Consider the following 54,653-nt stretch of genomic DNA (forward strand, 5'->3'; position numbering starts at 1 on the left):
TCGTACTTGGCGTCGGAGTCGAACAGCGCAGTTGCGCAGCACACGCAGTGGTAGATGCCGGGCGTCTTGGTGTCGTGGTATTCGCCGGTGAAGGCACGCTCGGTGCCGCCCAGACGGCAGACATGGAACTGCTCGTCGGTGAGTTCGTCACGCCAGGATTCCAGGGGCTTTTCCAGCTTTTCCATTGATCTGCCTCCATTAATGGAAAAAATGCCCGATGCCTCCTTTTCCGGGAATCGGGCCGCACGTATGATGCGCGTGGTTAACGTCAGGTTCAGAATCTGCCGCACAGAGACATTCTCGCGATAGAAAAGCCTTAAAAGCTCTATTTTTTCGAGAATTCCACTGTTTTCCTGTCGATTTTCAGGGTCGATGCCAGGGAAAAGCACTTCCGAACCGCTCATTTGACGCCAGTCTGTCACCCGCGTTACAGCCTGCCAAGTCGCCGGCCGCGGACTATTTCGGAATCCCAGATCATGCAGGTCACCAAATCGAACAAGCTCGCCAACGTCTGCTACGACATTCGCGGGCCCGTGCTCAAGCACGCCAAACGCCTGGAAGAGGAAGGCCATCGCATCCTCAAGCTGAACATCGGCAACCCGGCGCCGTTCGGTTTCGAGGCACCGGACGAAATCCTCCAGGACGTCATCCGCAACCTGCCGACCGCCCAGGGCTACAGCGACTCCAAGGGCCTGTTCAGCGCGCGCAAGGCAGTGATGCAGTACTACCAGCAGAAGCAGGTGGAAGGCGTCGGCATCGAGGACATCTACCTGGGCAATGGTGTGTCCGAGCTGATCGTCATGGCCCTGCAAGCGCTGCTCAACAACGGTGACGAAGTGCTGATCCCGGCGCCCGACTACCCACTGTGGACCGCCTCGGTCGCCCTCTCCGGCGGCAAGCCGGTGCACTACCTGTGCGACGAGCAGGCCGGCTGGTTCCCCGACGTCGCCGACATGAAGGCGAAGATCACCAGCAACACCAAGGCCCTAGTGCTGATCAACCCGAACAACCCCACCGGCGCGGTTTACTCGAAGGAAGTCCTGCTGGACATCGTCGAACTGGCGCGCCAGCACAACCTGGTGATCTTCTCCGACGAGATCTACGACAAGATCCTCTACGACGAAGCCCAGCACATCTCCACCGCGTCACTGGCGCCGGACGTGCTCTGCCTGACTTTCAACGGCCTGTCCAAGTCCTACCGCGTAGCTGGTTTCCGCTCCGGCTGGATCGCCATTTCCGGCCCCAAGCACAAGGCACAGAGCTACATCGAAGGCCTGGATATCCTGGCGAACATGCGCCTGTGCGCCAACGTACCGAGCCAGCACGCAATCCAGACCGCGCTGGGCGGCTACCAGAGCATCAACGACCTGGTACTGCCGGGCGGGCGCCTGCTGGAACAGCGCAACCGGGCGTGGGAACTGCTCAACGATATTCCCGGCGTCAGCTGCGTCAAACCCATGGGTGCGCTTTACGCGTTCCCGCGCATCGATCCGAAGGTCTGCCCGATCCACAACGACGAGAAATTCGTCCTTGATCTGCTGCTTTCCGAGAAGTTGCTCATTGTTCAGGGCACCGCCTTCAACTGGCCCTGGCCGGATCACTTCAGGGTGGTTACCCTGCCCCGTGTCGATGACCTGGAACAGGCCATCGGACGCATCGGTAACTTCCTGAAAACCTATCGCCAATAAATCATCGCCAGTGAACCCCAGCGCATAAATGGACCTGCAGATCGACGACTTCTACAAGGATGCCGCTTCCGGCCTGCTGACGCTCTACCAGGCCTTCCCGCGCAAGATCGCCCTCTATATCGAGGATCTGATCGGCCGGGAAGAGCCCGACGAATTCGGCCTGCCCAGCACCCGCCACCAGAGTTGCCTGGGTGCATTGCTGTGGCTAGCCGATGAAGGTTATCTGCGCTTTGACGCAACCATTCGTTACGAAGCGCTTGACCAGGCGGTGCTCAGCGAAAAGGCCTTCATGCGCCTGACCCGAGTCATCCCCCACGCCGTGCGCGACAGCGATGAATTGCCGCCCAGCGTGCGCCGCGACCAGGCCACGCTGGCCAACCAGCTGCGCGAAGCACTGGCGAGCCAGCACGGGGAACGCATCGCGCGGCTGACCCGTCTACTCTTCGAGAGCGACCTGGGGCGCCCGTAATTCCGGCAGGCGACACAAGTTGAAATAGTCCCCGAGTTGAATCGCCTGGGGCCCAACCGTATATACCCCGCATACTATTCAGCGATCCCGTGCGCTACTGTGCCCGGCGATCCGGAAAGCCGCGTTCCAAGGCGGTTTTCCCCAATGTCACCGTGAGGAGAAGCTTTACGCCATGATGCGCATCCTGTTGTTCCTGGCCACCAACCTGGCAGTTCTGGTGATCGCCAGCATCACCCTGAAACTGCTCGGCGTGGACCGTTTCACCGGCCAGAATTACGGTAGCCTTCTGATTTTCTGTGCCGTCTTCGGCTTTGCCGGGTCCCTCGTTTCGCTGTTCATCTCCAAGTGGATGGCGAAGATGAGCACCGGCACCGAGATCATCAGCCAGCCGCGCACCCGCCACGAACAGTGGCTGCTGCAGACCGTGGAGGAGCTGTCCCGCGAGGCCGGCATCAAGATGCCGGAAGTGGGTATCTTCCCCGCCTACGAGGCCAACGCCTTCGCCACCGGCTGGAACAAGAACGACGCATTGGTTGCGGTCAGCCAGGGCCTGCTGGAGCGCTTCTCGCCTGAAGAAGTCAAAGCCGTGCTGGCCCACGAGATCGGTCACGTGGCCAATGGCGACATGGTCACCCTGGCATTGATCCAGGGCGTGGTGAACACCTTCGTGATGTTCTTCGCACGCATCTTCGGCAACTTCGTCGACAAGGCGATCCTGAAGAACGAAGACGGTCCTGGCATCGGCTACTTCGTCGCGACCATCTTCGCCGAACTGGTCCTGGGCATCCTCGCCAGCATCATCGTCATGTGGTTCTCGCGCAAACGCGAATACCGTGCGGACGAAGCCGGTGCCCGCCTGGCCAGCACCGGCGCGATGATCGCCGCTCTGCAACGCCTGCGCGCCGAACAGGGCGTGCCGGTGCAGATGCCCGACTCGCTGCAGGCCTTCGGCATCAACGGCAACCTCAAGCATGGCCTCGCCGGCCTGTTCATGAGCCACCCGCCGCTGGAAGACCGCATCGAAGCCCTGCGCGCTGCCGGCCGCTAAGCTTCAAGCGATAAAAAAGGGCGACCCTCGGGTCGCCCTTTTTCATGCCTGCGATTCAGTCACGGCGCAGCGCGAACACCACTTCGTCCAGATGGCTGACGCCACGCTTGAGGAACTTCGGATTGTCCGCCAGCACATCGAGGCGCTCTACCTCCTTCACGTCCCAGTGGCCGGCAAACAACTCGTGCACTTCATCCGCGAGCACGGCGAAGGGTGGACCATCCATCTCGACCTGCGGGTACTCCAGGGTCACAAGCAGCCCGCGTACCTGATCTGGCAGGATGCCTTGCAGGTGCACGGCGTAGTCGGCGCGCAAGTCTGACGGTAGCGCGATCAGCGCTGCACGGTCGTACAGTGCGCTGCACCCGGCCACCTGTTCGGCCGTAACATCGAAGAAATCGCCCTGAAGAATCTCCAGGCGCTCATAGCTGTAGCGGCGCAGTGCGCCCTCTTCGGTGATCCGTGGCGCAACGCCAAGCTCGGCGAAGAAATCGACGGCGGCACGCTCGGCCAGCTCGATACCCAGCACGCGATATCCCCACTGCGCCAGCCAGAGCATGTCCAGGCTCTTGCCACACAACGGCACCAGCACCTGCGACTCCTCGGGCAAGCCCAGGGTCGGCCAGTGCCGCTGCAAGCCGGGGTTCACCGATTGCTGATGGAAGCCTATTTCATTGCGCGCCCAGCGCGACTGCCAGAATTCATGCTGCATACATCACCTGCTCATACACTGCGCAATGCGCGGGGCAACAGCCAGCGCCACCAGGCGCCACGTCGCTCGCGCTCACTATCCCCGGCTTCGAGAATCTTCAGCCGCACCTGGTCGCCGCGAACCCGCTGCACGCAGATTTCGGTGCCGTCCTCGAGGCGGAGACACTCCCCTGGCTCAAGCACAAGAACCTGTTGGTTTTGCTGCATGACTGAATCCGATGTTCGAATAGGAAATTTCCGCAAACTCTACCGTATCGAGCGAATGACATCCCGCGAAACGGCTGCCGACAGGCTGCATGAATCAGTCTGCAATCCAGTTGGCAATTCCATACAATCTCGAACAGCCAGGGAATTGCCTCACAACAAATCGACAAACAAGATCATTAACTTCAAAAACCTATACTGGATTTCGATATTTATGCGGGTGAACATAAGGGCATTCAAGTAGCGAGGTTCGCCATGCTCCCTGCCCTGTTCATCTCCCACGGCTCGCCCATGTTGGCCCTGGACCCCGGCGCCAGTGACGCCCCCCTGAAGCGCCTGGCCCGCGAGCTGCCACGCCCGAAAGCCATCCTGGTGGTCTCCGCCCACTGGGAAACCCCGGACCTGCGCGTCACCGCATCGCCCAAGCCGGACACCTGGCATGATTTCTACGGCTTCCCGCCCGAGCTCTATGCCGTGCAGTACCCCGCCGCCGGATCGCCGGAACTGGCCCAGCGGGTCGTCCAGCTGCTGGCCGCGGACGGCCTGCCTGCCACCCTCGATGCGGAGCGTCCGCTGGACCATGGCGCCTGGGTGCCGCTGAGCCTGATGTACCCGGAGGCCGGTATTCCCGTCGTGCAACTGTCGCTGCCCAGCCGACTTGGCGCACCCATGCAGCAACGCATCGGTCACGCCCTGCGCACATTGCGCAAGGAAGGCATCCTGCTGATCGGCTCGGGCAGCATCACCCACAACCTGGGCGAGCTGGACTGGCACGCCGGCCCTGACGTGATCACCCCCTGGGCCAAGGCCTTCCGCGACTGGATGGTGGAGCGCCTGGAAGCCAATGACGAAGCCGCCCTGCTCGACTACCGTCGGCAGGCACCCCATGCGGTGCGCAACCATCCGCGTGACGAGCACCTGCTGCCGCTGTACTTCGCCCGTGGCGCGGGCGGCTCGGCGATGACGGTGGAGCACGCGGGCTTCACCCTCGGCGCGCTGGGGATGGATATCTATCGCTTCGACTGACAGCCTTCTGCAGGCGCGAGCTGGCTCGCGAATCGCCCGACTTCGACGCTGCCGCGAGAAGTTCGCGAGCGAGCTCGCTCCTACAGGTCAGGCATCGATCGACACCGGAAACGAAAAAGCCCCGCCAATGGCGGGGCTTTTTCATACGCGCAGGACTGACGGATCAGTCTTCGCGGTAACGACGCAGACGCAGGGCCTTGCCGGCAACGCGGGTGTCCTTGAGCTTGGTCAGCAGGCGCTCGAGGTTCTCTTCCGGCAGCTCGATCAGGCTGAAGGTCTCGCGGATCTGGATGCGGCCGATGGCCTCGCGGGACAGGCCACCCTCATTGAGGATTGCGCCCAGCAGGTTTTTCGCCTGCACGCCATCACGGGCGCCAAGAGCGGTACGGCAACGAGCCTTGCCTTCCGACGGCGGAGCCATGGTGCGGGGCGCGCCGCTGCGTTCCGGACGGTCGCCACGCTCGGGGCGATCGCCACGTTCGCTGCGCTCGTAACGGTCACCGCTGCGCTCACGCGGGGCGGCCGGGGTCAGCGGCTGTTCGCGACGGACCGATTCCAGGTCCAGCGCCTTGCCTTCGGTCAGCTTGGCCAGCAGGACGGCGGCCAGGGTATCCATATCGGTACCCAGGCGACGGCACAGCTCGTCACGCACGGCGCCACGGCTGGCAACGGCGTTGGCCAGCAGCGGTTGCAGGCCGGTGGCAAGGCGGTTCAGACGCGCTTCGAGGACGGTTTCGGCGTCCGGCAGGCGAACTTCGCCGACCTTCTGACCGGTTACACGCTCGATCACCTGCAGCATGCGGCGCTCACGCGGAGTCACCAGCAGCAGGGCGCGGCCTTCACGACCGGCACGGCCGGTACGGCCGATACGGTGTACGTAGGATTCCGGATCGTAGGGCATGTCCACGTTCAGTACGTGGGTGATGCGCGCCACGTCGAGGCCGCGGGCGGCAACGTCGGTGGCAATGACGATATCCAGCGAGCCGTCTTTCAGCGACTCGATCACGCGCTCACGCTGGGCCTGCGGCATGTCGCCGTTCAGCGCGGCGGCACGGTAGCCCTGGCGCTCGAGCAGCTCGGCGATGTCCAGGGTGGCCTGCTTGGTGCGGACGAAGCCGATCAGCGCGTCGAACTGCTCGACTTCCAGCAGACGCAGGATCGAGGCCGGCTTCTGGTCGGCGTGAACCATCAGGTGCGCCTGCTCGATGCGGGCGACAGTCTGGGTCTTGGCAGCGATGCGGACGTGCTTGGGTTCTTTCAGGTGGCGTTCGGCGATGCTGCGGATCGAGGCCGGCAGGGTCGCGGAGAACAGCACACTCTGGCGGCTGGACGGCATGGCTTCGAAGATCACTTCGAGGTCATCCATGAAGCCGAGTTTGAGCATCTCGTCCGCTTCGTCGAGCACCAGGCTCTTGACGGTGGACAGCAGGTTTTCGTCGCGACGCAGGTGGTCGCACAGGCGGCCCGGCGTGGCGACCACGACCTGAGCGCCCTGGCGCAGAGCCTTCAGCTGCGGGCCCATGGGCGCGCCACCGTAGACAGCAATGACGCCGACGCCCGGCATCTGCTTGGAGTAGGTTTCGAAAGCGGTAGCAACCTGCAGGGCCAGCTCGCGGGTCGGCACCAGCACCAGTACCTGCGGTACACGGCGGCTCGGCTCGATCTGCGACAGCATCGGCAGCGCAAAGGCAGCGGTCTTGCCGGTACCGGTCTGGGCCTGGCCGATCATGTCGTGGCCTTCGAGGATCACCGGGATCGACTGAGCCTGGATCGGCGACGGCTCTTCGTAACCGACAGCGGCAATGGCAGCGAGAACATTGGGGTGAAGACCGAGCGCGGCGAAGCCGGCGGTTTCCTGGGTCATGGGTTTTGCCTCTAAGTACATCCGCAAAGACCCAATAGCCGAGCTGCGCATGCCCTGTACGACAGTGAAGTCACCCAGGCAGCTGGAAGCGGGGATTTGCGAAATGAAGATTGGAAGAATGCGTCAAGGAAGTCCGCACTGCGGACACACAGACCGAGCCTGAAGCTACGGAAAAATGCGGGATCCGAAACGAGGCCAGCGTTTGGCCGGCGCGTATCATACCGGAAATTCCTGACCAATGTGTTTCTTTTCGGAACATGCCCGGCGAACGGTCATTGCGTGGACAACCCCGTTCGTGCCGGCTATACCGTGCAAGCCACCTGATGGGAGCCCGCCGATGACCGCCAGCAGCGAACCGCGCATCACAGTCGAACGCCATGACCATATCCTGCTGCTCGGCCTGAATCGGGTCGACAAGCGTAACGCCTTCGACCTGGAGATGCTCACCCAATTGGTGCTGGCCTTCGGCGAATACGAGCGCGACGATGAACTGCGCTGCGCCCTGGTATTCGCCCACGGCGAACATTTCACCGCCGGCCTGGACCTGGCCAACATCGGCGAGACCTTCCGCACCGGCTGGACGATGCCCGAAGGTTCGGCCGATCCCTGGGGCACCTTCGGCGGCCGCCGTTTGACCAAGCCACTGCTGGTGGCCGTGCAGGGCTACTGCTTCACCCTCGGCATCGAGCTCATGCTAGCGGCGGACATCAACCTGTGCGCCAGCAACGCGCGCTTCGCCCAACTCGAAGTACAGCGCGGTATCTTCCCTTTCGGCGGCGCCACGCTGCGAATGCATCAGGTGGCGGGCTGGGGCAACGCGATGCGCTGGCTACTCACTGGCGATCCCTTCGACGCCCACGAGGCCTACCGCATCGGCCTGGTGCAGGAAGTCACCGCCCCCGAAGAGCTGATGCCCCGCGCCTTGTGGCTGGCCCAGCGGGTCGCCGCCCAGGCGCCGCTGGGCATCCGCGCCACCCTGGCGTCGGCGCGCCGCAGCCTCGATGAGGGTGAGGAAGCCGCGGCGCGACTGCTGCCCGAGATGGCCAGCGAACTGCTGTCCACCGAGGATGCACAGGAGGGTTTGAGCGCCATGCTGGAGCGCCGTGAAGGCCGTTTCCAGGGCAAATGAGCGCAGCGGAAAAATGCAAACCCGAACCATCGTGCGAAAAGCGCTATATCCAAGGTATTAAAAACGCCTGGCAAGTCGCCATAATCCTTTAGTTTTCTCTTAACTATCAGATACTTGCCAGCCACAAAACGACTATATACAAGTTCCAATTTCGCGCCTGAAAACAAACCTCTAGAACTGACTCCAGAGCAGCTCAGCGACTCGCCGGATACCGACCGGACAGCCCGCTGACTGACGTTCTCATGGAGGAACTTCTCATGTCTGGCCCGATCCGCGTTTTCGCACTTTCCCTTCTCGTCGTCGCCCTGTCGCTGCAAGGTTGCAGCAGCCACGGCGGCAGCAGCCACCACCGCGCTTCCGACAGCAGTACCACCGACGACGGTTCCGGCTCCGGTGGTGATGGCAGCGGCGGCAGTGGTGGCACCGGTGGTGACGGCTCCGGTGGTACGGGTGGCACCGATGGCACTGGCGGCACCGGAGGCACTGGCGGAACAGGCGGGACCGGTGGGACTGACGGCACCGGAGGAACTGGCGGGACTGGCGGCACCGGTGGTACAGGCGGTACCGGTGGCGGCGACAACGGCGGTACCGACGGCGGCGGCACCACTCCTCCGCCAGCCAGCACCACTGGCAATATCCTGACCAATACCGGCGAAGCAGTATCCAACGTCGGCGACACGGTAAACACCGTGGGCGCCGTGGTGAAAACCGTCGACCTGCCGGTGCTGGGCAATGGCGTCACGCAGAATGCCGGCACCCTGATCCAGGAAGTCGGTGCCGGTGTGGATAGCGTCGGCAGCGGCGTCACCAATGGCCTCGGCCAGCTCGGCAACAACCCCAACGCTCTCGGCACCACAGTGGCCGGCGCTACCGGTCTGGTCAGCCATACCGGCGGCGCAGTCAGCAGCCTGGGCGACACCGTGGCCGCCATCGGCGATGCCCCGGTCCTGGCCAACACTCCGCTCAACGGCCTGACCGGGCAGGTCGGCGGGCTGGTGGACGGCGTCGGCGGCAAGATCACCATGCTCGGCGACTCTCTCAGCGGCGCGGTTACCACTGGCCCGCTGAGCCAGCTGACCACCCAGCTCAGCGGCACCACCGCGGGCCTGGTCGGCAAGGTCGAAGGAACCACTCGCGGCCTTGGCGCCGCCACCGGACTGGGAACGCCGGTGAACAACCTGTTGACCACCGTCGGCGGCGTTGTGACCCAGACAGGCAACCAGGTAGCCAGTGCGAATCCGGCGCTGGCGCCGGTCGGCGGAATCGTCAGCAATGCGGGTCAGGCAGTCAGCGCCACCGGCGGCTTGGTCAATGGCAGCAACCCGGGCGGCGGTCTGCTCGGCAGTGTCAGCGGCGCGCTGGGTGGCGCTGCTGGCGGCAGCAACCCGGTGGGCGGCGTGGTCAGCGGCGTGACCGGCGCGGTTGGCGGCATCACCGGTTCCCTGGGCGGCGCAACCGGCGGCAGCAATCCGGTGGGCGGCTTGGTCAACGGTGTGACCGGCGCAGTGGGCGGTATCACCGGATCGCTTGGCGGCGCAACCGGCGGCAGCAATCCGGTGGGCGGCCTGGTCAACGGTGTGACCGGCGCAGTGGGCGGTATCACCGGTTCGCTTGGCGGCGCCACTGGCGGCAGCAATCCGGTGGGCGGCCTGGTCAACGGCGTGGCAGGCACCCTCGGTGGCGTGACCAGCAGCCTCACCGGTGGCGGTGGCCTGGTCGCCGGGGCGGGCGTGGGTATCGGCAGCAATACCCAGGGCTCGGGTGTGGCAGTCGGCGCCGGTGCCGGTACGACTGGCGGTACCAGCGGTCAGGGAGGCCTGCTGGGCAATACGCTGGGCGCCGTGGGTGGCGCGCTGGGTGGTGTAACCGGCGGACTGGGCGGTGGATTGGCGATCGGTACGCCCAAGCAATAATCCGAATTACGCCCATACTGTAGTAGCCAGGAGCCGCCCACGGCTCCTGGTCTTTTAATAAGAAGATCGGTCTCATGGAGGAGCCAGATGCGCAGACTCGCTGTCCTTCCCCTGTTGTTGGCTGCACCCTTCGCCTGGGCCGAGCGCCCGATCCAGCTTCCCGGCTCCGATATCGAACAGACTCTCCCCCGCCCCAACCTTCCTGGCGGCGACATCCGCCCCAAGGCCCCCAAGGTCACCGCGCCAGAACCCTCCGCCACCCAACCCGGACAGATTCTCCAGCAACGCATCCGCATCAAGCGCATCGAGCTGGCCGGCGGCAAGCACTACCCCGTCGAGACCTGGAAACCGCTGCTGGAGCCGCTGACCAAGCGCACCATCCAGGTCAGCGAACTGGTGGCGGCGGCCAAGGCCATCACCCAGCGCTACCAGGACGACGGCTACTTCATCTCCTTTGCCTACGTGCCCAACCAGGACTTCCGCAGCGGCGTCGCGCGGATCGTGCTGGTCGAAGGCCATATCAGCCAGGTCCGCGCCGCGGGCGACCTGGGCGTGCACCAGATGCGCGTGGACCGCTGGATCGAGAAGCTGAAGGCGGAAAAGCCCCTGACCCGCGAGAGCTTCGAACGCTTCAGCGTGCTGATGAGCCGGGTGCCTGGCATGCAGATGGCCATGGCGCTCAACCCGCCAACCACCAGCGACGGCGGCGCCGTGCTGGAGCTGGCCGGCAAGCAGAAGCGCTTCGATACCGGGATGAACCTCGACTCGCGCCGCGGCGAGCAGCGCGGGCTGTTCAATGCCGAGGTGATGTCGATGCTCGGCTGGGGCGAGCAACTGCAGTTCAGTTACCTCTACCCGCCGGGCGACGACCACGAGTACTACCGCGCCTGGAACTACAGCCAGCTGCTGGGCGACAACGGCCTGCAACTGCTGGCCGGCTACAGCAAGTACAACTCGCGCCCCGGCGAGAACCTGCGCCTGGCCAGCGGCCTGGAATTCGAGCGCAAGCGGCAGAACGAGCGGGTCAGCGCCGGCCTGGGCATTCCGCTGGTGCTGCGCCGCGACCTGACCTGGGACCTCAACCTGCGCGGCTACACGGTCAACGACACCAGCACCTACGACCTGGTCTACCCGGCCATCCCCTTCCGCATCGAACAGAAGAGCAAGCTGCGCGTAGTGGGCATTGAAACCGTCGTCCAGCAATTCGCCGAGAAGCGCGTGCGCGCCGGCAGCATGGCGGTTTATCAGGGGCTCAATGGCATGGGCGCGGAAGCGCCGGAGCCGATCAAGAAGAACTTCACCCGCCTGCTCGGCTACGGCGCACAGCAGGACCAGTTCGGCTCCAACTGGCAGGGCGTGGTGACCGCCGCCTTCCAGTGGAGCGACGACGTGCTGCCCGATTCCGAGCAGGTCACCTACGGCGGCGGCAACTTCGGCCGCGGCTACCCGGACGACCAGGCCAGCGGCGACAAGGGCTGGGGCGCTTCGTACGAGGTGAACTATTCCTTCCTGCGGCAGGGCATGGTGCTCAACCAGATCCAGCCCTACTTCGTCGTCGACACCGCGCGCACCCGCTACAACCAGGACGGTCTGAGCGAAGGCAAGCTCGGCTCGGCAGCGCTCGGCGTACGCTTCTCCAACCGCAAGCACTACCTGGTGTCGATGGAGGTGGCCAAGCCATTCGGCGACCGCGCGCTGGACAACAACGAGCGCAGCCCGCGGCTGAATTTCGCCTTCAGCTACCAGATTCCCTGAGAACCTTGCAGAGAGTCACTGCGCCGGGCGCAGTGACTCGACGTAGGTGCGCAACGAGTAACCCAGCTTCGGCTCGAGCTGGCCGACGCGCTTCTTCAGACCGCGCAGGTTCAGCTCCTGATCCAGCTCGGCAGGGACGAAGACGATCACGTTGCCTTCGGGCACCGGGCACTCCCAGTAATGCCGGTTGAAGCGCCCGCGCAGCAGCGCGGCGCCCAGCGGCCGGCCATCATCGGTGCTCCACTGGTTGATCACCAGCCAACCACCTGGCCGCAGCCGCTCGCGGCAGGCACCGAGGAAATCCCAGCCAATATGAGCCGGCGCCGGCCCGGTATCGGTGTAGAGGTCGAGGAAGATCAGGTCCGCCGGCTCGCACTCGGCCAGCTCCTGTACTGCATCGCCAATGCGCAGGTTCAGGCGTTCATCCTCCACCAGGCCGAGATGCTCGCGAGCCAGGCGCGGAATGGATGGGCGCAGTTCGATGGCCTCCACGTCTTCCAGCGGCAGGTACTTCAGGCAGGCCTGGGTCAGGCTGCCAGCGCCGAAGCCGAGGAACAACGCACGGCGCGGACGCGAATGACACAGCGCACCGACCAGCATGGCGCGCGAGTAGTCGTACTCCAGCCAGCTCGGATCGCCCATCAGCACGCAGCTCTGCTCGACCTCGTCGCCGAACTCCAGATAGCGGAAGGCACCACTCTCCACGACGCGAATCACGCCGAAGTCATCGCGCTCCTCGACGATCAAAAGCTCTTCGCTCAGCAGCTCCTCGGTCATGTCCGGCTCCGGGCAGGAACAGCCATGACAATGCGGTCCGCCAGCTGTGGCGAACGGCACGGATTGCCATTGAAATACAGGGGCTCGCGCACGCAATAATCCTTCGCATCAAGACGGCCAACCACCACCACCCGGTCGGCAAAGCCGCAAGAATAACAGCCCAAGAGGCACAACCGAGCATGCGCCAGCGCAACGCCCTTCGCGATTCCGCCCAACGTCCCCCTCTCCCGCCGAATCCCCAGCTTCAGTGCGCGCCCGCGTGCTGCGCGGACGGCTGATCGCGCCAGAGCGCCAAGCAAAGAGTTCCCCTGGACAAGGATGTCCCCCCCTGATTGCACCCCAGCCACCACGCGCGGGGTAAAAGCCGAGCTGATACCATGGGCGGATACCGTCCACAGCCGCGAAGACCCCGCCGATGAGCCTGCCCTGGAGCCCCGATAGCTGGAGAAGCAAGCCGATCCAGCAACAGCCCGCCTACCCTGACGCCAACCGCGTGAGCGAAGTCGAGCGCACCCTCGCCAGCTTCCCGCCGCTGGTGTTCGCCGGCGAGGCACGCGAGCTGCGCCGGCAGTTCGCCGAGGTCACCGCCGGCCGCGCCTTCCTGCTGCAGGGCGGCGACTGCGCCGAGAGCTTCGCCGAGTTCTCCGCAGCGAAGATCCGCGACACCTTCAAGGTACTGCTGCAAATGGCCGTGGTGATGACGTTCGCTGCCGGCTGCCCGGTGGTGAAGGTCGGGCGCATGGCCGGGCAGTTCGCCAAGCCGCGCTCCTCCGGCGACGAAACCATCGGCGGCGTGACCCTGCCCGCCTACCGCGGCGATATCGTCAACGGCATCGGCTTTGACGAGAAGAGCCGCGTGCCGGACCCGGAGCGCCTGCTGCAGGCCTACCACCAGTCCACCGCCTCGCTGAACCTGTTGCGCGCTTTCGCCAATGGCGGCTTCGCCGACCTGCACCAGGTGCACCAGTGGAACCTCGACTTCATCGCCAACTCGGCGCTGTCCGAGCGCTACCAGCAGTTGGCCGACCGCATCGACGAAACCCTCGCCTTCATGCGTGCCTGCGGCCTGGATACCGCGCCGCAGTTGCGCGAGACCAGCTTCTTCACCGCCCACGAAGCGCTGCTGCTCAACTACGAGGAAGCCTTCATCCGTCGCGACAGCCTCACCGGCGGCTGGTACGACTGCTCGGCGCACATGCTGTGGATCGGCGACCGCACCCGCCAGCTCGATGGCGCCCACGTGGAAATGCTCCGCGGCGTCGGCAACCCCATCGGCGTAAAGGTCGGCCCAAGCATGGACAGCGAAGAGCTGATCCGCTTGATCGATATCCTCAATCCGGACAACGAGCCCGGCCGCCTCAACCTTATCGTGCGCATGGGCGCGGACAAGGTCGGCGACGGCCTGCCGCGGCTGATCCAGACGGTGCAGCGCGAGGGCAAGCAGGTGCTATGGAGCTCCGACCCCATGCACGGCAACACCATCAAGGCCTCCAGCGGCTACAAGACCCGTGACTTCGCGCGCATCCTCGCCGAGGTCCGGCAATTCTTCGAGGTGCACCAGGCCGAGGGCAGCTACGCAGGCGGCATCCACATCGAGATGACCGGGCAGAACGTCACCGAGTGCATCGGCGGAGCACGGCCGATTACCGAGGACGGCCTGAGCGACCGTTACCACACCCACTGCGACCCGCGCCTGAACGCGGACCAATCGCTGGAGCTGGCCTTCCTGATCGCCGAAACCCTGAAACAGGTTCGTCGCTGAATCCGACACGGGTCTCAGAGCAGTCCTAAAACCACTTCCCGCAATTGACGGTATCGGGGCGCCTACCTAGAGTGGCGCCCCGCGCGGCAGCCGCCGCACCATGGAAACCGTCAACCAAGGAAGATTCCGATGCAACTGCACCGCTCCCTGCTCGCCCTGCTGATCGGCGCCAGCGCCGCCCTCTCCGGCTGCCAGAACATGAACACCGACAGCCTCGTGCAGTCGGGCATGATGGCGATGAAGGCCGCCACCCTGAGCGACGCCGAGATCAAGCAGGTCGCCGACGAAGCCTGCGCCAAGCAGGACGCCGAAGCACAGATCGCGCCCGCCTCCAGCCCCTACACGCAGCGCCTGGACAAGATCGCCGCCGCCCTGGGCAATCCGCTTACCGGTACCGCAGTCAACTACAAGGTCTACCTCACCGACGACGTCAACGCCTTCGCCATGGCCAACGGCTGCGTGCGCGTTTACTCCGGCCTGATGGACCTGATGAACGACAACGAAGTGGAAGGCGTGCTCGGCCACGAGATCGGCCACGTCGCCCTGGGCCATATCAAGAAAGCCACCCAGACCGCCTACGCAGCCGCTGCCGCGCGCAACGCCGCTGCTGCCTCGGGCAATGCCACCGTGGCCGCGCTGTCACAGTCGCAGTTGGGCGAGATCGGCGAAGCGCTGGTCAATGCGCAGTTCTCCCAGTCCCAGGAGTCGGCGGCCGACGACTACTCCTTCGATCTGCTGAAGAAGCGCGGCATCGACCTCAACGGTCTGGCCAGCGCCTTCGACAAGCTGGCCAAGCTGAGTGGCGGCGAAGAGAGCAGCATGTTCGATTCGCACCCCGGCTCGCAGCAACGCGCGGACCACATCCGCAAGCGCATCGCGGCCGGCAAGTGAGCCCAGGCGGGCCTCTTCGGAGGCCCGTTCCTTTTCAAGCCTGCGCCAGCAGCCCTTGCAGCCGCTCGCCGGACGGCCGCCGGCAGTTCACTGCCACCCGCTCCAGCCCGAGCCAGTTCGCCATCTCGCCCAGTTGCTGCGCCAGCGCGGCATGCCCTTCATCGCCCAGCCCCTGTTCCTCTTCATGAACAGCATGCACGACCAGCTTTCCGGAGGCGCGATCGGAGCGCAGATCGACCCGCGCGGCCAGGCGCTCGTCGAACAGGAAGGGCAGCACGTAGTAGCCATAAACGCGCTTGTGCTGCGGCGTGTAGATCTCCAGGCGGTAGCGGAAGTCGAACAGGCGCTCGGTGCGGGCGCGCTCCCAGACCAGCGAATCGAATGGCGAGAGCAAGGCACTGGCGCGCACCCGGCGAGGAATAACGGAATCCGCCAGGCAGTACGCCGGCGCCTGCCAGCCCTGGACCTGCACCGGCAATAGCTCGCCTGCCTCCACCAATTCGGCCAGGCGCGCCTTGCTGTCAGCCGGGTCCAGGCGGAAGTAATCGCGCAGGTCCTTCTCGGTAGACACACCCAGCGCCTGTGCCGAATGCAGTAGCAATTGGCGCTGCGCCTCGGCTTCGTCCAGTTCGGGCTGCTGCAGCAGATCGGCAGGCAGGACGCGCTCCGGCAAATCGTACAGACGCTCGAACCCGCGCCGCCCGGCAACCGTCACCTCGCCAGCGGCGAACAGCCACTCCAGCGCGTGCTTCTCGTCGCTCCAGTCCCACCAGGGGCCGGCACGCTCTTCGCGAGTGGTCAGGCTGCCGGCCCCCAACGCACCTTGCTCGCGCACAGCGCCGAGTACCCGCTGGATCACCGGTTGCTGTTCGCGCCCGAAGCGCGCCAGCTGCTGGTAGATGCCACGCCCCTCGGCCGCGCGGCGCATGCGCCAGCGCATCAGTGGGTAGAGTGCCAGCGGCAGCAACGAAGCTTCATGCCCCCAGTATTCGAACAGCCGGCGATGCCGCCCGCCGCTCCAGGCTGCCTCCTCCAGCAAGCTCGGCGAATAGTTGCCCAGGCGCGAGAACAGCGGCAGGTAATGCGAGCGCACCAGCGCGTTCACCGAGTCGATCTGCAGCACGCCCAGGCGCTCCAGCAGGCTGCGCACGTGGCGGCGCTGCACCTCTGCGCCGGGCTTGCGCAGGGTGAAGCCCTGGGCGGCCAGGGCCAGTCGGCGGGCCTGCTTGAGGGACAAGGATTCGACGGTCGGCATCGTGAACTCCAAGGCTGGACAAGCCCTAGAGCCTAACTCCAATCGCAATGCCTGGCTGCATCAGGCGGGTTCGCCGAGCCGCTCGGGTACGAGAAACGGACGGGCGAAGGTGAAGACATCCGCTGAGGGGCCTTCTGTTCGCAGACGCTCCAGGCGGTCGCGAGCCATCTGCACATCGGGCAGTTCGCCTTCGGGCAGCCACCAGAGCGCCAGACTGGGGGCGGACAGGCGTTCCATCCAGTCGCGCTTGTTGCGCAACACCTGCAGGTGCTCGCCACCATAGACGTAGTCCTTGAGCGTCTCGACCGACTCCCAGACGGAAAGGTTGACGATGATCAGCGGATCGTCGAAGACGCGGATGGAGGTGGCATCGCCCTCCTCCGTCTGCAGGCGCCAGATGAAACCGGGGCTGCGCTCGGCAAGGGCATTGATGTGGTCAAGCTGGTCGACGAAACCCTTCATCAGGGGGTGATCCAGCGGGGCGCGAGCCTTGGCAATGTTGACCTGGGCGAGATGGTAGGACGTGGACATGGGCTTCCTTGTCATGCTTCTTCAATCATGAGCACGGGCGACACGGCGAGGGTCCGTGCCGCCCGGCCTGTTCAATGTGGAAGAACTCAGCGGCGGACATAATCCATCCAGAACGGGCGCTCGACTTCCTGCTGGATATCGGCGCGGGTCAAGCCGATGTCCTTGAGCGCCTCATCACTCATGGTCGCCAGTTCACGGCGCTGGCGGGCCAGTTCATGCCAGTGCAGGACACGCTGCAAGGCGCGCTTCCACAGCGGCGCGGCTGCGGTTTTGCGAACAGAAGTTCTTTGGACATGGTAGGACGCTGCTACGAAACCAAGTTGACCTTTCATCATGCTTCCCTCCCAGTGGGGTTGGATGCAGTTTCACGCTCGCGCTAAGATCAATCCAACGAATCATTCTTATGCGACCCATCTCGGAGATTGATGAATGAGCAGCTTCCCCAGCATCGACAGCGAACTGCTGCGCACCTTCGTCGCCATCGCCGACCACGGCGGCTTCACCCGCGCGGCCGAGATGGTCAACCGCACCCAGTCCGCGGTGAGCATGCAGATGAAACGCCTGGAAGAAGACGTGCTGGAGCGCAGCCTGTTCGAGCGCGACGGCCGCCAGGTGCGGCTGACACCTGAGGGGCAGATCCTGCTGGGCTACGCGCGGCGCATCCTGCGATTGCAGGGCGAGGTGTTCAACACCTTCCGCCAGCCGCACATGGTCGGCTCGGTGAAGATCGGCACGCCGGATGACTACGTCATGCGATTCCTGCCGACCATACTTTCGCGCTTCGCCGAGGCCTACCCGCTGGTGCAAGTGGAAGTGCACTGCGATTCCTCCGCACAATTGCTGATGCGTAACGACCTGGACCTGTCGATCGTCACCCGCGAGCCGGGCACCGAGATCGGCCAGTTGCTGCGCCAGGAAGACTTCGTCTGGATGGCCGCCGAGAGCTTCTGCCCGCAGGACCAGCGCCCGCTGCCGCTGGCGATGTTCAACACCGCCTGCTTCTGCCGCGCCTGGGCCTGCAATGCGCTGGAGGCGATGGAGGTGGACTACCGCATTGCCTACAGCAGCCCGAGTCTGTCCGCCCTCTTCGCCGTGGCCAACGCCGGCCTGGCAGTGACCGCGCAATTGCGCAGCCTGCTCACCGGCAACCTGCGCATCATCGGCGAGGACGAAGGCCTGCCAGTGCTGCCCAACGCCAGCATCGTGCTGCTGCGCGGGCAGAAGATGACCCCGGTGACCGACAAGCTGGCCGAGTACATTGTCGAGGGCTTCCGCTCATAAGGCGGTTCAACGCACTGCCAGCAGCACCGCACAGACGATCAGGAACGCACTGAAGGCCATGCGCAACTGACGCTCGGGCAGCGCATGGGCCAGGCGCACGCCCCAGGAAATGCTCACCAGCCCGCCCAGCGCCAACGCGGTGCCCATGCGCCAGTCCACATGGCCGTGCACCGCATAGGTTGCCAGCGCCACGCCCGTGCTGGGCGCCGCCAGAGCCAGTGCCAGCCCTTGTGCGATCACCTGGGTCAGGCCGAATACCGAGGTCAGCACCGGCGTCGCCAGCACTCCGCCCCCCACACCGAATAGCCCGCCTAGCGAACCCGCGCCCAGCCCCAGCACGCCCATCCACGGCAGGCCGTAGCGCGGCGTGCTGCCGCCCTGGGGCACATGCTGGAACAGGCGCACCAGCAGATAGAGCGCCAGCAGCACGAGGAAGACCACAAAGGCAGTGCGCATGCTGCGGGCGTCCAGGTTCACCGCAATGCTCGAAGCAAAGAATGCGCAGACCAGGCCGGTCAGCGCCAATACGCCGGCCTGGGCGAAATCGATGCGATTGCGCTGGTGGTATCGCCAGATCGCCAGCAGCACGTTTGGCACCACCATCACCAGCGCAGTGCCCTGTGCCAGTTGCTGGTCCAGCCCGAACAGCACCCCCAGCGCAGGAATCGCCAGCAGCCCGCCGCCGATGCCGAACAGCCCACCCAGGCTGCCCAGGACGACGCCTAGCAGAAAGTCCAGAACCAGGTCCCACATCACGCACCTCCACAACAGTGCGACCATCCTAGAAAACCCCGGCTGGATGGGAAACGCAAAGCGCAGCACAATGGCTTTGCGTTATTTGCAAAGAGAAAGCGCCCGCGCAGCGCAAGGAACAACCGCCATGAACCCTTCCAGCCTCGAAGACCAACTCGACCTTTACCTGGATGTGCTCGACAACGGCAGCTTCTCCGCTGCCGCCCGCCTGCGCCAGCTCACCCCGTCGGCCGTGGCGCGACGCATGGATGCCCTGGAGCACGGCTTGGGCTCGACCCTGCTGGTCCGCAGCACCCACAACGTACGTGCCACGCCGGCAGGCCTGGCGTTCGCAGAACGGGCACGGCGGATCGTCAGCGAGCTGCGCCAGGCGCGAGCGGAAGCGGTATCGCTGAGCACCGCCCCGGAAGGCCTGATCCGCATCGACGCCCCGGTGCCCTTCGGCCGCCGCCACCTGGCGCCGGCACTGGCGGACTTTCTCACCGCCAATCCCGGCCTGGACGTGCAACTGCGGCTGATCGACAGCTTCACCGATACCCGCGGGGAGAACCTCGGCCAGGTCGATCTGGTCCTGCGTATCGGCACCCTGCCCGACAGCCGCCTGGTCGCCACGCGACTGGCGCCCATGCGCCGGATCGTCTGCGCCAGCCCCGCCTACCTGCGGCAACACGGCAGGCCGGCTTCACCCCTGGAGCTGCCTGAACACATCGGCCTCGACTGGGAAGGCCTGGCGCCGCCGCTGGCCTGGCGCTTCCTTCTCGACGGCAAGCTGCAACATCTGCGGCCGCGCCGATTGCGGATGACCGCCAACAATGCCGAAACCCTGGTGGAGGGCGCACTGCAGGGGATCGGACTGGCTCACCTGCCCACCTGGCTGTGCAGTGAATACCTGATCAGCGGCCAGCTGCGGCCATTGTTCTGCGAGAACGGCCTTCCTGAACCGGAGCCCGGCGTCATCCATGCATTGCGCCTGGAGCGCGGCACCCACCCGCGTAGCGAACGCTTGCTGGCCTTCCTGTTGAAGCGCTTCGGCTTTCCGCCGCCCTGGGATGCCGCCCTGGAAGAAGCGCTGTTCAAGAATTAACCGCCGCGCTAAATTAATGCGCAATCACCTCTTAGCTTCGAGTGCCCAGCCAGGAGCACGCCATGACCAAGCCAGACCCGACCTGCGAAGCCCTCAAGCTGGATAACCAGCTGTGCTTTGCCCTCTACTCCACCTCCCTGCAAATGACCAAGGTCTACAAGCCGCTGTTGCAGGAGCTGGGACTTACCTACCCGCAGTACATCGCCATGCTGGTGCTGTGGGAAGAAGACGGCATCACCGTGGGCGAGATCAGCTCACGCATGCTCACCGACCCTGGCTCTCTTACGCCCCTGCTCAAGCGCCTGGAGGCCGAGGGCCTGATCACCCGCACCCGCAGCCAGGCGGACGAACGCGTGGTGCAACTGCGCCTGACCGACAAGGGGCGAGAGCTGCGCCGACAGGCGGAGAGCATTCCGGCCTGCATCCTGGCCAGCAGCGGTCTAACGTTGGACAGTCTGAAGCGTCTCCAGGAGGAGCTCGTGGACCTGCGCGGGCACCTGCAAGCCCCGTAATCCGGCGCTTATGCCAAAGCTGCAGGTTCCTTAGTCAGAAATCTTCCAATAATTATCTTGCGCACCAAATTAAATAGAACTAACTTTTATCTCACGAACTGCTTAGCGCACAAAACATTAAGCAGCAAGGCATTCTCAACCAGACCTACCTGACAGCGAATCGGAGACCACCATGCAAACCATCAAAGCCCTCTACACCGCCACCGCTACCGCCACCGGAGGCCGTGACGGCCGTGCCGTTTCCTCGGACGGCATCCTCGACGTGAAACTGTCCACCCCGCGCGAACTGGGCGGTGCGGGCGGCGAAGCGACCAACCCGGAACAACTGTTCGCCGCCGGCTACTCGGCCTGCTTCATCGGCGCCATCAAGTTCGTCGCCAGCCAGAGCAAGAAGCAGATCCCCGCGGACGCCTCGATCACCGGCAAGGTCGGCATCGGCCAGATCCCCGGCGGTTTCGGCCTGGAAGTGGAACTGAACATCAACCTGCCGGGCCTGGACCAGGCCGAGGCCGAAGAGCTGGTCGCCAAGGCCCACCAGGTCTGCCCCTACTCCAACGCCACCCGCGGCAACATCGACGTGCGCCTGAACGTCAGCGTCTGATTCAGCTCGCACCCCTAGCCGCAGAAACGAAAAAGCCCGGCATCAGCCGGGCTTTTTTGTGTCTCGGATCAGGCTCAGGCCTTGACGCGGGACTTGTACTCGCCAGTGCGGGTATCGATTTCGATCGAGTCGCCGATTTCGCAGAAGGCGGAAACCTGGACTTCAGCACCGTTCTTCAGGCGAGCGGTCTTCATCACTTTACCGGAGGTGTCGCCACGGACAGCCGGCTCGGTGTAGACGATTTCGCGAACGATGGTGGTCGGCAGTTCAACGGAGATGACTTTCTCGTTGTAGAAGACGGCTTCGCAGACGTCGGTCATGCCGTCTTCGATGAAGGTCAGCACGCCTTCCAGATCGTCTTTCTCGATCTCGTACTGGTTGAACTCGGTGTCCATGAAGACATACAGCGGGTCCGCGAAGTAGGAGTAGGTTACTTCCTTGCGATCGAGGATGATCGGCTCCAGCTTGTCGTCGGCCTTGAACACGGTCTCGGTGCCGGCACCGGTCAGCAGGTTCTTCAGCTTCATCTTGACGACCGCGGAGTTACGGCCGGACTTGTTGAACTCGGCCTTCTGGATGACCCAGGGGGCGCCATTGATGTTGGCAACCTGGCCAGCGCGGAACTCTTGTGCGGTTTTCATACGATTATCCGATTGGATTGGAGACAAAAATCAGGGGCCATATCATAGCCAATTTGTATAAAAACGCACCAGCCCCGCGGCAAGATCGGTTTGTTCGCTCAGCCGCCGCTGCCAATTGCCAATCCACGCAGCCCACTCCGGCAGCCGGCTTTCCAGCTTTTGCCAGGCATCGCCGATATCACCCTGACCATTCCAGGCCATCCAGAAGGACTGCAACTCCACCCGCAGCGCCTCATCCATCCCCTCGCCGAACAGGGCCAGGAAGGCCTCCAGCTTCTCCAGGTGGATATCCTCATCCTGTTGATAGATGTGCCAGACGAATGGCCGCCCCGCCCATTGCGCCCGCACGAACGAATCCTCGCCACGCACCGCGTTGAAATCGCAACTCCACAGCAGCGGGTCGTAGTCTTCCTGGCGCACGAAGGGCAGCACCTGCAGGCGCAGGGCATTCTTCTGGTACTGCTGCCCCACTCCCAGCGTCTGCCCCGCCCAGCGCTCGACATCGGCGACCACCCTACCCTCCGGCACCAGCAACAAGGTGGCGACAGTGCCCACGGCCAATGCATCCAGCCAGTCGCCCAATGCAGCATTCTCATAGGCGAACAGGGAAATGCACCGCTCCTGCGCACGCGGGTGTACACCGAGCCCCCCAAGGAAACGAAGGCTCGCAGAAGGATCGGCCTGGAAGGCATCGCGCCGGGCGATCAGGTCGCCCTCGCGCAGCAGCCCACCCGTGGCCGGAGTGAATCCGGGAAAATAGAAGTACTTCTGCAAGCCGCTGGGCTGCAAGGACGGCAAGCCGTGGCAGGACTCCACCCAGGACTCGGCGCTGAGGTATTCCAGGTTCAGCCACAGAGGCGGCGTCTGGCGCCGACTCATCGCCTCTATATAGGCAGCCGGCATCTCACAGGCGAAGGCCTCGATCACCACGTCCGCCGCCGCAGCACTCTGCCAGGGCTTCGGCCACAGGCGAACTTCCACGCCCGCCTGCCACTGCGATGCGGCCCCACTATCAGCCGCTGGACAGATGCGAGCGAAGGCCGAGACGTCGTCGACCCACAGCCGCACCTGCTGCCGATGCTCGCCCGCCAGTTGGCGCGCCAGCCGCCAGGTGACGCCGATATCGCCATAGTTGTCGACTACGCTGCAGAAGATATCCCAGCTGGCCATGCGCTTCCCCGCGGATCAGAAGGCGCCAGTGTACCCGAGATCCTGGCCGCGCTCGTTAAGCCGATGAATCCCTTGGAAAAAATTTTCAAAAAAGATTTGCCAAGGAGAAAACCTTTGAGTAAAGTGCGCGCCTCGACAGACACAGCGCTGTCGAGAAATCTGGTGAGGTGTCCGAGCGGTTGAAGGAGCACGCCTGGAAAGTGTGTATACGAGAAATCGTATCGAGGGTTCGAATCCCTCCCTCACCGCCAGATTCATGAAAAAGCCCGGCTAAGCAATTAGCCGGGCTTTTTCGTTTTCCCCTTCACACTTTCTTCACCTGTTGCGGCCTAGTTGCAAGTTGTCAGTTGGACAAATGCACAACGGCGATTAAACAGTTGTTCGATCATTGTCGACAGTCATCTGACAGCTTGGTTCCGCCCACTGGAAACCAGCCTCAACCCCCGCCTGACACCTGTTGGAAACACTCCTTTGCCAGATTGGACAGTTTTTGCCCAAATCGGCCTCGGATAACTGCTAACAGCACCCGTAACATGAAAAAAAAGTGCCGTACTTGCGCTTGGTCAGTTTACTTACTACAAGTAATGGGTACTATGTAGTCCGGCTAATTTCCCAGTCATGGGAGATTGCTTTTAATGGAAATGTCCACCTTAAGGGGAACACGATGAACAACGTTCTGAAATTCTCTGCTCTGGCTCTGGCTGCTGTTCTGGCCACCGGTTGCAGCAGCCACTCGAAAGAAACCGAAGCACGTCTGACCGCTACTGAAGACGCCGCTGCTCGCGCTCAAGCCCGTGCCGATGAAGCCTATCGCAAGGCTGACGAAGCTCTGGCCGCCGCTCAGAAAGCCCAGCAGACCGCTGACGAGGCTAACGAGCGCGCCCTGCGTATGCTGGACAAAGCCAGCCGCAAGTAATAGATCTTCGGATCTGTTAGAAAACCGACCCTCCGGGGTCGGTTTTTTTATGCCCGCAGTTTTGTTACCCGAGCCAAGCAGGCAACAAAAAGCCCGCTCGACCGGTGAGGGTCGGCGGGCTCTTTGATTGCACGCGGCGAGTTACTGCAGCGGCATGGCATCCTGGTCGACAGTTGCGGCAACCGAACCGCCCTGCTGCACTTGCTGCGGCTGGGCAATGGCAACCGGCAGGCCATCTTCGGCAGCCACCACTTCACGCACCACGTTCCAGTCCATCTGCATCTGACTGGCGATGTCTTCGCGCTTGAGCAGGGCGTTGATCACTGCAGTGTGTTTGTCGACCACCGACGGATCACCGTTGTCGTCGATCGGCGCATGGGCCTCGAGGTAGATCTTGCCTTCGCTGCGACCGAACTTGTACGGCTCGTTGATGATGCGCACCTTGGTGCCTACCGGGATCATCGAGAACAACTGGGTCACGTCCCAGTTGTACATACGGAAGCAACCGTGGCTGGTGCGGGTACCGATACCGAACTTCTTGTTCGAACCATGGATGAGATAACCGTGGAAGCCCAGGCTCATCTTGTAAGGACCCAGCGGGTTGTCCGGACCCGGCGGTACCACGGACGGCAGCGGATCGCCATCGGCGGCGTGCTCGGCACGGATCGACGCCGGCGGATACCAGGCCGGGTCCTTGGTCTTGGCGATCACGCTGGTGCTGCCCACCGGCGAACCCCAGCCTTCACGACCGATGCCCAGGGCGTAGGTGTAGACGACGTTCTTGTCCTTGGGGAAGTAGTAGAGGCGGTATTCGGCAAGGTTGATCACCACACCTTCACGCGGACCGGCCGGCAGGACGAAGCGGGTCGGAATGATGACCTCGGTGCCCACGCCCGGCAGCCAGGCATCAACACCCGGGTTGGCGGCGATCATCTCGGAATAGCCGAGGCCGTACTTCTCGCCGAGGTCGGCGAAAGTGTCTTCGTACTTGGCCTTGATCACCTGGACCTGGCCGACGATATCGTCACCCGGCGCCGGCAGCGGCAATTCAATGGCGGAAACGGGGCCGGCCGAGAGCAGCGCGGCGAGGGACAGCGAGCAGGCGGCAATGACGCGCGACAACATCCGAGGATCCTTGACGTGGGCAATGAGCAAAGATGATCAGTTTACCACCGCAAGCCCCGTCAACGGGAGATATCAGACGAGCCAGGAACTGCGCGCGCCGCGCTTTTCCTCTTCCAGTTGTTTCAGGCAGGCCGCGCAGATGCGCCGATCGCGCAGCAATGGCTTCTCCACCCCGCGCCACAAGGGCTGCGCCGGCAACAGGCTGCCGCAAAGCGTACGGTCGGCCGAGGTTCCCAGCTCCAGTTGGCGCGCAACAAGATGCACCCGGATCTCGCGGCAGGCGAACAGATCCAGCTGCTCATCGGGCTCGATCAACTGGTAGGCGAAGAGGGTCCAGGCGGGGCGCGACATAGGGGGTTCCAGAAGGGTGCGCAAACATAGCCGAAAGGCCGGGCGCGGGGAAGCCTCGATTCCGTGGTTTATCCGTGCCGCTAGTCATCAAAGCAGAGGTTTGAGCGTCGGCCACACGTTGTCGAGCAGTTTAGGCTGTGCCGCCACCGCCGGATGAATACCGTCGGCCTGCATCATGTCCTGCACGCCCCCTACCCCTTCGAGGAAGAACGGTACCAGCGGAACCTTCTGCTCGCTCGCCACGCTGTCGAAGACCTTGGCGAACGCATCGGTATAGCGCTGCCCGTAGTTGGGCGGCAGGCGCATGCCGAGGAGCATTACCTTGGCACCCGACTTCTGCGACTGCTGAACCATCGCATTAAGATTCTGTTGCAATTGCGCCGGCGCCATTCCACGCAGGCCGTCATTGCCGCCCAACTCGATCACCACCAGCTTCGGCTTCTGCTCCGAAAGCAGCGCCGGCAGCCGCGCGAGGCCTCCCGCCGTGGTGTCGCCGGAGATCGACGCATTCACCACCTGGTAGTCGAAACCCTGCTCCTTCAGCCGCTTGTCCAGCAGGCTGACCCACCCCAGGCTGGTATCCAGCCCCAAACCGGCGCTGATACTATCGCCGACGACCAACAGCGTCTGCGCCGCGGCCTGCTGCGTGATCAGAAGCAACGCCAGGCAGCCGCCCATTAGCCATGCACGCATCGGATTCTCCATGAGCGAACGCATTCTCACCGCGCGGAACCTTAGCAAGGTTGTTTCCAGCGCGGAAGGCAAGCTGACCATCCTCCACGATCTCTCCCTCGACCTCGCCCGCGGCGACAGCCTCGCCATCGTCGGCAGTTCCGGCTCGGGCAAATCCACCCTCCTCGGCCTGCTCGCCGGGCTCGACCTGCCGAGCGGCGGCGAGATCGTCCTGCTCGGGCACACGCTCGGCAGCCTCGATGAAGACCAACGTGCACGGGTACGCGCGGCGCACGTCGGCTTCGTCTTCCAGTCCTTCCAGTTGCTCGACAGTCTCAATGCGCTGGAGAACGTCATGCTGCCGCTGGAACTGGATGGCCGCAAAGACGCCGAGCAGCGCGCCCGCGAACTGCTCGAACGGGTTGGCCTCGGCCAGCGCCTGAGCCACTACCCGCGCCAGCTCTCCGGTGGCGAACAGCAGCGGGTCGCCATCGCCCGCGCCTTCGCGGCCGAGCCGGACGTCCTGTTCGCCGACGAACCCACCGGCAACCTCGATACCCACACCGGCGAGCGCATCAGCGACCTGCTCTTCGAGCTGAACCGCGAGCGCGGCACCACCCTGGTCCTGGTGACCCACGACGAACGCCTCGCCCACCGCTGCCAGCGCCATATCCGTCTGGAAAGCGGCCACCTGATCGACCACGTCGAACCCTGACGGACGAGAGCCGATGAAGCCACTGTCGCTGCCCAACCTGTTCCGCCTGTCCCTGCGCCAACTGTGGCGCGAGGGCCGCAGCGGCGAGCTGCGCGTGCTGTTCTTCGCCCTGCTGGTAGCGGTGGCAGCCAGCTCCGCGATCGGCTACTTCAGCGCTCGCCTGAACGGCGCCATGCTGGTCCGCGCTGCCGAATTCCTCGGTGCGGACCTGGTACTCACCGGCACCCAGCCGGCCCAACAGCAGCAGATCGACAGCGGCCTCAAGCTCGGCCTGAAGCACGCGCAGAGCGTCGAGTTCTCCAGCGTGGTAGCCACCGACAACGGCATCCAGCTGAGCAGCGTCAAGGCCGTTGGCGACAGCTATCCCTTGCGCGGCGAACTGAAAAGCGCGCCAGCGCCCTTGCAACCGGAAGTCGAGGGCGGCCGTCCGGCGCCGGGCGAAATCTGGATCGAATCGCGCCTGCTGGCCAGCCTCGACCTGAAGATCGGCGACAGCGTCGACATCGGTCGCAAGTCCCTGCGCATCGCCCGCGTACTGACCTATGAACCGGACCGCGCCGGAGACTTCTACAGCCTTACCCCGCGCGTGATGATGAGCCTGCAGGACCTTGCCGCTACCGGCGTGGTGCAGCCCGGCAGCCGGGTGCGCTATCGCGACCTCTGGGGCGGCGCGCACGATGCGCTGCAAACTTACCGGAAAGCTACCCAGGGCAACCTTGCCGCCAACCAGGAACTGCAGGACGCCCACCATGGCAACCGCCAGATCGGCGATGCCCTGGGCCGCGCCGAGCGCTACCTGAACCTCGCCAGCCTTGCTGCCGTGCTGCTCGCCGGCGTGGCGGTGGCGCTCTCGGCGAACCGCTTCGCCACCCGCCGCTTCGACGCCAGCGCGCTGCTGCGCTGCCTCGGCCTGTCGCGTCGCGAAGCCCTGTTGTTGTATGGCAGCCAACTGTTCGTCCTGGGCCTGGTCGCCAGTATGTGTGGCGCCTTCCTCGGTTGGCTCGCGCAGCTCGGCCTGATGCATTTACTGGGCAACTTGCTGCCGCCGGAAATCCCCGACGCTGGCATCGTGCCCGCGCTTGCCGGCATGGCCACCGGACTGGTCGCCCTCGCCGGCTTCGCCCTGCCGCCACTCGCCGCGCTCGGGCGTGTACCGCCTCTGCGGGTGCTGCGCAGCGACCTGCTGCCAGTGCCGATGCGCACCTGGGCCGCCTATGGCTGCGCCCTGCTCGCCCTCGGCCTGATCATGTGGCGGCTGAGCCTGGACCTGAAACTCACCCTCGCCCTGCTAGGCGGCGGCGCTATCGCTGCGGTAATCCTCGGCTTCATCCTGCTGCTCGCCCTGCGCGGCCTGCGCAGGGCGCTGCAAGGCGCCAGCCTACCCTGGCGACTGGGCCTCGGCCAACTACTGCGCTACCCGCTGGCCGCCGCCGGGCAGAGCCTCGCCTTCGGCTTGATCCTGCTGGCCATGGCGCTGATCGCCTTGCTGCGCGGCGAGCTGCTGGACACCTGGCACTCCCAGCTGCCGCCCAACGCACCGAACCACTTCGCGCTGAATATCCTCCCCGCCGAGAAAGATGGCTTCGAGCAGCGGGTAAAGGCGCTGTCGCCCAATGCCGAAGACCTCTACCCGATGGTTCCCGGCCGCCTGGTGGCGGTGAACGGCAAGCCGGTTCATGCCATGAACGAGGACATCCGCAGCGAGCGAGCCCTGCAACGCGACCTGGGCCTGACCTGGTCCGCGCGCCTGCCCGCGGGCAACCAGATAGTCGCGGGCGCCTGGTGGAAGACGGGGGAAAAGAGCGATCTACCGGGCGTGTCGGTGGAAGAAAAGCTCGCTGGCAACCTCGGCCTGAACGTTGGCGACCACCTCAGCTTCACCGTCGCCGGACAGACCCGCGAAGCGCAGATCCGCAGCCTGCGCTCGGTGAAATGGGACAACTTCCAGCCCAACTTCTTCATGGTCTTCGAGCCGGGCACCCTGACCGACCTGCCGGTGACCTACCTGACCAGCTTCTATCTGCCCATCAGCCAGGAGCGCCAACTGATCGAACTGGCACGCGCCTATCCCACCGTCACCCTGCTTCCCGTTGACGCGCTGCTCGCGCAACTGCGCAGCATCCTCGACCAGGTGACCCTGGCCGTGGAGTACGTGCTGGTATTCGTCCTCGCCGCCGGCTTCGTGGTGCTGTTCGCCGGCCTGCAGGCCACCCTCGATGAACGCCTGCGCCAAGGCGCGCTGCTGCGTGCCCTGGGCGCTGAACGCAGCCTGCTGATGCGCACGCGGCGCAGCGAGTTTGCCCTGCTCGGCGCCGTCAGCGGCCTACTCGCGGCGCTGGGCTGCGAGCTGATCAGCTACCTGCTCTACCGGCTGGTGTTCGACCTGCCGTGGAGCCCGCATCCCTGGTTGCTGGTACTACCGGTGCTGGGGGCCCTACTGGTGGGCGGCGCCGGCTTGCTGGGCACCCGCCGTGCGCTCAACGTGAGCCCACTGCGCCTGCTGCGCGAGAGCTGATCGGGTAGACTGGCCCGATCACCCTCGCCGCACTGGAAGCCATGAGCCGTTATCGTCCGCCCCGCCCCGCTGGTACCCCGCTGATCACTCCCGAAGGCGAAGCGCGCCTGCGCGCCGAACTGCATGAACTGTGGAACGTGCGCCGGCCCCAGGTGACCCAGTCGGTCAGCGAGGCTGCCGCGCAAGGTGATCGCTCTGAGAACGCCGAGTACACCTACGGCAAGAAGATGCTGCGGGAGATCGACAGCCGCGTGCGCTTCCTGCGCAAGCGCCTGGAAAACTGCAAGGTGGTCAGCGAGCGCCCGGCCGATCCGAACAAGGTCTACTTCGGCGCCTGGGTCACCCTGGAAGACGAGGACGGCGAACAGGCCCGCTACCGCATCGTCGGCCCGGACGAACTGGACCTGCGCAACAACCACATCAGCATCGACTCGCCACTGGCCCGCGCGCTGGTGGGCAAAGAGCTGGACGCCGAGGTGATGGTGCGCAGCCCGTCAGGCGAGAAGCTCTGGTTCGTGGTGGAAATCGAGTACCCCTGAGCAACGCAGGCACTGCACTTGTAGGAGCGAGCTTGCTCGCGAACCCGCCCAACACTGGAGCTGCCGGGAAATCCGTTCGCGAGCAAGCTCGCTCCTACAGGCTTAACCTGGAGCTCAGAGCGACGGCGGGCGCCGAGTGATCAGGCCTTGCCGAGCAACACGGGTCAGCTCGTGGATGGCCGACTCCAACTGCTCGGCCACTGGCGACTGGACCACGGCAAAATCGAAGCTATCAGAAGGGAAACGCGCGAGATCGGCAAAGGTTTCGGCGAACTGGATCAGGAAGGTACGCGAGCCGTTCCAGCGCTTGGGCCAGCCATCGAGGTAACGGACGAGAGTGGGCTGGTGATTACCGCCCAGGAGAATCTTCGGGTTGCGGCGAACCAGGCCGGTGGTGATCGGGGCCAGGCGCACATGCGGGTTGGGACAGGTCATGGTGTCACGTCTCCGCCTCAGGGGTCCTGCTGGACGCGGCGAGAGGCACACCGAACCAGCGCTTTAGCGGTATTTCGATGTCAGCCATCGCTGCATCCGCGCCCCGCAAGTTGCTACTTAAATCGGCGCTGTGCGGCATCCTAGAGAAGCCCCGGCAAAGCTGTCAAGGAGACTTCAGTCGATGACCACCCCACCCCTGCGCCTGTTCTTCGCCCTGCCCTGCCCGCCGGAACTGGCGGTGCGGATCTGCGCCTGGCGCGACGGCCTGCACCTCGACGGCCAGCCCGTTGCCCAGGCCAACCTGCACCTGACACTCGCCTTCCTCGGCTCAGTGCCCCGCGGCCGCAAGGCGGAACTCCGAGCCATCGGCGAACGCCTGCCGCGCCAGGGTTTCAACCTGGAACTGGACCACATTGCGCGCTGGTCCAACGGCATCCTTCACCTCGCGCCCAGCGAAGTGCCGACCGCGCTGCACGAGCTGGTCCATGCGCTGCGCGAGGAATTGAAGGCAGGAGGATTCGAGGTCGAGCACCGCCCCTTCCACCCTCACATCACCCTCGCACGCCACGCGCACCACACGCCGGCGGCCACGGCGTCATTCCGCTTGCCAGCGCAGGCCGTGACGCTGTTCAGCTCGGAAAACAGCCCCACCGGCGTGCGCTATCGCGCCATCGGCGAGTGGCCGCTAGAGCGCTGCTGAACGCACCGCCCATTCCTCGGCGTAATCGAGGAAACGACGCAGGCCGGCGGTGGGGTACTTGTCGATATGCAGCGCACGGAAGAACGTACGCCGCAACGGCCCTAGCGGGTTGTCCAGGCGCACCAGCTCGCCGCGCACCAGCTCTGCCTGCACTACGCGCTGCGACAGGCAGCCGATGCCGAATCCGCTGCCGACGAGTTGCTTGATCGCTTCGGCGTTGCTCACCTCCAGCGGCGCGTTAACGCTGCCCAGGCGCGGCAACACCTGCTGCTCGAATGTCACTCGGGTGCCCGAACCTGCCTCGCGCAGCACCCAGCGCGCCGCCGCCAGGTCCTGCAGGCTGATGCGCTCAGCCAGCGCCAGGGGATGATCCGGCGCCACTACCAGCAACAGTTCATCGTCCATCCAGGGCGTGAGCTGGATCTGCGGATGCTGGATCGGTGCCTCGATGAAGGCCACATCCAGCCTGAATTCGGCCAATGCCTCGATCACCCCGCCACTGTTGGCGACCTGCAGCTCCAGGCGGCTTTCAGGCAACGCGCGGAGAAAGCCGGACATCACCTGCGGCAGCAGGTAGCCGCCGATGCTGCGGCTGGCACCCAGGCTCAACTGCACCGGCGCCGACTCGAACAGGCTCTCCAGCTCTGCGCTCTGCGCCAGCAATGCGCTGGCCTTGGGGTAGAAGGCACGGCCGTTGTCGTTGAGCGCCAGGCGCTTGCCACTGCGGTCGAACAGGCGCGTGCCGAGCGTACGCTCCAGCTCCTGCAACGCCTGGCTGGCAGCGGACTGCGACAGCGCTATGCGTGATGCGGCCTGGGTCACGTTGCCCAGTTCGGCGATGGCGGTGAAGGTCGCCAATTGGCGAAGGGTGATGCGCGGCCCCATATCGATAAAACCGGTCAACCTAATAAGAACAATCCGTTTTTACACTAAGTGGAGTGGCGGCACCATGGCTTTACCTTACAAAAGGAGCCCGTAATGAACGCCCTTCGCCGTCTGCCCTACTACGTCCCCGGCGCCCTGCTCTGCCTGGGCATCGCCTTCGGCTCCCGCCAGCTCATGGAAATCCCTGCGCTGCAGCACCTGGGGCTCGGCAGCCTGACCCTGGCGATCCTCATCGGCCTGCTGGCCGGCAACCTCGGCCTGGCCCGCTTCGGCAGCATCCGCCCCGGCATCGACCTGTCGCGCCAGCAGCTGCTGCGCCTGGGCGTGGTGCTCTATGGCCTGCGCCTGACCTTCCAGGACATCGCCGCCCTCGGCCCGGCCGCGCTGATCATCGACGTGCTGATGGTAGGTAGCACTCTGACCGTGGCCTGGTGGATCGGCGAACGCTGGCTCAAGCTGCCGCGCGAAAGCGCCCTGCTGATCGGCGCCGGCAGCGCCATCTGCGGCGCCGCGGCAGTGATGGCGAGCAGCCCGGTGCTCAAGGCGCGCGCCGAGCATACCGCCGTCGCGGTGGCCACCGTTGTGCTGTTCGGTACCCTGGCGATGCTGCTGCATCCGTTGATCTACGCTGCGCTGCCCAACCTGTTCGGCAGCGAGCAAGCCTTTGGCATATTCACCGGCTCGACCATCCACGAAGTCGCCCAGGTGGTCGCCGCCGGCCGCGCCATGGACCCGGCCGCCGCCGATGCCGCGCTGATCAGCAAGATGCTGCGCGTCCTGCTACTGGCTCCGGCGCTGCTGATCCTCGGTCGTGTTGGCTGCGCCGAAGCTGCCGAGCCGGGTACCCGTCGCAAACTGCACATCCCCGGTTTCGCCGTGTTCTTCCTGCTGGTGACCGGCCTGCGCTCGCTGGGCTGGGTGCCGGAAAGCTGGCTGGCCCCGTTGCAGCAACTGGACGACGTGATGCTCGGCATGGCCATGGCCGCCCTGGGGCTGGCCACCCGACTCGGCGACCTGCGCAAGGAAGGCCCCAAACCGCTGCTGCTGGGCGCCGGGCTGTTCGTCTTCCTGCTGGTGGGCGGCGGCCTGATCAATGGCGGCGTGCAGTACCTGTTCCACTGATTTCGGAGAGAAAACAAAAAGGGCAGACACCTTGGGTGTCCGCCCTTTTTCGTTACAGGCGTTCTATTACTTCACTGGCGATCAGCTGGACAGCTTGCGGTCCAGGGAGAACGGGCCGGCGCCGCTGATCAGCAGTGCGACGCTGATCATGATCAGGGTGAAGGCGTATTCGAAGCCATTGGCGGTGATGAAGAAGCCGTTAGCCAGGTGAACGCTGAACACCGCGACCAGCATGGCGACGATCAGCGGGATGCTCGCCAAGCGCACCAGCAGGCCGAGGACCAGGGCCAGGCCGCCGAAGAATTCGGCGCTACCGGCCAGAGCAGCCATCAGGTAGCCAGGGGTCACGCCGAGGGATTCCAGCCAGCCCGCCATGCCTTGCAGGCCCGGGCCGCCGAAGGCGCCGAAGAGCTTCTGCGAGCCGTGAGCCATGAAGGTCAGGCCGGTGGTGATACGCAGTACAGCGATGCCAGCGCCAGCGTTGGTGGTCAGGATGGATTTGATCAGCGAGTTCATGGTGCGTCCTTATGGAAGCTCTAGTGGGAGCGAAGGGTGGCGTAGGAAGTTGGTGACAACCGTGGTTGCTTGGCGACCAATATAACCAGTTTTTACGATATCAAAAGCGCAAAATCGCGCTAATAACTATCGAATAAACCGATTACTTCTTGATTGCCGCCACGCTTTCACGTGGCTCGAGGCCATCACGTTCCCGCTGATATGCAAGATAGTACTTGTTGACGCTGCTGACGTAGTTCACCACGCCCATGCCCAGTTGCTCGGCCGCCACGCGCTCGACCTGGAAGAACCACTGGTTGGGGTTCAGGCCCTGGCGCTTGGCCTCCGCACGCAGGCTTTGCACCCGCTCGGGACCGGCATTGTAGGCAGCAAGAACGAAGGCCATGCGGTCCCGTTCATTGATGCGCGGACTGGAGAAGAAGCGCTTGCGCAGCATCGCCATGTAACGGCTGGCGGCCTGCACGTTGTTCTCCTTCTGGTGCACGGTATCCACGCCGACGGCGCGGGCCGCCGCCGGGGTGATCTGCATCAGCCCGGTGGCACCGCCAGCGCCGCGCGCGCTGGCATCGAGATTGGATTCCTTGAAGCCCACCGCAGCCAGGGCGAGCCAGTCCACCTTGCTCTGCTCGGCATAGCGCTGCAAGGTCGGGCGCACGGCTTCCAGGCGCTTGCGGTCAGGCACCTGAAGCGGGTTGCGCACCTGATAGGCGCGGCGGTACAGACGCTGGAAAGCCGCGTCCTGGTCCGCCGGCGCGCGGTAGTCCTTGAGGAAGCGGTTGACGCTGGCGCGAAGCATCGGTGCGTCGCGGCGCACGTACCAGGCCATCGGCTCACTGTTGTCCAGCACCAGATGCCGGTCGACGCGCAACTTGGTGAAGACCTTGCTCCAACGCTCGGCGATGGGCTGCTCGACCACGGTGTAGTTGAAGATGCCGGCCTGGACCATCTCCAGCACGTCTTCCACGGCGAGCGAGGAATCGGTCCACTCCAGCACCAGCGGCGCCAGTCGCTTCTGCGCCAGACGCTCGTTGACCTTGCGCACGGCCTCGCCAGCGGCGCTGCCGGCCGGCAGGGTGATGGTGCGGCCGGCAAGTTGCTCCAGGCGGACGAACTTGCGGTTGCCCTGCTTGGTCACCAGCACCAGCGGCACGTCGGCCTTCCACGGCAGGCTGGGGCTGAGATTCTGGCCATCGCGGGCCAGCAGGACCTCCCCAGGCGCAACCAGATCGCCTTCACCGCGCTGCAACGCGCCGAGCAATTGATCCTTGGCCTTGGGAATGAATTTGACGGTGAGCGGCTTGCGCCCCGGGGCGCTGTCGTTGAGGTACTGCTCGAAGGCTCGCAGGCGGCGGTACTCTACGCCGATGGGCTCGCCCTTGATTTCGCCAGAACTGTTGCGGCTCTGGTTGACCAGGACCCGGAGGGTGCCACCGGAGCGGATGGTGGCCAGGTCACGGGCACCGCTGCTTTCCTGTTCCCAGTTTTCCGGCTGGGCCGTCAGGCGCGCGGCCGCCGGCAGTGGCGTCAAAGCCACAAGGCACAGCAGTAGCAGCAACAGTCGCGTCATCCAGCTCTCCAGGGGGTTGCACACGGCACCGGCCCGATCAGAGCGCGGTTTTGGCCGCAAGTTCCCAGCCGCCGAGGGCGCGCGAGACTCTCACAGCACGGGCCGAATGCCAACCCGAAATTCCGGAAGCACTTTCAGAAGTGGCTTCAACTATCTGTTTTAAAAGGGTTTTTATTGAAAAACAGAGGTTCTGCTATGCTGCTCGCCCGAACCAAGGGATGAACGATGCAACTGATCGACATTGGCGTCAACCTCACCCATCCGAGCTTCGCCCCGGAACGTGAAGCTGTCCTCGCTCGCGCGATCGAGGCCGGCGTCGTGCAGATGGTGCTGACCGGTACCAGCCTGGATGACAGCGAACAGGCCCTGGGACTGTGCCGGCAACTGGACGAAGAACAGCGTCTTTACTGCACCGCGGGCGTCCATCCGCACGAAGCCAGCCACTGGGACAGCGGCACCGCGAAAGCACTGCGCGGCCTGCTGGCCGAGGACCGGGTCAAGGCCGTGGGCGAATGCGGGCTGGACTTCAACCGCGACTTTTCGCCGCGTCCGCAGCAGGAGAAGGCTTTCGAGGAACAGCTGAGCCTCGCCGTGGAGCTGCAATTGCCGGTGTTCATCCACGAGCGCGATGCCGGCGAACGCCTGCTGGCGATCCTCAAGGACTTCCGCGACAAGCTGCCGGCCGCCGTTGTGCATTGCTTTACCGGCGAGCGCCGTACGCTTTATTCGTACCTCGACCTCGACCTGCACATCGGCATCACCGGCTGGATCTGCGACGAACGCCGAGGCACCCACCTGCAGGAACTGGTGCGGGAAATTCCCGAAGGCCGGCTGATGCTGGAAAGCGACGCTCCTTATCTATTGCCGCGAACCCTGCGTCCGAAACCCAAGAACGGCCGCAACCAACCGGCCTACCTGCCCGAAGTGCTGGCCTGCGTGGCCCAGCACCGAGGCGAGAGCGCAGAGCGTGTCGCCGCCCACACCAGCGACTGCGCGCGACGCTTCTTTGGCCTGCCGGAAATTTGAACCGGCTCTCAAGATAGCCCTTCGTCGGCCGATAAGTCGGTAGCAGAAGGTGGCTTGATTCCCATCAATTGCCACCTTCATCCTTTTCACGACAATAATGGCGCCTCGCCACTATTCGACCGACAAGAAGAGATATATGGCCGCCTGGATCCGCGATATTTCCCTCAAGTACAAGTTCTGGGCCGTCAACGCGGTCGCCTTCGTCACCACCTTGCTGCTGGTGCTGTTCGCCATGCACCAGGAGCTCGACGGGCGCAACCAGCAGGCACGCCAGGGTGCCGAAGCCCAGGCCCAGCTGCTCAAGAACTGGCCGGCAGGTTTGGCGCTGCCGAACTCGCCGAACCTTGTCAGCTTCGCCAGCGGCAGTTCGCCGCAAATCGCCGGTGTCGACGGCTCCGCCCTCGCCCGCGCCAACGGCTGGGTTGATCTGCAGGGCGTGCAGACCCGCGCCGGTGCACTGGCCGGCGCCTATGTACAGGACATCGGCAGCGGCCAGCGCGTCGCTGTCCTCGCCCCCGGCGCGGACTTCTGGAGCGTCTTCGAGGAGCGCGCAGTGCCCTTCGCCGGCGCCGTACTGGTGCTGATGCTGGCCCTGCTGGCCGCCTCGCAGTTGCTGATCCGGTTCATCCTCACCCACCTGCTGACCCTGCGCGACGTGATGCTCCATGTGGAGAAGAGCGGCGACCTGGCCGCCCGCGTGCCGCTGGAGAGCCGCGACGAGGTCGGCCAGATGGCTACCGCCTTCAACGCCATGCAGGCCGGCTACCAGCGCGTGGTCGGCACCGTCGCCCAGGCTGCCGGGCGCCTCGACGAAGGCGCGCGCAGCCTCGCCAACAGCATGGGCCAGGTGCGTCAGGGCATGCTCGGCCAGCAGAGCGAGACCGACCAGGCCGCCACCGCCATCAACGAGATGTCCACCACCGTCCACCACATCGCCCAACACGCCGCCGACACCCGCGACCAGTCGCAGGAAGCCGACCGTCTCGCCGGCAACGGGCAACAGGTCGTCGGCCGCGTCGGCCAGTCCATCGCCGGCTTGTCCCAGGGCGTGCAGCAGACCGCCGAGATGATCCAGCAACTGGCCCAGGACAGCCACAAGATCAGTAGCGTGGTCAGCGTGATCCACGGCATCGCCGAACAGACCAACCTGCTCGCCCTCAACGCCGCCATCGAGGCTGCCCGCGCCGGCGAGATGGGCCGCGGTTTCGCGGTGGTCGCCGATGAAGTACGCAACCTCGCCAAGCGCGTGCAGGACTCCACCGACGAGATCACCCAGATGATCAACGCACTGCAGTCCGGCACCCGCGACGCCGTGGAGTTCATGCAGGAAAGCTCGATCAAGGCCGACGGCTGCGTCGAGGAAGCCCGCGAAGCCGGCGAGGCCCTGGCGGCGATCGCCTCGGCCGTGGCGCTGATGCGCGAGAGCAATACACAGATCGCCGTGGCCGCCGAGCAACAGAGCCAGGTGGCCGAGGAAATGACCCGCTCGGTGGTCGGTATCCGTGACGTCACCGAGCACACCGTACAGCAGACCGTGGACTCCGCCGGCACCAGCCACCAGTTGGCGGACCTCGCCGGTGAGCTGAGCCGCGCCATCCGCCAGCTGCGCCTGTAATCCCTATCGCCCGCATAGCCTGTGCCCATTGGCACGGGTTTCGCGGCAGCACCTAGACTGCTGACATTCCGCCCGCCTGCACTCAGGCGGGCCTTTCAGTCTCAGGAGCTTCGCCATGGGCAAACGTCACCCCAACCTCGTCGCCTGGCAGTGGCAGGGCTACGCTGCCAATCACCGCAACCCGACCAACCTGGCGCTGCACATCATCGCCGTGCCGCTGTTCATCCTTGGCGCCCTGACGCTGCTCAGCGGGCTGTTCGGCCTGAGCCTGACAACGATTCTGCTGGGCGTGATCGGCATGATCGCCTCGCTGGCCATCCAGGGCCGAGGGCACAAGCTCGAGGAAGAGGCACCCGAACCCTTCACCGACCGCAAGGACGCCGTGGGCCGCCTTCTCACCGAGCAATTCATTACCTTCCCGCGCTTCGTGCTGAGCGGCGCCTGGTGGCGCGCCTGGCGTAGTCGCCGGCGCTGAGCCGGCCCTAACAGAAAGGCGTGGCATTTCGGCCATTCAAGTACCGGGCAGGTTCGCCGATATAATCGTCGAGATTTCGTCACGAGCTGTTGAGATGTCGGCTTTTCGTCATTTTATTGGCATTTTTGCCTGCCTGTTTATTGTCACGCCTGCTCACTCAGCCCCGGAACCGGCGGCCGAGCGCACCGTGCTGATCCTGGCGGTGAAAGGCCAGCCGCAGCTCCAGCGCCAATACACCCTGCGCGACCTGGAAGCACTGCCGCAGACCGAGCGGCGCTCCATGCTCCCCGACGAATCCCAGGTCTACGGCTGGCAGGGCGTACGCCTGAGCACCCTGCTCGCCGGCTTCGACCGCGGCGCCGCCCAGCGCCTGCGGGTCGAGGCGCTGAACGACTATTCCGCCCTGATCCCGTTGAGTGACCTCGACGCCTTCGACCCGATTCTCGCCTACCGCCGCGACGGCCAAGCCATCGGCATCGCCGAGCGCGGCCCGCTGTTCGTCATCTACCCGATGCTCGATCACCCGGAGTTGCGGACACAGGTCTATTTCAACCGCACCGTCTGGCAGGTAAGCCGCATTACCCTGGAGTGATCGCCGTGCCCCCGCAAGCTCCCAGGCGGCGCCATCGCCGCCTGACCATCATCATCCTCAGCAGCCTGATCGCGGCGCTGACTGCCGGCGCCGGCGCGGCGCTGCTGATGGTGCACCAGCATGTCCGCCAACTGGCCCATCCCGACGCCCACAGCGAGCTGTGGCAGGCCTACCAGCTGCGCGCCGAGCTGGAGCGCTCACTGAGCACCGCGCAAAAGGTGCTCGCCGGAAAGAGCGACAGCGATGCCCTGGCGACCCGCGTCGAAGTGCTCGCCAGCCTCCTGCCGCCGCTGCGCAATTCGCCTGTCTACAGCTACCTGGTCGTGCCACGCCCGGAAGTGCAGGCGACCCTGGAGCGAATCCAGCGCCTGAGCGACGCCTGGCTCAAGCGCGCCCCGTGGGGTCAGCCGCAAGCCGCAAGGCTCCTGGCCGGCGAGATGCTGCGTGAACTACCGCCCCTGCTCGAACCGACGCACGAACTGGTGGTCGTCACCAATATCGCCCTGACCAATTACATGGATGCCGAGCGCCTGGACCTGCAGCGTGCCTTCAACCTGCTGGCCTGGGTGCTTTTCGGCCTCGGCCTGTGCAGCGTGCTGCTGGCTCTGCGGGTCATCGCCAACTCGCGGCGCAAGCTGCTGCTCACGCAGCGACTGCATGATCTCAACCAATCCCTGGAACAACGCGTCGAGCAGCGTACCCAGGAGTTGAGCGAGCGCAAGGCACTGCTGCGCTACATCCTCGATACCAGCCCCAGCGACGTGGCGCTGCTCAGCGATGAGGATTCCCGCGCGCACTACGTCAGCCCGCGCCTGCTGCAACGTACCGGCATCCATCCGGACGAGCCCTTCACCCTGCACCGGCTATTTGACGACCCCGACGAGGAAGCGCGCTTCCGCCAGTCCCTGGCCGAACGCGGCCAGTTGGACAGCTGGGAAACCCGCCTGGCGGGCAACCCCGCCTACTGGGCGATCGTCTGGGCGCGCAAGATGGAAGTGGACGGTCACCCCGCCTCGCTGGTGTGGAGTTTCGACATCAACCAGCGCAAAGCCATGGAGCAGGAACTGCGCCTGCTGGCCACTACCGATCCGCTGACCGGTCTGCAGAACCGCCATGCCTTCGTCAAACGCGGCGTCGCCCTGCTCAAGAGCGCGCAGCGCTACGAGCGCCAGTGCGCAGCGCTGATGCTGGACATCGATTTCTTCAAGCCGATTAACGACACCCACGGCCATGCTTTCGGCGATGCCGTGCTGCAAGCCGTGGCGAAGGAACTGACACAGGGGTTGCGCGAAGTGGACCTGCTCGGCCGTCTGGGTGGCGAGGAGTTCGCCGCGATCCTTCCGGAAACCGACCTGCAGCAGGCGCTGCTGGTCGCCGAGCGGGTGCGCAACAGCGTGCAGGCGCTGTCCTTCACCAGTGAGGACGGCAGCCGCGTGCGCCTGACCCTGAGCATCGGCGTGGCCGCACGCCGCGAAGGCGAACTGCGTCTGGAAGACCTGCTCGCCCGTGCCGACCGCGCGCTTTACCGGGCCAAGGCCGGCGGGCGCAATCGTACGGAAACCGCGCCCGGTATCTAGTTGAAACGCCGTTAGCCGAAGATGGTGACTGTCTGCCGGCCGATCGCCAGGAGCTGGCCATCGGCCGACCAGGTCTGCGCTGCAATATGGCCATAGCCATCGCGGGCATGTTCGATGGTCGCCAGGTACTGGCACCAGCCATTGGCCGGCATCGCCGGCAACGGCTGGACGAACTCCACCGTCCAGGTCAGCGAGCTGGAAGGCGCCGGTGACTTCAGGTGCGGCAGGTTGGCCGGCGGCCAGGCGTCGATCAGCGCCAGCAGGTGGCTGATCTCCATCGGCTCATCGCCTACGTCATCGCCGCGAAAGCGCATCCAGCCGCCCATTGCACGCTCGCGGCTGGCCGAGAACGGCATGTGCCCGACTGCCCAGCGCATGGCGATGTTCTGGGTGAAGGCCGGCATCAGCTTGCGGATGTAGGGCAGCTCCTGGCAGTCCTCCACGGCCTTGAAGGCCGGCGGCGGCAGGCCGTCCATCTGCACGGTGGATTCGCGCGATACGCCGAAGCTGCCCTGCGCCAGCAGCACCACCTGCCCGTTCTGCACAGCGCGACAGAACACCTGGCTGACCGACTTGCCCTCACGCAGCACTTCGGCCTCGAAGCTCACCGGCACTTCCACTTCGATGGGCCCGACGAAGGTGATCGCCAGGGAGCGCGCCGGCCGACCGGCCTCGGCAACCGCCGCCATCGCCTCGTAGGCCAGGGCCGCCACAAGGCCGCCGAAGCTTGCGCGGCCCTGTGCCCAGGTGGCGGGGATGACGATGGACAGCGGCGCGGCACGCACCGCCCGGAGCATTTCGCTGAAGGACATGTCGATACTTCCATAAGGGACTGCCGGCGATCCTAGGGCATCGCGCCGCACCGGCAAACCATCCAAAGCCTTGTCCCCTGCAGGAAATGCCCTGCCATCAATGGCCTCTATGCAATGCCTTCTGCAGGGCGTCCAGGCTCTCGTCGGCGAGGCGCTCGGCAAGGTCGTGGCGGGCGTTCCAGTGGGGTTGCAGCGGCATCAGGTCCAGTTCGCGCTCACTGCGAATCAGCCACTGCTCGTAGTCATGCCAGTCACCGAGGGCCGATTGCGCATCCTTCAATGGCACCAGCAGGCGCTGGGGAACGGCCGACTCTTTCGGATAGGCCTCCAGCGAATAGCGCACCCGCTTGATCAGCAGGCGCAGGCGATGGCGGTCGTGGGCCGGGTCTTTCAGCGCGTCGCGCAGCTTCTGCCACTCCCTGGCCAGGCGCTTCTCCACCTTGCCATGCAGTCCCTTGAGCACGCCGTGGCGTTCGGCGGTGCGCCACAGCTGCGGCCAGCCATCCAGGCGCATCATCAGGCGTTCCCACTGCGGGCTGGCGAGCAGCGTGGCGTAGCCGGACATCAGCGCCGGCCGACGCAGTGCGACTGCACGTTCGTAGCCTTCGGCCTCCAGCACCGGCAGCAGCACTTCAAGATCACGCAGCGGGCCACTGAGCCGGCCCATGTCACCCAATGCCTGCTCCAGTTCATCGATGCCGGGCATGCCCCGCACCGGGTGCAGCAGGCTGCGCAGCCGGCGTACAGCGATGCGCAGGTCATGCAGCGCCTCGGGATCGGATTCGGCCTTCAGGCGGGAAGACGCGGAGAACAACGCGACCTCCTGCTCGATCAGATGGCTTACCAGGTAATCGGAGAAGGAGGTCACGGCAGGCTCCACGCCAGAGGGTGAGATATCAGGTTAGCCCCCACCGACGCAGCGGCAAGGGACACCATGTCACGTTGCGTTTCTGCCCGCAGTGCGCAAGCGCCAGGGCAGCTCGCGGCGCAAGCGCGCCAGGTGCGCGCGCAGCTCGCCCGGCGCAGTGGCTGCGCCGCCATAGCGCTGCGCTTCGAACGCCTCGAGGTAAGCGCGGATCGCCTGTGCATGAGCCGGCAGGACCTTGATGGCACGATGGCAGAAGTCCCGCGCACCCTCCCCCGGTTCTCGGCGTACGCCCAGCGGAGCGAGCATCCTTTCGAAGCGCTGGAAACTGCGCAACTGGAGATCGGCAGAGCGTCGCCAGGGCTTGAACAGCACCAACGCCAGCACCCCGAGCAGCAACCCGCCGCCCCCCACCAGCAACGCGCCTATCCATTGCCGGTCGAGCCCGCCGAACCAGTTTTTCAGCATGTCGCCCTGCTGCTCGGCCTGGTAGCCCAGCACCCAGCGCTGCCAGCCGTAGTTGACGTTGTCCCAGGCCATGCGCAGCTCATTGAGGAGCGCAAAATTCCGGTAACGCAGCGGCGAAAACGGATCGGCCTCGAGGAAGCTGCCTTCCTGGCTCATGGCCGCCTCCAGGCCCTGCTCGATCCGCTCGGGCGATACCGCTCCCGTCGGGTCGACCCGCGTCCAGCCCCGGCCAGGCTGCCAGTACTCCACCCAGGCGTGGGCATCGAACTGGCGGATCGCCAGGTAATTGCCCGAGGAACTGACCTCGCCGCCCTGGTAACCGGTGACCACGCGCGCCGGAATGCCAGCCGCGCGCAAGACGAAGGTCATGGCGCCGGCATAGTGCTCGCAAAAGCCGGCGCGAGTGCCGAACAGGAAGCCGTCGATACGTTCCGGGCCGGCATCCGGCGGCCGCAGCGTGTAGCGGAACGGCTGCTCGCGGAGGTGCCGGAGCATCGCCTGTACCAGTTCGGCCGGCTGCGGGTAGCGCTCGCGCAGCTGCTGCGCCCAGGCGCGGGCCTGGGGATTGCTGCCTTGCGGCAAGGCAAGGTTGATCCGTTGCGCGCGGGCGGCATCGTCCGGCTCGAGCAGCGCCTGCGGCCAGGATGTGGCGCGATAGAGCAGCCCCTGGCGCACCGGCAGGCGCCGTTCCAGGTGGAAGTCGCTCATCATTCGCGCATCGTCCAGGCTGGCCTGTGCCACATCCAGGGCAAACAGCCAGGGGCGGCCATTGGGTTCCATGATCACCTGGTACTGCAGAGGCTGCCCCTGCTGCCGCCATTGCGGTGGGCGATCGCCACGCTGGAACGCGGTGCTCCAGCGCACGCCGTCAAAACGCTCCAGCGTCAAGGCGCGCCAGTACAGCTGCGATCGCGGTGGCGGGCTGCCGTCGAAACTCACACGGAAGGCCAGCGCCGGGGACTGGCTCAGCTCCACCATGTCACCCGGTGCCATGCTGTCGCTCAGCCCGGTCATGGACTTGTCGCCCGGCATGGGCAAGGACCACAGCGGCCCCATGCGCGGAAACAGCAGGAACAGCAGCAGCATCAGCGGCAAGGCCTGTAGCAGCAGGCCGCCCGCCAGGCGCAGGGTAGGCATCGGGCGCGCGGCGAAACTGCTCTGCTGCAGGCCGATGGCCGCCGCCAGCAGGGCCAGCACCGGCAGCAGGCTGAAAGCAGCGGCGATGATGTCGTCCTGGAAAAGGTAACTGGTGGTCACCGCGAAGAAGCCCAGGAGGATCAGCACCCAGGCGTCGCGACGGGTCTTGAGTTCCACCAGCTTGATCACGAAGGCCGAAATCAGCAGCACCACGCCGGCATCCAGGCCGATCAGCGAACCGCGGGAAAACCACACCCCCAAACCGGCCGCCGCCACCAGCGCCAGCTTGGCGACGCCGCTGGGGTAGTTGGCGCGCATGCGGAACACCTGGATGCGCCACGCCGCGCACCCCAGCCAGACCGCGACGATCCACAGCGGCAAATGCTGCAGGTGCGGAATGATCACCACGGCCTGGGCCACCAGTAGCCAGGTCAGCGCCACCCGGGGGATCGGCTGGGCGGATGTGGCGGTCGCGCTGCTCATCGTTTCATCCCGTGCAGTGCCAGGGCGCGCAGGCAGGCATCGCGATGCGCGTCATCCAGGCCAACCGCCAGCTGCGCATCCGGCAGGCGCAAACCGAAGGGTTGCTGGCGCAGCGACAATTGCAGGACCCAGAAGCAAAGGCGTGACAGGCGCCCCTCCGTGTCACCGCCGAGGCTGTCGAATTCCAGCCAGACATTGCGCCCGGCCAGGGCAGAGAAATCCTTCACCAGCAATCCCTGGCCACGGGAATAGGCCTTCCAGTGCAAGCGCCGGCGCGAGTCGCCCGGCTGGTAGGGCCGCAGCCCCTGGTAATCGTCGACGCCGCGACCACTGGGGCGTACGCCCTCCTCGTCGTTCTCCGCCGGGCCGCCTTCCAGCGGCAGGTCGCCGGGCTGTGGATGCGGGTAGACCAGCACCGACTGATCGAGGTCGACCCAGCTCCAGGCCACCAGCAAGCCCAGCGGGAAGCGGCTTTCCACTCGCAGGCGGCCAGGGCGCAACCAGCCACGGCGCTCCGCCGGCAGGCTGAGCAGCACCTCTTGGGCATGCTCTACCGCGACATCGGAGAACTGCATGCGCTGGGCTTCCCACCCCAGGCCGATGGCCTGCCGCGCGCGCCCTTCGGCTTCCAGGCGTACACGGAACGCGGCCTGCTCTCCGACGAACACCGGCTGTGCGCCGAGAGAGCTCAGCCGCAGACCACCGAGGTTACGGTAGGTGTGCAGGATGGCAACGATGAACAGCGACAGCAGCAGGAAGGTCAGGCCGTAGGCGAGGCTGTTCTGGTAGTTGATGGCGGTGAGCAGCATCAACAGCAGGGCGACACCGAACGCCATCCCCTGCCGGGTGGGAATGATGAAGATGCGCCGCTGGTTGAGCTGCAACGACGGCGACGGCGGTATGCGACGGGCTATCCAGCTCTGCCACAGTGGCCTGACCCTGACGAGCATGACGTGCCCCTCAGAGAGCCGGAACTTCGCGCAACAGCCACTGCACCAGCGCACCACCGCCATGCCCGGCCGGGTCGGCCTGGTCGCGCAGGCGGTGGCCGGCCACCGAGGGCAGCACGGCCTGCACATCCTCGGGGATTACATAATCGCGCCCGGCCAGCAAAGCCCAGGCGCGGGCCGCCGCCAGCAGCGCCAGGCTGCCGCGCGGCGACAGGCCAAGGGCAAAGGCCGGCTGGGTGCGCGTAGCCTCCACCAGGCGCAGCACGTAATCCACCAGGGCGTCGCTGGCGCGCACCTCCAGCACCTCGCCCTGCAGCGCCTGCAATTCCTGCGGGTCGAGCATCGGCTCCAGACGCGGCAGCAGGTCGCGGCGCGCCTCGCCCAGCAGCAGCGCCTTCTCCGCCGCGCGGCCGGGATAGCCCAGCGACAGGCGCATGAGGAAACGGTCGAGCTGGGATTCGGGCAGCGCAAAGGTGCCGCCCTGGGTCACCGGGTTCTGCGTGGCGATGACGAAGAAAGGGTCCGGCAGCGGGCGAGTCGCGCCCTCGATGGTCACCTGTCCCTCCTCCATGGCTTCGAGCAGCGCGCTCTGGCTCTTGGGCGTGGCGCGGTTGATTTCGTCGGCCAGCACCAGCTCGGAGAAGATCGGCCCGGGGTGGAAGACGAACTGGCCGGTGTCCTTGTCGAACACCGAGGTGCCCAGCACGTCGCCGGGCAGCAGGTCGGAGGTGAACTGGATGCGCTGGAAGCTCAGGCCCAGCACCCGCGCCAGGGCGTGGCTCAAGGTGGTCTTGCCCATGCCGGGCAGGTCTTCGATGAGCAGGTGCCCCCGAGCCAGAAGGCAGGTCAGCGCCAACCTCACCTGCACTTCCTTGCCGAGCAGTACCTGATCAACTGCCTTCAGACAATTCTCCAGCTTGGCGTGCATCCTGTCCCTCTCTTCCCCGGAAAACTCCGATCCTACTGGTCCCGGACAGAGCATCAAAGACCTCGACACATTTAGTCCGCAATCTGTGATGTAGAGCTGTGATCCAGAGCGCCTAGCGCCCCAACAGGCGCTCCATCAGCCAGCTCGACGCCGGCCCCAGCGGGCGCTGTCGCGACCAGATCACGTCCACCGCCACCCGACGCGGCCAGCCCGCGACCTTCAGTTCCTGCATACGCCCACTGGCGAAGCGTCCTACCATCCAGCTGGGCAATTCGATCCAGCCGAAGCCCAATACCGCCATGTCCAGCAGCAGCAGGTAGTTCGGTGCGCTCCAGCAGCGGCCACCCGGCATCGGCGCGGCGTCGTCCAGATAGGTGTTCAGGCGCAGCGCCCTGTAGGCCAGCAGATCTTCGCGCTCTACCTGAGCACGGCCCGCCAGCGGATGATCGCGACTGACGAACAGGCCGAACTCGGCCTGTTCGCTCAAGGTCGCCGAACTGATATCCGGCGGGTAATCCCGCTGTGCCGCAAGCAGCCCCAGGCTGGCGCGTCCCTGGACGACCAGGTCGAGCACATCGCTGTCCTCGGCGATCAGCCACTCGAACTCCAGGTCCGGGTAGCGCGCATCGATTTCTGCCAGCCGCGCCTCGAATTCGGCGGACTGATAGGTGTCCGACATCGCCAGGGTGACGCGCGACTCCAATCCTCCGACCAGCTGATGCGCCAGTTGGCCTAGCCGGTCGTTGGCCATCAGCACTTCCTCGACCCGCCCGAGTAGCGCATGGCCGGCCTCGGTCAATTGCGGTTGGCGGCTGCTGCGGTCGAACAAGGTCAACCCCAGATCGATCTCCAGCCGCGCGATGGCCTCGCTGACGGTGGACTGGCTCTTGCCAAGCTTGCGCGCGGCGGCGCTGAAGGAACCCAGGCAGGCAGCCTCGGCGAAGGCCTGCAGGGATTCGGGGGAATATTGCACGGGCGGCACCTCTTCCATCGGTTATCCCGATGGTATCCAACTTAGATCCAGCCGGTCGACCGATGATAATGGCAGCGGACCGACGGAGTCGGCCTACCACCGTTATATCTGGAGAAGCACCATGAGCCCGACTAAAACCTTGAAAGAACGGATGTTCCACGCCGGGCTTTTCGAACTGCTGGCGGTCGTCATCTGCGCACCGACCCTGGCCTGGCTGATGGACAAACCCCTGGGCCACATGGGCGCCATGACCCTGATGTTCTCGGCCATCGCCACCGTGTGGAACATGCTGTTCAACGCCGCCTTCGACCGCGCACAGAACCGCATGGGCTTTTCCCGCACCCTGTCGGTGCGCGTGCTGCACGCCTCGCTGTTCGAACTGGGCCTGATCATCCTGCTGGTGCCGCTGGCCGCCTGGTGGCTGTCGGTGAGCCTGCTGGAAGCCTTCATCCTCGACATCGGCCTGGTGCTGTTCTTCCTGCCCTACGCGCTGGTGTTCAACTGGGTTTATGACGTTGTGCGCGAGCGCTGGATCGGCCGGACGACTTCAACCGCTCAAGCCCACGGCTGAAACCTGTAGGAGCGAGCTTGCTCGCGAACGAATTTCCCGGCAGCGAATGAGCCGGACGGTTCGCGAGCAAGGACTGGACGTCCCCCTCGGTCCTACGAAAAGCAGAAACGAAAAAGCCCGCATCGCTGCGGGCTTTTTTTCATGCCTGGAGAAAGGCTCAGGCCAGACTGGCAGCAATCTCGGCCAAAGCCTTGGCCGGGTCGGCGGCCTGGCTGATCGGGCGACCGATCACCAGGTAGTCCGAGCCGTTGTCCAGCGCCTGGCGCGGGGTGAGGATGCGCCGCTGGTCGTCCTGGGCGCTGCCGGCCGGACGGATGCCGGGGGTGACCAGTTGCAGCGCGGGGTGCGCGGCCTTCAGCGCCGGCGCCTCCTGGGCGGAGCACACCAGGCCGTCCATGCCGGCCTTCTGCGCCAACGCCGCCAGGCGCAGCACCTGCTCCTGCGGCTCGACGTCCAGGCCGATGCCGGCCAGGTCCTCGTGCTCCATGCTGGTCAGCACGGTCACGCCGATCAGCAGCGGCGACGGGCCATTGAAGGCGTCCAGGGTCTCGCGGCAGGCACTCATCATGCGCAGGCCGCCGGAGCAGTGCACGTTGACCATCCACACACCCATCTCGGCGGCGGCGCGCACGGCCATCGCGGTGGTGTTGGGGATGTCGTGGAATTTCAGGTCGAGGAAGACTTCGAAGCCGCGGCTGTTCAGCGTCTCGACGATACCGGCGGCGCAACTGGTGAACAGTTCCTTGCCCACCTTCACCCGGCACAGCTTCGGATCGAGCTGGTCAGCCAGCGCCAGTGCGGCTTCGCGGGTGGGGAAATCCAGGGCGACGATGATCGGGGTCTGGCAGGCGGACATGGGCTCTCTCGCGGGTATCGAAAAAATCGGCGCGCATTGTCGCAGAAACGCGCCGACTTCCGTAGCCCGCCCGGCAGGAATGCTGCGTCGCCGACGGCGATCAGGCACTCAGCCGCTCGCGCAGGCGGCCGAGCATGCCCAGCAGGCTGCCCACTTTTTCCCGCTCACGATCCTCGCGCGGCACCTCGGCGATGCGCGCGACTTTCTGCTCCGGCTGTGCGCGCCAGAGCAGCGCCTGTTCGGCGGCGGCCTTCAGGCCCTTCTCGAACAGCCCGCGGCGGATCGGCTTGGGCAGGTAGCGGAAGATCTGCGCCTGGTTGATCAGCGCCAGCAGGTCCTGGGTGTCGCGGAACGGCGTGACGACGATGCTGAGCAGGCGCGGATGAGCCTGGGCCAGGGATTTGAGCAGCGGCGCGGTGTCCTCGCCGGCGAGCTTCAGGTCGCTGACGAGGATATCGATGGGCTCGCTGTTCAGCCGCACGATGGCCTCGGCCAGGTTGCGCGCGCGGTGTAGCTGGTGGGTGCCGGCGCTGCAGAACTCGCCGACGCAGGCCAGCGTCTCGGGGTCCTCGTCCAGCAGCAGCACGTTGAGCGGCGCAACGACGCGGCTGATCGCCTTGGTATCGATGGGCTCGGCCGGAGCCTGGCGCTGGGCGATCTCGGCCGCCTGACGCAGGGTGAAGGCCATTTCCTGCGGATCCCAGGGCTTGGTCAGGTAGCGGAAGATGCCGCCGCTGTTGAGCGCATCCACCGCGGCGTCGAGGTCCGAATAGCCGGTCAGCAGGATACGCAGGGTGTCCGGGGCAATTTCCTGCGCCTGCGCCAGCAGCTCGGCGCCGCTCATCTGCGGCATGCGCTGGTCGCTGACGAGGATGTCGATGCGCTCTTCGCGCAGGCGCTGCAGGGCCTTGTGCGGATCGGTCTCCACCAGCACGTCGTAGTGACGGCGGAACTGCATCGCGAGGCTGCGCAGGATGCGTTCCTCGTCGTCGACGAAGAGGATGCGGACAGGCAGCTGGCTCATGTTCAGGCGCTCCGTTTCAGTTCGCTGGCCTGCTGGATCGGCAGGCTGATGAGGAATCGCGTGCCGCGTCCGGGCTCGGACGCCACGCGGATGCGGCCGCCGTGGTCCTGGACGATCTTGTAGCTGATCGACAGGCCCAGGCCCGTGCCCTGCCCCACCGGCTTGGTGGTGAAGAAGGGGTCGAAGATGCGCGCGCGCACCTCCTCGCTCATGCCCTTGCCGTTGTCCTGTACCGAGAGGTGCACATGGGTTTCGTCCGCCCAGGATTTCACCTGGATCAGGCCGAACTTCTCCATGGCCTGGGCGGCGTTGGTCAGCAGGTTGAGCAGCACCTGGTTGATCTGGCTGGCGGCGCAGGCGACCTTGGGCAGCGCACCCAGCAGGGTGGCGACCTCGGCCTTTTCCTTGATGCTGTTGCGGGCGATCAGCAGCGCGCTGCGCACGCAGTCGTTGAGATCGACCTCTTCGCTGCGGGCTCGGTCCAGGCGGGCGAAATCCTTCAATCCACCGACCAGCTCGCCGATCTGCGCCAGGCCGAAATCGGTGTCGCCGAACAGTTGGTCGAGATCGCCCACCAACTGCTCCAGCGCGGCCTCGTCGCGGGCCTGTTCGAAAGCGGCGCGGGCGCGGGCCAGTTGCTCGGGAGCGCAGGCCGGATCGTCCAGGCACTCGGTGAGCAGGGTCTGCGCTTCGGTCAGACCCAGCAGCGGAATCAGCAGTTCGCGCAGCAGGGCGACGTTGTTCTTCACATAGCCCAGCGGAGTGTTCAGCTCATGGGCAACCCCGGCGACCATCTGCCCGAGGGACGCCATTTTCTCCGACTGCACCAGTTGTACCTGGGATTCGCGCAAGTCCTGCAGGGTCTTGTTGAGCACCTGATTGCGCTGGGCGACACGCTGCTCCATGGCCTTGAGCAGGTCGAGCACCGTGCCCAGGCCGAGGTAGCGTCCCTGCTCGTCCACCAGAACGAAGTCCTCGGTGATCGGGTAACTCAGCTGGGCGGTGACCTGTTGCGAGGCTTCTTCGAGGCTCAGGTCGCCGCGCACCTTCAGCGGCTGCGCATTCATCACGTCGCTGGCCGGACGGCGCCCCCAGAGGTCGCGGCCGAAGCGCTGCATGAAGATGTCCTGCAGGCCGTTGCGGCTCACCAGCCCCAGCGGCACTCCGGCGGCATCCACCACCGGCAGCGAAAGGAAGGAACGGTGCTCGGCGTCGAGGAAGCGTTCCGCCACGTCGCTGATACTCAATTCCGGGGCCAAGGGCGCAACCTGGCGCAACAGCTCGTGCAGGGCGCGGGTGGTCATCGGCGGAACTCCGGTCACTGGGATGGGCGCCAGTAGAGCAGCGGCAGATTGCCATCCTGTGACAGCCGTCGCGTGGCCAAGAAGCTTCACGGCGCGGTCATCGGCCTGCAACAAGCGCCAACCCGACGCACCCGAACGAATCGCCGCGCACCCATTCGACGCACGCAATGTGCTGCGAATGTTCACGAAGCGACGCGAAAACACCCTTTGCGACCTGACTTCCGGGCATGGCACGGGCACTGCACGAATCAGCCGGTCGTGTTTTTCATCCTCGTTCGGACTTTCTCTTCTCTGACTTTCTCTTCAGGAGACGTCGCATGAGCACGCAACTCAAACCCACCCTCGGCACCCTGCACCTGTGGGGCATCGCCGTGGGCCTGGTGATTTCCGGTGAATACTTCGGCTGGAGCTATGGCTGGGGCGTGGCCGGCACCCTCGGTTTCCTGGTCACCACGCTGCTGGTGGCGACCATGTACACCTGCTTCATTTTCAGCTTCACCGAGCTGACCACTGCCATTCCCCACGCCGGCGGTCCTTTCGCTTACAGCCGCCGCGCCTTCGGCGAGAAAGGCGGGCTGGTGGCGGGCCTCGCCACGCTGATCGAGTTCGTCTTCGCCCCGCCGGCCATCGCCATGGCCATCGGTGCCTACCTCAACGTGCAGTTCCCCTCGCTCGATCCCAAGCACGCGGCAGTCGGCGCGTACCTGATCTTCATGACCCTGAACATCCTCGGCGTGAGTATCGCCGCCACCTTCGAGCTGATCGTCACCATCCTTGCGGTGGGCGAGTTGCTGGTGTTCATGGGCGTGGTGGCGCCGGGCTTCAGCTTCAGCAACTTCGTGCTCAATGGCTGGGCCGGCTCCGACAGCTTCGGCGGCGCGGCGATCAGTGGCATTTTCGCGGCAATTCCCTTCGCCATCTGGTTCTTCCTCGCCATCGAGGGCGCGGCCATGGCCGCCGAGGAAGCCAAGGACCCGAAACGCACCATTCCCAAGGCCTACGTCAGCGGCATTCTCACCCTCGTAGTGCTGGCCCTCGGCGTGATGCTGTTCGCCGGCGGCGCGGGTGACTGGAAGGCGCTGTCGGGGATCAACGACCCGCTGCCACAGGCGATGAAAATGGTGGTCGGCGAGAACTCCGGCTGGCTGCACATGCTGGTGTGGATCGGCCTGTTCGGCCTGGTGGCGAGCTTCCACGGCATCATCCTGGGCTACTCGCGGCAGTTCTTCGCCCTGGCCCGTGCGGGTTACCTGCCGCGTGGTCTGGCCAAGCTGTCGCGCTTCCAGACGCCGCACCGGGCGATCATCGCCGGCGGCCTGGTGGGCATCGCGGCGATCTACAGCGACGGCCTGATCGCCCTGCAGGGCATGAGCCTGACTGCCGCAATGATCACCATGAGCGTATTCGGCGCCATCGTCATGTACATCATGAGCATGCTCAGCCTGTTCAAGCTGCGCCGCAGCGAGCCGGATCTTGAACGCAGCTTCCGCGCGCCGGGCTTCCCCATCGTGCCGGGCATCGCCCTTGCGCTGGCGGTGCTGTGCCTGGCGGCGATGGTCTGGTTCAACCTGCAGATTGCCGGCATCTTCCTGGCCTTCATGGCGGCGGGCTTCATCTACTTCCAGCTCACCGCCGCCCATCGCGCCAGCGCCCCGGCGGACGCTATGCTGACGGGAGCCTGATCGCCATCCGCGCCCTGCCCTTGCAGCGGGGCGCGGGATAACCGGGACGTTCGCATGACCTACCAGACCACCGTCGGTAGCCTCACCTACCGCTTTGCCGACCTGAAGACGCTGCTCGCCAAGGCCAGCCCGGCACGCTCCGGCGATTCGCTGGCAGGTCTTGCCGCCGGCAGCTACGAAGAACGCATGGCGGCGAAGATCGCCCTCGCCGATGTGCCGCTCAGGCGCTTCCTCGACGAGGCGCTGATTCCGTACGAAGCAGACGAAGTCACCCGGCTGATCATCGACAGCCACGACGCCGCTGCCTTCGCGCCGATCAGCCATCTCACCGTCGGCGACTTCCGCGACTGGCTGCTGCTGGACAGTACCGACAGCAGGACGCTCACTGCCGCTGCCAAGGGCATCACGCCGGAAATGGCTGCCGCGGTGAGCAAGCTGATGCGTAATCAGGACCTGATCCTGGCGGCGAAGAAGTGCCGCGTGGTCACGCGCTTTCGCAACACCATCGGCTTGCCCGGCCACCTATCGGTGCGCCTGCAACCCAACCATCCCACCGACGACGTACGCGGCATCGCCGCCAGCATGCTCGACGGCCTGCTCTACGGTTCGGGCGATGCGGTGGTGGGCATCAACCCGGCGAGCGATTCGCAAGCCACGCTGATGCAGCTGTGGCGGATGATGGACGAGCTGCGCCAGCGCTTCGATATCCCCATGCAGAGCTGCGTGCTCACCCACGTCACTTCGCAGATACAGGCCATCGAGGCCGGCGCGCCGATCGACCTGGTGTTCCAGTCCATCGCCGGCACGCAGAAAACCAACGAGAGCTTCGGCATCGACCTCGCCCTGCTGCGCGAGGCTCACGCGGCGGCGCTATCACTCAAGCGCGGCACGCTGGGCGACAACGTCATGTACTTCGAGACGGGCCAGGGCAGTGCACTATCTGCCGGCGGCCACCATGGCGTCGACCAGCAGACCTGCGAGGCCCGCGCCTATGCCGTGGCCCGAGAGTTCCGCCCGCTGCTGACCAACACCGTGGTCGGCTTCATCGGTCCGGAATATCTTTACGACGGCAAGCAGATCATCCGCGCCGGGCTGGAGGATCACTTCTGCGCCAAGCTGCTCGGTGTGCCCATGGGTTGCGATGTCTGCTACACCAACCACGCCGAGGCCGACCAGGACGACATGGACAACCTGCTGACCCTGCTGGGCGCGGCGGGCATTACTTTCATCATGGGCATCCCCGGCGCCGATGACATCATGCTCAACTACCAGAGCACCTCCTTCCACGACGCCCTCTACCTGCGCAGCACCCTGGGGCTGAAGCGCGCGCCGGAATTCGACGCCTGGCTGGCGAAGATGGCGATCACCGAAGCCTCGGGCCAGTTGCGCCCAATCGGCCGTGGCCACGATCTGCTACGGGCCTTCTGAGGAACTGCCGGCATGGACCTGATCCAGAACGACCCGTGGGACGAACTGCGTGCGCACACTTCCGCACGCATCGCGCTGGGCCGCGTCGGCTCCAGCCTGCCGACGCGCGAGGTGCTGAAGTTCGGCCTGGCGCACGCCCAGGCCCGCGATGCGGTACACCATCCGCTGGACTTCGAGGCACTGCAGCAGTCGCTGGCCGACGAGGGCTTCCGTGTCCTGCGCGCGCGCAGCGAAGCGCCAGACCGCCAGACCTACCTGCTGCGCCCTGACCTCGGCCGTGCATTGCATCCCGACAGCCAATGGCAGCTCAAGGGCGAGAACGCAGCGGCGGAACTGGCGATCGTGATCGCCGACGGCCTCTCCTCCTTCGCCGTCCAGCAACACGCACTGCCGCTGCTCAATGCGCTGCGAGAATGCTTCGCCGCCGATTGGCAGAACACCCCCGTGGTGCTCGCCGAGCAGGGCCGCGTGGCCATCGGCGACGGCATCGGCGAAGCGCTGGGGGCCAAGCTCGTGCTGGTACTGATCGGCGAGCGCCCCGGCCTCAGCTCGCCCGACAGCCTTGGCCTCTACCTCACCTGGCAGCCACGCGTGGGCCGCATGGACAGCGAGCGCAACTGCATCTCCAACGTCCGCCCGCAGGGTTTGCCCTACACGCTGGCAGCGCACAAGCTCGCTCACCTGCTGCAGCAGTCGCTGCGCCTGCGAGTCAGCGGTGTCAGGCTCAAGGACGACAGTGACCTGCCCGAAGCGATCAGTCTGAA

54 protein-coding genes, 1 tRNA gene and 1 pseudogene (2 of these 56 only partly in view) are annotated in these 54,653 nt (G+C 65.2%); 29 read left to right on the top strand and 27 right to left on the bottom strand.

The window, feature by feature from the left end; translation table 11 throughout:
- On the bottom strand, positions 1 to 185 hold the start of the coding sequence (gene msrB / locus ACNFH5_RS18930) for a peptide-methionine (R)-S-oxide reductase MsrB (protein WP_416748537.1). 211 nt of this gene lie to the left of the window's left edge; the window shows 185 of its 396 coding nt (coding positions 1–185); it begins with the start codon at positions 183 to 185; the stop codon falls past the left edge of the window.
- Between the two features lie 291 nt (positions 186 to 476).
- Between msrB and ACNFH5_RS18935 the strand changes: the two genes are divergently transcribed.
- From ACNFH5_RS18935 to htpX, 3 genes are all read left to right on the top strand, one after another.
- A complete protein-coding gene (locus tag ACNFH5_RS18935) occupies positions 477 to 1,688 on the top strand; it encodes a pyridoxal phosphate-dependent aminotransferase (protein ID WP_416748539.1) in 1,212 nt (403 codons plus the stop codon).
- Positions 1,689 to 1,716: 28 nt separating this feature from the next.
- On the top strand, positions 1,717 to 2,157 hold the full coding sequence (locus ACNFH5_RS18940) for a hypothetical protein (protein ID WP_416748541.1): 441 nt from the start codon (positions 1,717 to 1,719) through the stop codon (positions 2,155 to 2,157).
- A 172-nt stretch (positions 2,158 to 2,329) separates the two neighbouring features.
- Positions 2,330 to 3,205 carry a protease HtpX gene (htpX, locus tag ACNFH5_RS18945; RefSeq protein WP_416748543.1) on the top strand — a complete coding sequence of 292 codons (876 nt, stop codon included), beginning with the start codon at positions 2,330 to 2,332 and terminating at the stop codon, positions 3,203 to 3,205.
- A 55-nt stretch (positions 3,206 to 3,260) separates the two neighbouring features.
- Here the strand turns inward: htpX and ACNFH5_RS18950 are convergent, their stop codons facing one another.
- Both ACNFH5_RS18950 and ACNFH5_RS18955 read right to left on the bottom strand, forming a co-directional pair.
- Positions 3,261 to 3,917 carry a thiopurine S-methyltransferase gene (locus ACNFH5_RS18950; protein ID WP_416748545.1) on the bottom strand — a complete coding sequence of 219 codons (657 nt, stop codon included), beginning with the start codon at positions 3,915 to 3,917 and terminating at the stop codon, positions 3,261 to 3,263.
- A gap of 11 nt (positions 3,918 to 3,928) precedes the next feature.
- Entirely contained in the window at positions 3,929 to 4,123 is a 195-nt protein-coding gene (locus ACNFH5_RS18955) for a hypothetical protein (protein ID WP_416748547.1), read from the bottom strand.
- 252 nt (positions 4,124 to 4,375) lie between these two features.
- Between ACNFH5_RS18955 and ACNFH5_RS18960 the strand changes: the two genes are divergently transcribed.
- Positions 4,376 to 5,146 carry a DODA-type extradiol aromatic ring-opening family dioxygenase gene (locus ACNFH5_RS18960; RefSeq protein WP_416748549.1) on the top strand — a complete coding sequence of 257 codons (771 nt, stop codon included), beginning with the start codon at positions 4,376 to 4,378 and terminating at the stop codon, positions 5,144 to 5,146.
- A 163-nt stretch (positions 5,147 to 5,309) separates the two neighbouring features.
- Here the strand turns inward: ACNFH5_RS18960 and ACNFH5_RS18965 are convergent.
- Positions 5,310 to 7,045: pseudogene (locus tag ACNFH5_RS18965) on the bottom strand (DEAD/DEAH box helicase).
- 302 nt (positions 7,046 to 7,347) lie between these two features.
- On the opposite strand from ACNFH5_RS18965, the gene ACNFH5_RS18970 reads away from it, so the two are divergent.
- From ACNFH5_RS18970 to ACNFH5_RS18980, 3 genes are all read left to right on the top strand, one after another.
- Positions 7,348 to 8,139, top strand: a complete 792-nt coding sequence (locus tag ACNFH5_RS18970; protein WP_416748551.1) for a crotonase/enoyl-CoA hydratase family protein — start codon at positions 7,348 to 7,350, stop codon at positions 8,137 to 8,139.
- Between the two features lie 257 nt (positions 8,140 to 8,396).
- Positions 8,397 to 10,052, top strand: a complete 1,656-nt coding sequence (locus ACNFH5_RS18975) for a collagen-like triple helix repeat-containing protein (RefSeq protein ID WP_416748553.1) — start codon at positions 8,397 to 8,399, stop codon at positions 10,050 to 10,052.
- 87 nt (positions 10,053 to 10,139) lie between these two features.
- A complete protein-coding gene (locus ACNFH5_RS18980; protein ID WP_416748556.1) occupies positions 10,140 to 11,807 on the top strand; it encodes a ShlB/FhaC/HecB family hemolysin secretion/activation protein in 1,668 nt (555 codons plus the stop codon).
- Between the two features lie 15 nt (positions 11,808 to 11,822).
- Here the strand turns inward: ACNFH5_RS18980 and ACNFH5_RS18985 are convergent, their stop codons facing one another.
- Positions 11,823 to 12,584, bottom strand: a complete 762-nt coding sequence (locus ACNFH5_RS18985; protein ID WP_416748558.1) for a spermidine synthase — start codon at positions 12,582 to 12,584, stop codon at positions 11,823 to 11,825.
- Positions 12,585 to 12,999: 415 nt separating this feature from the next.
- On the opposite strand from ACNFH5_RS18985, the gene ACNFH5_RS18990 reads away from it, so the two are divergent.
- Both ACNFH5_RS18990 and ACNFH5_RS18995 read left to right on the top strand, forming a co-directional pair.
- Complete coding sequence (locus tag ACNFH5_RS18990; protein WP_416748560.1) at positions 13,000 to 14,346, top strand: class II 3-deoxy-7-phosphoheptulonate synthase; 1,347 nt, start codon at positions 13,000 to 13,002, stop codon at positions 14,344 to 14,346.
- A 129-nt stretch (positions 14,347 to 14,475) separates the two neighbouring features.
- The gene (locus tag ACNFH5_RS18995; protein ID WP_416748562.1) at positions 14,476 to 15,237 is read left to right on the top strand and encodes a M48 family metalloprotease; all 762 of its coding nucleotides are present in this window, start codon (positions 14,476 to 14,478) and stop codon (positions 15,235 to 15,237) included.
- 34 nt (positions 15,238 to 15,271) lie between these two features.
- Here the strand turns inward: ACNFH5_RS18995 and ACNFH5_RS19000 are convergent, their stop codons facing one another.
- The 3 genes from ACNFH5_RS19000 to ACNFH5_RS19010 form a co-directional block, all read right to left on the bottom strand.
- Entirely contained in the window at positions 15,272 to 16,492 is a 1,221-nt protein-coding gene (locus tag ACNFH5_RS19000; protein ID WP_416748564.1) for a winged helix-turn-helix domain-containing protein, read from the bottom strand.
- 60 nt (positions 16,493 to 16,552) lie between these two features.
- Positions 16,553 to 17,023 (bottom strand): DUF3291 domain-containing protein, encoded by a 471-nt coding sequence (locus tag ACNFH5_RS19005; RefSeq protein ID WP_416748566.1) that lies wholly within the window; start codon positions 17,021 to 17,023, stop codon positions 16,553 to 16,555.
- 86 nt (positions 17,024 to 17,109) lie between these two features.
- The gene (locus ACNFH5_RS19010; protein WP_416748678.1) at positions 17,110 to 17,355 is read right to left on the bottom strand and encodes a DUF1127 domain-containing protein; all 246 of its coding nucleotides are present in this window, start codon (positions 17,353 to 17,355) and stop codon (positions 17,110 to 17,112) included.
- Between the two features lie 97 nt (positions 17,356 to 17,452).
- Here ACNFH5_RS19010 and ACNFH5_RS19015 point away from each other — a divergent pair, with 97 nt between their 5' ends.
- The gene (locus tag ACNFH5_RS19015; protein ID WP_416748568.1) at positions 17,453 to 18,304 is read left to right on the top strand and encodes a LysR family transcriptional regulator; all 852 of its coding nucleotides are present in this window, start codon (positions 17,453 to 17,455) and stop codon (positions 18,302 to 18,304) included.
- Positions 18,305 to 18,310: 6 nt separating this feature from the next.
- On the opposite strand, the gene ACNFH5_RS19020 is transcribed toward ACNFH5_RS19015, so the two are convergent.
- Complete coding sequence (locus tag ACNFH5_RS19020) at positions 18,311 to 19,057, bottom strand: sulfite exporter TauE/SafE family protein (RefSeq protein WP_416748570.1); 747 nt, start codon at positions 19,055 to 19,057, stop codon at positions 18,311 to 18,313.
- A 127-nt stretch (positions 19,058 to 19,184) separates the two neighbouring features.
- Between ACNFH5_RS19020 and ACNFH5_RS19025 the strand changes: the two genes are divergently transcribed.
- The 3 genes from ACNFH5_RS19025 (at position 19,185) to ACNFH5_RS19035 (ending at position 21,254) form a co-directional block, all read left to right on the top strand.
- The gene (locus ACNFH5_RS19025) at positions 19,185 to 20,141 is read left to right on the top strand and encodes a LysR family transcriptional regulator (protein ID WP_416748571.1); all 957 of its coding nucleotides are present in this window, start codon (positions 19,185 to 19,187) and stop codon (positions 20,139 to 20,141) included.
- A gap of 62 nt (positions 20,142 to 20,203) precedes the next feature.
- Positions 20,204 to 20,653, top strand: coding sequence for a MarR family winged helix-turn-helix transcriptional regulator (locus tag ACNFH5_RS19030; protein ID WP_416748573.1), 450 nt, complete (start codon positions 20,204 to 20,206; stop codon positions 20,651 to 20,653).
- A 172-nt stretch (positions 20,654 to 20,825) separates the two neighbouring features.
- Positions 20,826 to 21,254 carry an organic hydroperoxide resistance protein gene (locus tag ACNFH5_RS19035; protein WP_138214829.1) on the top strand — a complete coding sequence of 143 codons (429 nt, stop codon included), beginning with the start codon at positions 20,826 to 20,828 and terminating at the stop codon, positions 21,252 to 21,254.
- Positions 21,255 to 21,328: 74 nt separating this feature from the next.
- Here the strand turns inward: ACNFH5_RS19035 and efp are convergent, their stop codons facing one another.
- Together efp and earP are read right to left on the bottom strand one after the other, a co-directional pair.
- A complete protein-coding gene (efp, locus tag ACNFH5_RS19040) occupies positions 21,329 to 21,895 on the bottom strand; it encodes an elongation factor P (protein WP_017517001.1) in 567 nt (188 codons plus the stop codon).
- Positions 21,896 to 21,937: 42 nt separating this feature from the next.
- Positions 21,938 to 23,065, bottom strand: a complete 1,128-nt coding sequence (gene earP / locus ACNFH5_RS19045; protein ID WP_416748576.1) for an elongation factor P maturation arginine rhamnosyltransferase EarP — start codon at positions 23,063 to 23,065, stop codon at positions 21,938 to 21,940.
- Between the two features lie 161 nt (positions 23,066 to 23,226).
- Here earP and ACNFH5_RS19050 point away from each other — a divergent pair.
- Positions 23,227 to 23,316 (top strand) — tRNA-Ser (locus ACNFH5_RS19050).
- Positions 23,317 to 23,729: 413 nt separating this feature from the next.
- Entirely contained in the window at positions 23,730 to 23,981 is a 252-nt protein-coding gene (oprI, locus tag ACNFH5_RS19055) for an outer membrane lipoprotei OprI (protein WP_017517003.1), read from the top strand.
- A 141-nt stretch (positions 23,982 to 24,122) separates the two neighbouring features.
- Here the strand turns inward: oprI and ACNFH5_RS19060 are convergent, their stop codons facing one another.
- From ACNFH5_RS19060 to ACNFH5_RS19070, 3 genes are all read right to left on the bottom strand, one after another.
- Positions 24,123 to 25,106, bottom strand: coding sequence for a L,D-transpeptidase family protein (locus ACNFH5_RS19060; RefSeq protein ID WP_416748578.1), 984 nt, complete (start codon positions 25,104 to 25,106; stop codon positions 24,123 to 24,125).
- A gap of 72 nt (positions 25,107 to 25,178) precedes the next feature.
- Entirely contained in the window at positions 25,179 to 25,457 is a 279-nt protein-coding gene (locus ACNFH5_RS19065; RefSeq protein WP_416748580.1) for a hypothetical protein, read from the bottom strand.
- 87 nt (positions 25,458 to 25,544) lie between these two features.
- Positions 25,545 to 26,150 carry an arylesterase gene (locus ACNFH5_RS19070; protein ID WP_416748582.1) on the bottom strand — a complete coding sequence of 202 codons (606 nt, stop codon included), beginning with the start codon at positions 26,148 to 26,150 and terminating at the stop codon, positions 25,545 to 25,547.
- Positions 26,151 to 26,160: 10 nt separating this feature from the next.
- On the opposite strand from ACNFH5_RS19070, the gene ACNFH5_RS19075 reads away from it, so the two are divergent.
- From ACNFH5_RS19075 to greB, 3 genes are read left to right on the top strand one after another with little or no spacing between them, the layout of a single operon-like run.
- Positions 26,161 to 26,844 (top strand): ABC transporter ATP-binding protein, encoded by a 684-nt coding sequence (locus ACNFH5_RS19075; protein WP_416748584.1) that lies wholly within the window; start codon positions 26,161 to 26,163, stop codon positions 26,842 to 26,844.
- Between the two features lie 13 nt (positions 26,845 to 26,857).
- A complete protein-coding gene (locus ACNFH5_RS19080; protein ID WP_416748586.1) occupies positions 26,858 to 29,359 on the top strand; it encodes an ABC transporter permease in 2,502 nt (833 codons plus the stop codon).
- A 41-nt stretch (positions 29,360 to 29,400) separates the two neighbouring features.
- Positions 29,401 to 29,898: a transcription elongation factor GreB gene (gene greB / locus ACNFH5_RS19085; RefSeq protein ID WP_236170820.1), complete on the top strand. Its 498-nt coding sequence runs from the start codon at positions 29,401 to 29,403 to the stop codon at positions 29,896 to 29,898.
- Positions 29,899 to 30,012: 114 nt separating this feature from the next.
- Here the strand turns inward: greB and ACNFH5_RS19090 are convergent, their stop codons facing one another.
- Entirely contained in the window at positions 30,013 to 30,333 is a 321-nt protein-coding gene (locus ACNFH5_RS19090; protein WP_054909696.1) for a hypothetical protein, read from the bottom strand.
- 181 nt (positions 30,334 to 30,514) lie between these two features.
- Between ACNFH5_RS19090 and thpR the strand changes: the two genes are divergently transcribed.
- Entirely contained in the window at positions 30,515 to 31,033 is a 519-nt protein-coding gene (thpR, locus tag ACNFH5_RS19095) for an RNA 2',3'-cyclic phosphodiesterase (RefSeq protein WP_416748589.1), read from the top strand.
- Here the strand turns inward: thpR and ACNFH5_RS19100 are convergent.
- Complete coding sequence (locus ACNFH5_RS19100; protein WP_416748591.1) at positions 31,019 to 31,918, bottom strand: LysR family transcriptional regulator; 900 nt, start codon at positions 31,916 to 31,918, stop codon at positions 31,019 to 31,021. The genes thpR and ACNFH5_RS19100 overlap by 15 nt on opposite strands.
- Before the next feature lie 93 nt (positions 31,919 to 32,011).
- Here ACNFH5_RS19100 and ACNFH5_RS19105 point away from each other — a divergent pair, with 93 nt between their 5' ends.
- Positions 32,012 to 33,040, top strand: a complete 1,029-nt coding sequence (locus ACNFH5_RS19105; protein WP_416748593.1) for a YeiH family protein — start codon at positions 32,012 to 32,014, stop codon at positions 33,038 to 33,040.
- 81 nt (positions 33,041 to 33,121) lie between these two features.
- Here the strand turns inward: ACNFH5_RS19105 and ACNFH5_RS19110 are convergent, their stop codons facing one another.
- Both ACNFH5_RS19110 and ACNFH5_RS19115 read right to left on the bottom strand, forming a co-directional pair.
- The gene (locus ACNFH5_RS19110) at positions 33,122 to 33,556 is read right to left on the bottom strand and encodes a DoxX family protein (RefSeq protein WP_017517576.1); all 435 of its coding nucleotides are present in this window, start codon (positions 33,554 to 33,556) and stop codon (positions 33,122 to 33,124) included.
- A gap of 142 nt (positions 33,557 to 33,698) precedes the next feature.
- On the bottom strand, positions 33,699 to 35,123 hold the full coding sequence (locus ACNFH5_RS19115) for a transglycosylase SLT domain-containing protein (RefSeq protein ID WP_416748595.1): 1,425 nt from the start codon (positions 35,121 to 35,123) through the stop codon (positions 33,699 to 33,701).
- Positions 35,124 to 35,348: 225 nt separating this feature from the next.
- Between ACNFH5_RS19115 and ACNFH5_RS19120 the strand changes: the two genes are divergently transcribed.
- The 5 genes from ACNFH5_RS19120 (at position 35,349) to ACNFH5_RS19140 (ending at position 40,408) form a co-directional block, all read left to right on the top strand.
- Positions 35,349 to 36,149, top strand: coding sequence for a TatD family hydrolase (locus tag ACNFH5_RS19120; protein ID WP_416748597.1), 801 nt, complete (start codon positions 35,349 to 35,351; stop codon positions 36,147 to 36,149).
- 136 nt (positions 36,150 to 36,285) lie between these two features.
- Positions 36,286 to 37,764 carry a methyl-accepting chemotaxis protein gene (locus ACNFH5_RS19125; protein WP_416748599.1) on the top strand — a complete coding sequence of 493 codons (1,479 nt, stop codon included), beginning with the start codon at positions 36,286 to 36,288 and terminating at the stop codon, positions 37,762 to 37,764.
- A 115-nt stretch (positions 37,765 to 37,879) separates the two neighbouring features.
- Complete coding sequence (locus tag ACNFH5_RS19130) at positions 37,880 to 38,239, top strand: Mpo1-like protein (RefSeq protein ID WP_416748601.1); 360 nt, start codon at positions 37,880 to 37,882, stop codon at positions 38,237 to 38,239.
- Between the two features lie 187 nt (positions 38,240 to 38,426).
- Positions 38,427 to 38,831 carry a molybdopterin-dependent oxidoreductase gene (locus ACNFH5_RS19135; RefSeq protein ID WP_416748603.1) on the top strand — a complete coding sequence of 135 codons (405 nt, stop codon included), beginning with the start codon at positions 38,427 to 38,429 and terminating at the stop codon, positions 38,829 to 38,831.
- The gene (locus ACNFH5_RS19140) at positions 38,831 to 40,408 is read left to right on the top strand and encodes a diguanylate cyclase (RefSeq protein WP_416748680.1); all 1,578 of its coding nucleotides are present in this window, start codon (positions 38,831 to 38,833) and stop codon (positions 40,406 to 40,408) included. Before ACNFH5_RS19135 ends, ACNFH5_RS19140 begins: the two co-directional genes overlap by 1 nt.
- 11 nt (positions 40,409 to 40,419) lie before the next feature.
- Here ACNFH5_RS19140 and ACNFH5_RS19145 read toward each other — a convergent pair whose 3' ends face one another.
- From ACNFH5_RS19145 to ACNFH5_RS19170, 6 genes are all read right to left on the bottom strand, one after another.
- The gene (locus tag ACNFH5_RS19145; RefSeq protein ID WP_416748605.1) at positions 40,420 to 41,220 is read right to left on the bottom strand and encodes an acyl-CoA thioesterase; all 801 of its coding nucleotides are present in this window, start codon (positions 41,218 to 41,220) and stop codon (positions 40,420 to 40,422) included.
- Positions 41,221 to 41,317: 97 nt separating this feature from the next.
- Positions 41,318 to 42,088, bottom strand: a complete 771-nt coding sequence (locus ACNFH5_RS19150; protein ID WP_416748607.1) for a CHAD domain-containing protein — start codon at positions 42,086 to 42,088, stop codon at positions 41,318 to 41,320.
- A gap of 69 nt (positions 42,089 to 42,157) precedes the next feature.
- The gene (locus ACNFH5_RS19155; RefSeq protein ID WP_416748609.1) at positions 42,158 to 44,173 is read right to left on the bottom strand and encodes a transglutaminase TgpA family protein; all 2,016 of its coding nucleotides are present in this window, start codon (positions 44,171 to 44,173) and stop codon (positions 42,158 to 42,160) included.
- On the bottom strand, positions 44,170 to 45,123 hold the full coding sequence (locus tag ACNFH5_RS19160) for a DUF58 domain-containing protein (RefSeq protein ID WP_416748611.1): 954 nt from the start codon (positions 45,121 to 45,123) through the stop codon (positions 44,170 to 44,172). The genes ACNFH5_RS19155 and ACNFH5_RS19160 overlap by 4 nt, the downstream gene beginning before the upstream one ends.
- Positions 45,124 to 45,133: 10 nt before the next feature.
- Entirely contained in the window at positions 45,134 to 46,051 is a 918-nt protein-coding gene (locus ACNFH5_RS19165) for an AAA family ATPase (RefSeq protein WP_416748613.1), read from the bottom strand.
- A 112-nt stretch (positions 46,052 to 46,163) separates the two neighbouring features.
- Entirely contained in the window at positions 46,164 to 47,024 is an 861-nt protein-coding gene (locus ACNFH5_RS19170; RefSeq protein ID WP_416748615.1) for a LysR family transcriptional regulator, read from the bottom strand.
- 121 nt (positions 47,025 to 47,145) lie between these two features.
- Here ACNFH5_RS19170 and ACNFH5_RS19175 point away from each other — a divergent pair, with 121 nt between their 5' ends.
- Positions 47,146 to 47,595, top strand: coding sequence for a multidrug/biocide efflux PACE transporter (locus tag ACNFH5_RS19175; protein WP_416748617.1), 450 nt, complete (start codon positions 47,146 to 47,148; stop codon positions 47,593 to 47,595).
- A gap of 157 nt (positions 47,596 to 47,752) precedes the next feature.
- On the opposite strand, the gene pyrF is transcribed toward ACNFH5_RS19175, so the two are convergent.
- The 3 genes from pyrF to ACNFH5_RS19190 form a co-directional block, all read right to left on the bottom strand.
- Positions 47,753 to 48,451: an orotidine-5'-phosphate decarboxylase gene (gene pyrF, locus ACNFH5_RS19180; RefSeq protein WP_416748619.1), complete on the bottom strand. Its 699-nt coding sequence runs from the start codon at positions 48,449 to 48,451 to the stop codon at positions 47,753 to 47,755.
- 100 nt (positions 48,452 to 48,551) lie between these two features.
- On the bottom strand, positions 48,552 to 49,475 hold the full coding sequence (locus tag ACNFH5_RS19185) for a response regulator (protein WP_416748621.1): 924 nt from the start codon (positions 49,473 to 49,475) through the stop codon (positions 48,552 to 48,554).
- Positions 49,476 to 49,477: 2 nt separating this feature from the next.
- Entirely contained in the window at positions 49,478 to 50,779 is a 1,302-nt protein-coding gene (locus ACNFH5_RS19190; RefSeq protein WP_416748623.1) for a sensor histidine kinase, read from the bottom strand.
- Positions 50,780 to 51,096: 317 nt separating this feature from the next.
- Between ACNFH5_RS19190 and eat the strand changes: the two genes are divergently transcribed.
- The 3 genes in view from eat to eutC are tightly spaced (at most 54 nt apart) and all read left to right on the top strand, a layout consistent with a single transcriptional unit that may run on beyond the window.
- Positions 51,097 to 52,461, top strand: a complete 1,365-nt coding sequence (gene eat, locus ACNFH5_RS19195; protein ID WP_416748625.1) for an ethanolamine permease — start codon at positions 51,097 to 51,099, stop codon at positions 52,459 to 52,461.
- Positions 52,462 to 52,515: 54 nt separating this feature from the next.
- Positions 52,516 to 53,889 carry an ethanolamine ammonia-lyase subunit EutB gene (locus ACNFH5_RS19200; protein WP_416748627.1) on the top strand — a complete coding sequence of 458 codons (1,374 nt, stop codon included), beginning with the start codon at positions 52,516 to 52,518 and terminating at the stop codon, positions 53,887 to 53,889.
- Positions 53,890 to 53,901: 12 nt separating this feature from the next.
- Positions 53,902 to 54,653 carry the 5' portion of an ethanolamine ammonia-lyase subunit EutC gene (eutC, locus tag ACNFH5_RS19205; protein ID WP_416748629.1) on the top strand. 25 nt of this gene lie beyond the right edge of the window, so only the first 752 of its 777 coding nucleotides appear in the window; its start codon is at positions 53,902 to 53,904; its stop codon lies off the right edge, out of view.

Source organism: Pseudomonas sp. NY15435 (assembly GCF_048068295.1).
In the GTDB taxonomy this organism is placed as follows: domain Bacteria; phylum Pseudomonadota; class Gammaproteobacteria; order Pseudomonadales; family Pseudomonadaceae; genus Pseudomonas.

Bases quoted from the DNA above. Each gene is read 5' to 3' on its own strand.
- ACNFH5_RS18975 (WP_416748553.1), top strand. From the start codon at position 8,397: ATGTCTGGCCCGATCCGCGTTTTCGCACTTTCCCTTCTCGTCGTCGCC.
- ACNFH5_RS19000 (WP_416748564.1), bottom strand. From the start codon at position 16,492: ATGCCGACCGTCGAATCCTTGTCCCTCAAGCAGGCCCGCCGACTGGCC.
- ACNFH5_RS19120 (WP_416748597.1), top strand. From the start codon at position 35,349: ATGCAACTGATCGACATTGGCGTCAACCTCACCCATCCGAGCTTCGCC.
- ACNFH5_RS18960 (WP_416748549.1), top strand. From the start codon at position 4,376: ATGCTCCCTGCCCTGTTCATCTCCCACGGCTCGCCCATGTTGGCCCTG.
- ACNFH5_RS19065 (WP_416748580.1), bottom strand. From the start codon at position 25,457: ATGTCGCGCCCCGCCTGGACCCTCTTCGCCTACCAGTTGATCGAGCCC.
- ACNFH5_RS19175 (WP_416748617.1), top strand. From the start codon at position 47,146: ATGAGCCCGACTAAAACCTTGAAAGAACGGATGTTCCACGCCGGGCTT.
- ACNFH5_RS19030 (WP_416748573.1), top strand. From the start codon at position 20,204: ATGACCAAGCCAGACCCGACCTGCGAAGCCCTCAAGCTGGATAACCAG.
- thpR (WP_416748589.1), top strand. From the start codon at position 30,515: ATGACCACCCCACCCCTGCGCCTGTTCTTCGCCCTGCCCTGCCCGCCG.
- ACNFH5_RS18950 (WP_416748545.1), bottom strand. From the start codon at position 3,917: ATGCAGCATGAATTCTGGCAGTCGCGCTGGGCGCGCAATGAAATAGGC.
- ACNFH5_RS19200 (WP_416748627.1), top strand. From the start codon at position 52,516: ATGACCTACCAGACCACCGTCGGTAGCCTCACCTACCGCTTTGCCGAC.
- ACNFH5_RS18980 (WP_416748556.1), top strand. From the start codon at position 10,140: ATGCGCAGACTCGCTGTCCTTCCCCTGTTGTTGGCTGCACCCTTCGCC.
- ACNFH5_RS19010 (WP_416748678.1), bottom strand. From the start codon at position 17,355: ATGAAAGGTCAACTTGGTTTCGTAGCAGCGTCCTACCATGTCCAAAGA.
- ACNFH5_RS19190 (WP_416748623.1), bottom strand. From the start codon at position 50,779: ATGACCACCCGCGCCCTGCACGAGCTGTTGCGCCAGGTTGCGCCCTTG.
- ACNFH5_RS19035 (WP_138214829.1), top strand. From the start codon at position 20,826: ATGCAAACCATCAAAGCCCTCTACACCGCCACCGCTACCGCCACCGGA.
- ACNFH5_RS18985 (WP_416748558.1), bottom strand. From the start codon at position 12,584: ATGACCGAGGAGCTGCTGAGCGAAGAGCTTTTGATCGTCGAGGAGCGC.
- ACNFH5_RS18940 (WP_416748541.1), top strand. From the start codon at position 1,717: ATGGACCTGCAGATCGACGACTTCTACAAGGATGCCGCTTCCGGCCTG.
- oprI (WP_017517003.1), top strand. From the start codon at position 23,730: ATGAACAACGTTCTGAAATTCTCTGCTCTGGCTCTGGCTGCTGTTCTG.
- greB (WP_236170820.1), top strand. From the start codon at position 29,401: ATGAGCCGTTATCGTCCGCCCCGCCCCGCTGGTACCCCGCTGATCACT.
- earP (WP_416748576.1), bottom strand. From the start codon at position 23,065: ATGGCCAGCTGGGATATCTTCTGCAGCGTAGTCGACAACTATGGCGAT.
- pyrF (WP_416748619.1), bottom strand. From the start codon at position 48,451: ATGTCCGCCTGCCAGACCCCGATCATCGTCGCCCTGGATTTCCCCACC.
- ACNFH5_RS19025 (WP_416748571.1), top strand. From the start codon at position 19,185: ATGAACCCTTCCAGCCTCGAAGACCAACTCGACCTTTACCTGGATGTG.
- ACNFH5_RS19155 (WP_416748609.1), bottom strand. From the start codon at position 44,173: ATGAGCAGCGCGACCGCCACATCCGCCCAGCCGATCCCCCGGGTGGCG.
- ACNFH5_RS19060 (WP_416748578.1), bottom strand. From the start codon at position 25,106: ATGTTGTCGCGCGTCATTGCCGCCTGCTCGCTGTCCCTCGCCGCGCTG.
- ACNFH5_RS19145 (WP_416748605.1), bottom strand. From the start codon at position 41,220: ATGTCCTTCAGCGAAATGCTCCGGGCGGTGCGTGCCGCGCCGCTGTCC.
- ACNFH5_RS19165 (WP_416748613.1), bottom strand. From the start codon at position 46,051: ATGCACGCCAAGCTGGAGAATTGTCTGAAGGCAGTTGATCAGGTACTG.
- ACNFH5_RS19110 (WP_017517576.1), bottom strand. From the start codon at position 33,556: ATGAACTCGCTGATCAAATCCATCCTGACCACCAACGCTGGCGCTGGC.
- eat (WP_416748625.1), top strand. From the start codon at position 51,097: ATGAGCACGCAACTCAAACCCACCCTCGGCACCCTGCACCTGTGGGGC.
- ACNFH5_RS19105 (WP_416748593.1), top strand. From the start codon at position 32,012: ATGAACGCCCTTCGCCGTCTGCCCTACTACGTCCCCGGCGCCCTGCTC.
- ACNFH5_RS19080 (WP_416748586.1), top strand. From the start codon at position 26,858: ATGAAGCCACTGTCGCTGCCCAACCTGTTCCGCCTGTCCCTGCGCCAA.
- ACNFH5_RS19090 (WP_054909696.1), bottom strand. From the start codon at position 30,333: ATGACCTGTCCCAACCCGCATGTGCGCCTGGCCCCGATCACCACCGGC.
- ACNFH5_RS18995 (WP_416748562.1), top strand. From the start codon at position 14,476: ATGCAACTGCACCGCTCCCTGCTCGCCCTGCTGATCGGCGCCAGCGCC.
- ACNFH5_RS19015 (WP_416748568.1), top strand. From the start codon at position 17,453: ATGAGCAGCTTCCCCAGCATCGACAGCGAACTGCTGCGCACCTTCGTC.
- ACNFH5_RS19160 (WP_416748611.1), bottom strand. From the start codon at position 45,123: ATGCTCGTCAGGGTCAGGCCACTGTGGCAGAGCTGGATAGCCCGTCGC.
- htpX (WP_416748543.1), top strand. From the start codon at position 2,330: ATGATGCGCATCCTGTTGTTCCTGGCCACCAACCTGGCAGTTCTGGTG.
- ACNFH5_RS19005 (WP_416748566.1), bottom strand. From the start codon at position 17,023: ATGTCCACGTCCTACCATCTCGCCCAGGTCAACATTGCCAAGGCTCGC.
- ACNFH5_RS18935 (WP_416748539.1), top strand. From the start codon at position 477: ATGCAGGTCACCAAATCGAACAAGCTCGCCAACGTCTGCTACGACATT.
- ACNFH5_RS19100 (WP_416748591.1), bottom strand. From the start codon at position 31,918: ATGGGGCCGCGCATCACCCTTCGCCAATTGGCGACCTTCACCGCCATC.
- ACNFH5_RS19115 (WP_416748595.1), bottom strand. From the start codon at position 35,123: ATGACGCGACTGTTGCTGCTACTGCTGTGCCTTGTGGCTTTGACGCCA.
- ACNFH5_RS18955 (WP_416748547.1), bottom strand. From the start codon at position 4,123: ATGCAGCAAAACCAACAGGTTCTTGTGCTTGAGCCAGGGGAGTGTCTC.
- ACNFH5_RS19020 (WP_416748570.1), bottom strand. From the start codon at position 19,057: ATGTGGGACCTGGTTCTGGACTTTCTGCTAGGCGTCGTCCTGGGCAGC.
- ACNFH5_RS19125 (WP_416748599.1), top strand. From the start codon at position 36,286: ATGGCCGCCTGGATCCGCGATATTTCCCTCAAGTACAAGTTCTGGGCC.
- efp (WP_017517001.1), bottom strand. From the start codon at position 21,895: ATGAAAACCGCACAAGAGTTCCGCGCTGGCCAGGTTGCCAACATCAAT.
- ACNFH5_RS18970 (WP_416748551.1), top strand. From the start codon at position 7,348: ATGACCGCCAGCAGCGAACCGCGCATCACAGTCGAACGCCATGACCAT.
- ACNFH5_RS18990 (WP_416748560.1), top strand. From the start codon at position 13,000: ATGAGCCTGCCCTGGAGCCCCGATAGCTGGAGAAGCAAGCCGATCCAG.
- ACNFH5_RS19070 (WP_416748582.1), bottom strand. From the start codon at position 26,150: ATGCGTGCATGGCTAATGGGCGGCTGCCTGGCGTTGCTTCTGATCACG.
- ACNFH5_RS19185 (WP_416748621.1), bottom strand. From the start codon at position 49,475: ATGAGCCAGCTGCCTGTCCGCATCCTCTTCGTCGACGACGAGGAACGC.
- ACNFH5_RS19130 (WP_416748601.1), top strand. From the start codon at position 37,880: ATGGGCAAACGTCACCCCAACCTCGTCGCCTGGCAGTGGCAGGGCTAC.
- ACNFH5_RS19075 (WP_416748584.1), top strand. From the start codon at position 26,161: ATGAGCGAACGCATTCTCACCGCGCGGAACCTTAGCAAGGTTGTTTCC.